Below are 57,671 nucleotides of genomic sequence, written 5' to 3' on the forward strand. Positions count from 1 at the left end.
CTCTTCAATTTAAGTTTGATGCTCATGAATTAAACTTCGTAATGAATTACGTATGTTCACTCATAAGACTTGGTATTCTATTTAGCGTCTTGCGACGTTAAGAATCCATGTCACTTTGAGTGCCCACACAGATTGTCTGATAAATTGTTAAAGAGCAGTGCAACGCGGCTTTCGCTCACCGTTGCGAGGTCCCGTATAATACGTTTTCCTCATTCAGAGTCAAGCGTTTAATTTCACTTTTCTCTGTCGGCGTTCATCGCTGAACCCCTACTGCCCCGGCGGCTTGCTTGCCGTTGTTCCGTGTCAGTGGAGGCGCATTATAGGGAGTTATTCTGAGGTGACAAGAGGAAATTTAAATAATTTTATCGTTCGCACTTTTTTTCACCAAAAGAGCCATAAAAGCACCATTAATCGCGCTATCTGCTGTTTTTAACGCCGAATTTTGTCCCTGAATGGCATACTAGAAAGGTAACTAGACATAAAGGAATGACATCAATGTCCTTAAGCGCGCAGCAGCTGGCAGCACAAAAGAACATCTCATGGGTTCTAGCAGAGAAACTAGCGCAGAAGATTTTAACCGGCGAGTATCCACCGGAATGCATTCTCCCCGGAGAAATGGAACTCGGTGAACAGTTTGGCGTAAGCCGGACTGCCGTTCGCGAGGCCGTAAAGACGCTTACCGCAAAAGGCATGGTACTTCCGCGTCCGCGTATCGGTACTCGGGTCATGCCGCGCAGCGACTGGAACTTTCTCGATAAAGAGCTGCTTTCGTGGTGGCTTACCGAAAACAACTTTGAAGAAGTGGTGGAACACTTCCTCGTGATGCGCAGCAGTCTTGAGCCTCAGGCCTGCATGCTGGCTGCCACGTTAGGCAGTGCAGAGCAAAAAGCCCGGCTGAATACATTAATGGAAGAGATGGTCCAGCTGAAGCGCCATTTTAATCGCGAGCGCTGGATTGAAGTGGATATGGCCTGGCATGAACAGATCTATGCCATGAGTACTAATCCGTTCCTGACCTCCTTTGCTTCCCTGTTCCACTCGGTCTATCAAACCTACTTCAACGCCATCACGCAAAATGAAGTGGTCAAACTCAGTCTCCATCAGGCCATTGTCGATGCCATTCAGGACAGCGACGGCCCGCGAGCCTGGCAGGCCTGCCAGGCGCTGTTAACCGCCCCTCATGCCCAGGCACATAAATAGATGACAGAAAAGAAAGCTCGGAGTATGGCTGGCCTGCCGTGGATTGCGGCCATGGCCTTCTTTATGCAGGCGCTGGATGCCACCATTCTGAACACCGCCCTACCGGCCATCGCCCACAGTCTGAACCGCTCCCCGCTGGCGATGCAGTCCGCTATTATCAGTTACACCCTGACGGTCGCGATGCTTATCCCGGTCAGCGGCTGGCTGGCTGACCGCTTCGGCACCCGACGCATCTTCATGATTGCCGTGAGCCTTTTTACGCTGGGCTCCCTGGCCTGTGCGCTCTCCAGTTCTTTATTAGAACTGGTCATCTTCCGCGTGATTCAGGGGATTGGCGGGGCGATGATGATGCCGGTAGCGCGCCTGGCGTTATTAAGAGCTTACCCGCGCAGTGAACTCCTGCCGGTGCTGAACTTCGTGACCATGCCCGGGCTGGTAGGCCCGATTCTGGGCCCGGTGCTGGGCGGAGTGCTAGTCACTTGGGCGACCTGGCACTGGATTTTCCTGATCAATATTCCGATCGGCGTGGCAGGGTTACTGTACGCCCGCAAATATATGCCGAACTTCACCACGCCACGACGCCGGTTCGATATGACCGGATTCCTGTTGTTTGGTCTGAGCCTGGTGCTGTTTTCCAGCGGCATGGAGTTGTTCGGTGAGAAGATCGTCTCGACGTGGATAGCGTTGGCGATTATTGCGTTGAGTGTCCTTCTATTACTGTCATACATTCGCCACGCCCGCCGTCACCCGACCCCGCTTATTGCGCTACCGATGTTTAAAACACGCACTTTCTCGGTCGGAATTGTAGGTAATCTGGCGACACGTCTGGGCACAGGCTGCGTGCCGTTCCTGATGCCGCTGATGTTGCAGGTGGGCTTTGGCTATCCGGCGCTAATTGCGGGCTGCATGATGGCGCCGACCGCGTTGGGCTCGATTCTGGCGAAATCCACCGTCACGCAGGTACTGCGCTGGCTGGGATACCGTAAAACGCTGGTTGGGATAACGGTGTTTATCGGCCTGATGATCGCCCAGTTTTCCGTACAGTCGCCTTCGATGCCAGTCTGGATGCTGGTCCTGCCTTTATTCGTGTTGGGAATGGCGATGTCGACGCAGTTTACCTCAATGAATACGATAACCCTCGCAGACCTGACCGACGAGAACGCCAGTAGCGGCAATAGCGTGCTGGCCGTGACGCAGCAGCTCTCTATTAGTCTCGGGGTTGCCATCAGCGCGGCGGTACTGCGTTTCTATGAAGGGTTCAGCGGAACCAACACCGTGGAACAGTTCCACTATACCTTTATTACCATGGGGGCGATTACCGTGGTGTCGGCCCTAACGTTTATGCTGTTAAAACCGAAGGATGGCCGCAACCTGATTAAGGATCGGCATAAGAAAGCTTAAGCCGATCCCCGCACCACCAGCTCGGGCGTGAGCTGCACACGCTGCTGTTTCTGCCCGGGCTGCGCCATGCGATGGATTAATACATCAATTGCCAGCTCGCCCAGCTCATCTTTGGGCTGATGGATAGTGGTCAGCGGTGGCGTCATGAATGCCGCCAGTTCGATATCGTCATAGCCGACAACCGCCATATCCCGTGGCACGCTTAGCCCCGCCTGATACAGTGCCTGGTAAACCCCTACCGCCATCGCATCGTTGCCGACAAATACCGCCTGCGGCGGTTCCGCTAAAGCCAGCAGCGACTGCATCGCCGTCAGGCCACCGCCAAACTCAAAGTCGCTGGTGATGACGTACTCGTCGTGAAGCGGTAAGCCACTGCGCTGCATGGCAGACTGATAACCTTCCAGTCGCAACCGCGCGGGGGTTTTATCCAGTGGCCCAGCAATACAGGCAATACGTGTGTATCCTTTATCAATCAGATACTGCGTGGCCATGTCTCCGCCGAGCAGCGAATTATCCTGAATCAGATCGCTGTCGCCATCAAACGGTGCCCAGTCCATCATCACTGTTGGGATAGACGGGTAGCGCTGCATGATCTCCTGCGATGGCTGGTGCGTTTCGGTACACAGCAGTAATAACCCGTCGACACGCTTTTGCATCAATGTTTCGAGGTTACTGTTCATACGCTGCTCATCCCCTTCGGTATTGCACAGCACCAGACTGTAACCACGCTCAAAGCAGCTCCGCTCTACGCCGCGCACCAGCTCAGAATAAAAAGGATTGGTACTGGCGGTGATCAACATGCCAATCGTATGGGTTTGATTGAGTTTGAGACTACGCGCCAGGGCGGACGGCGCATAGTTGAGACTTTTGATTGCAGCGTTCACTTTTTCGGTGATCGTGTCGCTGACGAACCGGTCTTTATTAATGACGTGAGAAACCGTCGAGGTAGAAACGCCCGCCTGACGGGCAACATCCTTCATGGTAGCCAAGCGTTACCCCTGCTGACGTAAGAAGTCGTCTATCTCTTTGCGCCATGGAACGGAAGGCTGAGCTCCTTTGCGGGTTACAGCGATAGCCGCCGCCGCATGGGCGAAGCGTAACGCGTCAGGCAGAGCTTCGCCTTCGAGCAGCGCCGTCATCAGCGCACCGTTAAAGGTATCCCCCGCGGCGATGGTGTCGATGGCCTGCACTTTGAAGCCTGGCACGCGTTGCCCGTTACCCTGCTGGCTCGCCCACACCCCACGACTGCCAAGCGTAATAATGACTGTACCTATACCTTTGTCATGCAGCACCTGCGCCGCTCTGGCCGCTTCATCATCATTGGAGACGCGCACGCCGGTCAGTTTTTCTGCTTCGGTTTCGTTCGGGGTAATGATATCCACCAGCGCGAGCAAATCGTCTGACAGTGCGCGGGCCGGGGCCGGATTCAGCACCACGGTGGTATTGTTGCGATGGGCAATTTCAGCGGCAGCCTGCACGCTTTCCAGCGGCGATTCAAGCTGCATCAGCAGCGCATCGGCGCGAGCGATACGCTGTTGCTGCTCCGCCACCAGGGTGGTAGAGAGCGCGGCATTAGCCCCAGCGTGAATACCGATGACATTCTCCCCTTCGCCGTTAACGAAAATCAGCGCCACGCCGGTGGATTCGCCCGCGACCACGGTCACCGGTTCGACGTCGATATTGTCGCTCGCCAACTGTTTGCGAACGCGCTCCCCGGTATCGTCATCGCCGGTGCAGGCAATAAACGCAATGTTGGCGCCGCTGCGTCCGGCGGCGACCGCCTGGTTAGCACCTTTGCCGCCAAATGCGACCTGATACTGGCTACCGGTGACGGTTTCGCCCGGGCGTGGGAACGATTCAAGGTTGAGAATGTGATCGGCATTGATGCTGCCAAGGACGACGAGGTTACCTGCGGTTTTCATAATCATGAGTGTCCGATAAAGAGCGCCACCGGGATTTCCGGTGGCGCGTGCCACACTTTTCTTTTTACGTTGTCCCCTCAGGCTCTTGTTGGCCTGAATCGGTGATGACTTATTGCTTGATGACCAGCTTCAGGTCAACTGGATATTTGGCCTGAACCTTCTCACCTTTCAGCACCTTAGCAGCAACGTCAACGCCCTGGGCGCCGATTTGCTCTGGCAGCTGTGCAATCGTCGCAGCCAGTTTGCCATCATTTACTGCTTTTTCGCCATCCGGAGTGCCATCAAAACCGACAACCATCACATCGGATTTACCGGCCGTCTGCAGCGCACGCAATGCACCCAGCGCCATTTCATCGTTCTGCGCGAATACCGCCTGCACGTCAGGATGTGCTGTCAGCAGGTTCTGCATGACGTTCAGACCTTTGGTACGGTCGAAGTCTGCTGGCTGGCTGGCGAGGACGTTAAATTTGTGTGCCGCAACGGCCTGCTGGAAACCTTCACCACGTTCGCGGGCGGCGGATGTCCCGGCAATGCCCTGCAGTTCGATAACTTTCGCGCCTTCACCGGCTTTCTTCGCGATGTAGTCACCCGCGATTTTGCCGCCCAGCACGTTATCAGAAGCGATATGGCTGACCACCTCACCTTTAGACGCCTGACGGTCGAGGGTGATGACCGGGATCTTGGCCTGGTTTGCCATCTTCACGGCATTACCCACGGCATCGGAATCGGTTGGGTTGATCAGCAGAATTTTGGTGCCACGTACCGTCAGGTCCTGCACGTTCGCCAGCTCTTTTGCCGGGTTGTTCTGAGAATCCAGCACCACCAGGTTGTAACCCAGTTTATCCGCCTCTTTCTGCGCACCGTCTTTCAGGGAAACAAAGAACGGGTTGTTCAGGGTGGAGATAACCAGCGCAATGGTGTCTTTCGCCATCGCATTAGCACTTACGGTGGCGCTCAGTGCCACAGCAGAAACCAGGGTAGCCAGTTTTTTCATGTTCATATCTGAGATGTCCTGTTATGTCAGTTATTACTGCTTTTTGTTGTCTACCAGCACCGCCAGCAAAATCACCACCGCTTTAACGATCATCTGGTAATAGGAGGAAACACCTAACAAATTCAAACCATTATTAAGGAAACCGAGAATCAATGCGCCGATCAGCGTCCCAACAATGCGACCTTTACCGCCCGCAAGGCTAGTGCCGCCCAGAACCACTGCCGCAATCGCGTCCAGCTCATAGCCCGTCCCGGCCGTCGGCTGGGCGGAAGAGAGGCGCGCGACTTCGATAATCCCCGCCAGTGAAGCCAACAGGCCGCACAGCGAATAGACGATAATTTTAACCTTATTGACGCTGATCCCGGACAAGCGGGTAGCCGCTTCGTTGCCACCCAGCGCATAGATATAGCGGCCCAGGCGGGTGTGATGCAGCATGTACCACGCGGCGATAAACACAATCGCCATGATCCATACCGGGGTCGGAATGCCCAGCGGACGACCAATCCCGAACCAGCCAAACACATCGGCGTTATCAGTAAAGCCGGTATTCACCGGGCTGCCATTGGTATACACCATGGTCACCCCGCGCAGCAGCAGCATCATGACCAGGGTGGCGATAAACGCCTGCACCCGACCTTTGGCGACAATAACCCCAGTGACCGCGCCAATCGCAGCCCCTAATGCCAGCGCCGCCGCAACCGCCACCAGCGCATTCACTTCAATGCCAACAATCGAGGCCGCCACGGCACCAGTCAGCGCCAGCAAAGAACCGACCGACAGGTCGATACCGGACGTCAGGATAACCAACGTCATCCCCACCGCCATGATGGCGTTGACCGACGTCTGTTGCAGAATGTTGAACAGGTTATTAACGGTAAAAAAGTTCGGACTCATGGTCGAGACGACCGCGATCAGCACCAGCAGGGCAATCAGCGATTTTTGCTCTAACAGCCACGCTTTGGTGAAGTAGCGGCGACCAGCAACAGCCTGGGTAGTCATCTTTCTTACTCCTGAATCACACGATTAAGCTTGCCCACAGCGGCAGCCATCAATACTTCCTGGGTGGCCTGCTCGCGTGTGAATTCACCGCCGAGATGCCCTTCGTGCATCACCATGATGCGATCGCTCATGCCTAACACTTCCGGCATCTCCGAAGAGACGAGAATGATGCTCAGGCCATCGGCTTTAAACTGGTTAATCAGCTGATAGATCTCTTTTTTCGCCCCGACGTCGACGCCACGGGTGGGTTCATCGAGGATCAGTACTTTTGGACGCGTCATCAGCCCGCGGGCGATAGCCACTTTTTGCTGATTGCCGCCGGAGAGCAGGCCAATCGCCTGTTCCATCGACGGCGTTTTGACGTTGAACAGGCGGATAAAATCGCTCACCGCCTGCTGCTCATCTTTATGCTTCAGCCCACCGCCCGTGCGGCTGAAATAGCGCAGCGCAGTCAGGGACATATTCTCTTTGACCGACATACCCAGCACCAGGCCGTCACGTTTACGGTCTTCGGAAATATAAACGATACCGTTCGCCAGGCCGTCCTGCGGGGATTTGGTCACCACTTCATGGCCATCAAGCGTAACGTAGCCACTGGTTCGCGGCAGCGCGCCGTACAACACTTTCATCAGTTCGGTACGCCCGGCGCCCATCAGTCCCGCCACACCGAGGATTTCCCCTTTGCGCAGAATAAAGCTGACGTTTTCCACACCCGGGCCACACAGATTATCGACCTTCAGACGCACGTCACCGGTGGCTTTATCAAGATGCGGATATTGATCCTCAAGCTTACGCCCAACCATCATTTCAATCAGCGTATCTTCGGTTAGGGTCGCCACTTCACGTTCGGCGATAAACTGCCCATCGCGGAACACGGTTACGTCATCGCAAATCTCGAAGATCTCTTTCATGCGATGGGAAATGTAGACGATGCCGCGCCCCTGGGATTTGAGCTCGCGAATCACGCGAAAGAGTGATTCGGTTTCGGTGTCGGTTAGCGCGTCCGTCGGTTCATCCATGATGATGACCTTCGACTCAAAGCTCAGCACCTTGGCGATTTCCACCATCTGCTGATCGCCAATTGACAGTTCACCCACCAACCGGTCGCTTTTGAAGCGTAGGTTGAGTTTCGCCAGCAGTTTATCTGCCTCGGCGTACATGGTTTTCCAGTCGATTTTGCCGAAGCGGTTAACGAACTCGCGGCCTAAGAAGATGTTCTCGGCGATGGTCAGCTGCGGGATCAGGTTCAGTTCCTGATGAATGATGCCGATCCCGGCTTCCTGTGACGATTTCGGCCCGGTAAAGGTCGTTTCCTGGCCGAGCCATTGCAGCGACCCGGCATCTTTGCTGTAGATCCCGGTCAGCACTTTCATCATCGTCGATTTACCGGCGCCGTTTTCGCCCACCAGCGCCATCACGCGCCCGGCGTAGACATTCAGCGATGCGCCAGAAAGGGCTTTAACGCCCGGGAACGATTTATCGATCCCTTTGAGTTGCAATAATGCGTCCATGGCGGCCTCAGAACGTGACGCCAGCACAGAGAATGATATTCGCATACGGGGAACACTCTCCGCTGCGAATCACCGCCTGACTGTCTGCGGTTTGTTGTTTGAACTGCTCATGTGTGGTGTAACGAATTTCAATGGTGTTTCCCTGGTGCTGCTGCAGTTGCTCCAGATGGCGGAGCAACGTTTCGTGGAGCTGCGGATTATGGGTTTTAATTTCCGCGGCGAGAATTGCCGTCTCAACCTGCATTTCCGTGGTGACTACGTCCAGCACCTGCATAAATGTAGGCACGCCCTGGGTTAAAGCCATATCAATGCGTTGCGTACTGTGCGGGACAGGTAAGCCTGCGTCACACACCACCAGCGTATCGGTATGCCCAAGACGGGAAATGACCGAGGAAATATCAGCGTTAAGTACCGTACCTTTCTTCATCGTTCTGCTCCACTAGCGAAACGTTTCGCTGGTAATGAGTTTAATCTTAACGGCGTACAGAAAACCACCATCAGGTTGCAGAAGTGTGATCGGCATCGAAACGTTTCGCTAAGTGAAATTTAGCGGGAGGTAAACAAGAAATGCCCGGCAGCGAAGACCGGGCATTTTAGGGAAAACTTAAATCTCGACCTGGGTTCCGAGTTCGATAACCCGGTTCGGCGGGATCTCAAACTGGTCAGGCGCACGCAGGGCGTTGCGTTGCAGCAGCAGGTACAGCTTACCGCGCAGACGCAAATACCACGGTCTGTCGTTTCCAATAATCAACGACTCATGAGACATAAAGAACGAGGTTTCCATCATCCGGCAGCTCAGGCCTTCAAGGCCACAGCGGTGGAAGACTTCTTCCACGTTCGGTGTTTCACGCCAGCCGTAACTCGCCACCACGCGCCAGAACGACGGTGACAGCTGCTCAATCTGCACCCGGCGCACGTTATGGACGTAAGGCGCATCTTCGGTTCTCAGCGTCAGCAGGATCACTCGCTCATGCAGCACTTTGTTGTGCTTGAGGTTGTGCAACATCGCAAATGGGATCACGTTCAGGGCGCGGGACATATATACCGCGGTGCCCGGTACGCGAACCGGCGGCGATTTCTCCAGGGACGCAATCATCGCTTCGAGAGAATTACCGTGCTCGTGCATACGACGCAGCAGGCGGAAACGCTCGCTTTTCCAGGTGGTCATAATCATGAACATCACCAGGCCCAGCGTCAGCGGCAGCCAACCGCCGGAAAGCAACTTATCGAGGTTCGCTGAGAACAGCGGCACATCAATGCACAGGAACGCGACCAGAATCAGGAACACAAAGTATTTGTTCCAGTGCCAGTTATTGCGCGCCACAGTCGTCGCCAGGATCGTGGTCAGAACCATGGTCCCGGTAACCGCGATACCGTATGCCGCCGCCAGATTGCTCGAGTGCTGGAAGCTGACAATCACCAACACCACAGACACATACAGCAGCCAGTTAATGAACGGGATGTAAATCTGGCCGGATTCCATTTCGGAGGTGTGGATGATGCGCATCGGCGACAGATAACCCAAGCGCACCGCCTGACGCGTCAGAGAGAAGACGCCCGAGATAACCGCCTGAGAAGCGATAACGGTGGCCAACGTGGCGATAATCAGCATGGGGATCAGCGCCCATTCAGGTGCCAGCAGGAAGAACGGGTTTTTGATGGCTTCAGGATGCTTGAGCAGCAGCGCCCCCTGGCCGAAATAGTTCAGAACCAGCGAAGGCAATACCACTGTAAACCAGGCAATACGAATCGGCAGTTTGCCGAAATGCCCCATATCGGCATACAGCGCTTCCACCCCGGTGATGGACAGCACCACCGCGCCGAGCGCCACGAACGAGACGGTTTTGTATTCAAGGAAGAAATGCACCGCCCAGTATGGGTTCAGCGCATGAAGCACTTCCGGGTTATCGATGATGCTGCGCGCGCCAAGAACGGCCAGTAACAGGAACCAAATAAACATAATAGGGGCGAACAGTTTCCCCACCAGCGCGGTACCGTGTTTCTGAATCATAAACAGCAGGGTAAGAACCCCGATAGAGATAGGCACTATCCAGCTGTCAAGCTGAGGAGCGATGATTTCAAGCCCTTCAATGGCCGACATCACCGAGATGGCGGGGGTAATGACCACCTCACCATAGAAGAAGCTGCCGCCAATCAACCCGAGAATAACCAGTACCGAGGTCATTCTCGCCGACGTGTTACGCCCCGCAAGTGACATCAGCGTCAGGATCCCACCCTCTCCAGCATTATCCGCACGCATCACGAAGGTGATGTACTTCAGGGAAACGGTCAATATCAGCAGCCAGAAGATCAGGGATAAAAAGCCGAAAACGGCATCCCGTTCCACGCCAAATCCAAACTGGCCCGAGAGACACTCTCTCAACGTATACAGGGGGCTGGTACCAATGTCACCGTATACCACGCCGATTGCCGCAAGGGTGATTGCCGGCAATGATTGCTTATTATCAGTGCTCATAGACTCGTCTTTCGTTTAATAAGACAAATGTGTACCTGAATCCGTGGCTCACAAAAGGCGCACAGTATGCACGATTAATCGAAAAATCGTACTCCCAAATGACAACACGTTAACCTTGCTCAAAAATTGTCGGCGCTTACTCGCACTATTACCCATCCCCAGCAAACGGCTATAATCGCTTGATAGCTGGATAAATAGCGGAAGGACACCACTCTATTATGGCGCAATCACACTTATTAGCAGAAAGAATTTCCCGACTCAGCGAGGCCCTTGAAAAGGGCCTTTTTGAGCGCAGTCATGCCATCCGTCTGTGCCTTCTGGCCGCGCTGAGTGGCGAAAGCGTGTTTCTGCTCGGGCCACCTGGAATAGCCAAAAGCCTTATCGCCCGCCGCCTCAAATTCGCCTTCCAGCACGCCCGCGCCTTTGAATACCTGATGACCCGTTTCTCCACCCCGGAAGAGGTGTTTGGCCCGCTGTCGATTCAGGCGTTAAAAGATGAAGGCCGCTATGAGCGTTTAACCACCGGCTACCTGCCCGAAGCAGAAATCGTGTTTCTTGATGAGATCTGGAAAGCGGGCCCGGCAATCCTCAACACCCTGCTGACGGCTATCAACGAACGTAGCTTCCGCAACGGTGCGCACGAAGAAAAAATCCCGATGCGCCTGCTGGTGGCCGCTTCGAACGAACTGCCGGAAGCAGACAGCAGCCTTGAAGCGCTGTACGACCGAATGCTTATCCGCCTGTGGCTCGACAAAGTACAGGACAAAAGTAACTTCCGCTCTTTGCTTATCAATCAGCAGGATGAAAGCACCAACCCGGTGCCGGAAAATTTACAGGTCACCGATGAAGAGTTTGCCCAGTGGCAGGTGGATATCGGTAAGGTGAAGCTGCCGGATGCTGTTTTCGAGCTGGTGTATCAGCTACGTCAGCAGCTCGATACGCTCCCCAGCGCGCCATATGTGTCCGATCGCCGCTGGAAAAAAGCGATCCGGTTATTACAGGCCAGCGCCTTTTTCAGCGGCCGCGATACCATCGCTCCTATCGATCTTATCCTCCTGAAAGACTGCCTGTGGCACGATGCGGAAAGCCGCAATCTGATGCAGCAGCAGCTGGACGTTTTGATGACCGGGCACGCCTGGCAGCAGCAGGCAATGCTTACAAAACTCGGGACGATTATTCAGCGCCGACTCCAGCTTCAGCAGCAGCAAAGTGACAAAACGGCGCTGAAAGTGACACGTCTGGGCGGGATGTTCAGCCGGAAGCCGCATTACGAACTGCCGGATGATGTGCAGGAGCCGACGCTAACCCTGCTGTTGCAGCAACCGCTGAAGCTGCATGACATGAGCGTGGTTCACGTCACGCTCGAACGCCCGGCACTGGCGCACTGGCTGGAGAAAGGTGGCGAGATCCGCGGCAAACTCAACGGTATTGGTTTTGCGCAGGTGCTGAATATGGAAGTCGACACCAGCCTGCATCTGGTGGTTCGCGATGTGAGTCTGCAAGGCTCTCGTTTAGCGCTGCCGGGCAGCTCAACGCCGGAAAACATGCCGGGCGAAATCAAACAGCAACTGGATGCCCTGGACGACGAGTGGCATCAGCAGCACAACCGCTTTAGCGAGCAGCAGAAATGCTTGTTCATTCCCGGTGACTGGTTGGGCCGCATTGAGGCCAGCCTACAGGATGTTGGCGCGCAGATTAAACAGGCGCGGCAATAATGCTCAGCCTCGACACGCTCAATGTCATGCTCGCGGTCAGCGAGGAAGGGATGATTGAAGAGATGATCCTCGCCCTGCTGGCTTCCCCGCAGCTGGCATTGTTCTTCGAGAAATTCCCTCGCCTGAAAACCGCTGTCGCCGAAGACATTCCGCGCTGGCGCGAAGCGCTGAAAGGCCGACTGAAAGAGATGCCGGTACCGCAGGATCTCAGCGATGAAGTGATGGCCTATCAGCAAAGCCAGGTCCTGTCGACGTCACAATTTATCGTCCAGCTTCCGCAACTCCTGACCCTGCTACAGAAACTGCATTCCCCGTTTGCCGCGCAGGCGCAGCAGCTGGTGGACAACAACGCCACCTTTACCGCCGCATTACATACCCTGTTTTTACAACGCTGGCGGTTGAGCCTGGTGGTTCAGGCCACCACGCTCAATCAACAGCTGCTGGAAGACGAGCGCGAACAGCTCCTCAGCGAAGTGCAGGAGCGCATGACCCTTAGCGGACAGCTGGAGCCGGTGCTGGTGGAAAACGATACCTCAGCCGGACGATTGTGGGATATGAGCGAGGGCCAGCTAAAGCGCGGCGACTGGCAGCTCATCGTTCGGTACGGCGATTTTCTCAGCGAGCAGCCGGAGCTGATGCGCCTTGCCGAGCAGCTCGGGCGTTCACGCGAGGCGAAATCAGTGCCGAAAAAAGATTCGCCAATGGAAACCTTCCGCACAATGGTGCGTGAACCGTCCACGGTGCCGGAACAGGTTGATGGCCTACAGCAAAGCGATGACATTCTGCGTCTGCTGCCGCCGGAACTGGCGACACTTGGCATTACCGAACTGGAATATGAGTTTTATCGCCGACTGGTGGAGAAGCAATTACTCACTTACCGCCTGCATGGTGACGCCTGGCATGAAAAACTGAGCGAGCGCCCGGTGGTGCATCAGGACGTAGATGAACAGCCGCGCGGGCCGTTTATCGTCTGCGTGGATACCTCTGGCTCGATGGGCGGATTTAACGAACAGTGTGCGAAAGCATTCTGTCTGGCGCTAATGCGCGTCGCGCTGGCCGACAACCGCCGCTGTTTCATTATGCTGTTTTCCAGCGAAGTAGTGCGCTACGAGTTGACCGGTCCCCAGGGGCTGGAACAGGCAATCCGCTTTTTAAGTCAGCGTTTTCGCGGCGGGACGGATATTGCCAGCTGTTTTCGCGCCATAATCGAACGGATGCAGGGCCCGGAATGGACCGACGCCGATGCGGTGGTGATTTCAGATTTCATCGCCCAGCGGTTGCCGGATGATGTGGTGACCAAAGTCGGGGAGCTGCAGCGCAAACACCAGCACCGTTTTCATGCGGTGGCGATGTCCCAACACGGTAAACCCGGCATTATGCGCATCTTCGATCATATCTGGCGCTTTGATACCGGGCTGCGCAGCAGGCTGCTGCGCCGCTGGAAACGCTAATTAAAGCAGAGAGGTGACGCTTTCGCGGATCTGCTGGGGCCATACGCCGCACTGAACCTGACCGATATGCGGCAGCTGCAGCAGTAACATGGTCAGGCGTGACTGTCCGATACCGCCGCCCACCGTCTGCGGCATTTCACCTCTGAGCAGCCCCTGGTGCCACTCCAGCTGCAGACGATCCTCATCCCCAGTGAGTGCTAACTGACGTTTCAGCGCCTCAGCATCCACGCGAATCCCCATCGAGGAGAGCTCAAATGCGTCTTCCAGCACCGGGTTCCACACCAGGATATCTCCGTTGAGACCTGATAGCCCGCTTTCCCCTTGGGTGCTCCAGTCATCATAATCCGGGGCACGCACGTCATGGCGTTTACCATCGGACAGCTTACCGCCGATCCCCATCAGGAATACCGCACCCAGATCTTTAGCTATGGCGCGCTCGCGGCCTTTGGCATCCAGACCCGGATAACGGGTCAGTAACTCTTCGCTATGCACAAAGTGGATCTGCTCTGGCAGGAACGGTGCCAGACCAAACTCTTTGCTGACAGCTGACTCGGTCGCTTTGATCCCGGCATAAATCGCCTCAACCGTTGCTTTCAGCGTCCCGGTGTGACGTTCGCCGTCTCCCATCACTCGTTCCCAGTCCCACTGGTCAACGTAAACGGAGTGAATAGCCGAGAGTCGGTCTTCATCGGGGCGAAGGGCTTTCATGTGCGTGTACAGCCCTTCGCCCGCGCTGAAGTCGTGTTGTCCGAGCGTCTGACGTTTCCACTTCGCGAGGGAATGCACCACCTCGAACTGGGCGTCAGGCAAGTTTTTCACTTTTACCTGTACCGCTTTTTCGCAACCAGACAGGTTGTCCTGCGTGCCATCGCCTACACGGCTTAAGATCGGCGCCTGAACTTCAACGAGTCCAAGTCTGTCTTCGAGCTCACGAGAAAAATGGGACTTAACGAAACTGATCTGGCGTTGTTTTGCGATGTAAGCGGTTTTCATTTTTATGACTCCTGCGTCCTGTTGCCTTTGATTAAGCAACAGAAAGCGGGTGTAATTCAATAATCACCAAGCAAAAAGCCCATGATGGTTTTGATTCGTCAAAATAAATCGCTAAAATAGAGTGAATCATCAAACTTCATAAGAAAAACCTATGGAAAATTATCAGATCGACAATCTCGACCGCGGCATCCTTGAGGCATTAATGGCCAATGCGCGCACCGCCTATGCCGAACTGGCCAAACAGTTTGGCGTCAGCCCCGGCACGATTCATGTGCGCGTAGAGAAGATGAAGCAGGCAGGCATCATCACAGGCGCTCGCATTGACGTTAACCCGAAACAACTGGGTTATGACGTGTGCTGCTTTATCGGCATCATATTGAAAAGCGCCAAGGACTACCCCTCTGCGCTGGCCAGGCTGGAAAGCCTCGATGAAGTGACCGAAGCGTATTACACCACCGGGCACTACAGCATCTTTATAAAGGTAATGTGTCGCTCGATCGATGCCCTTCAACAGGTACTTATCAACAAGATCCAAACAATCGATGAAATTCAGTCCACCGAGACTCTGATCTCCCTGCAGAACCCGATCATGCGTACCATTCGCCCGTGATCGGGCTTTTTAATCCCACATCTTTCCACAGGTAGATCCCAGCTCACACACAGCGTACAATGTGCCACTCAGGAATAAGGGGTGGACTTCATGGCAGACATTACACTTATCAGTGGCAGCACGCTTGGCGGCGCCGAATACGTTGCTGAACATCTGGCTGAGAAGCTGGAAGACGCGGGTTTTTCCACTGAAACGCTGCATGGCCCCCTGCTTGAAGATCTGAAGCTCAGTGGGATCTGGCTGTTAGTCAGCTCAACGCATGGCGCGGGTGATATCCCGGATAATCTTGTTCCTTTATATGAAGCAATAAAGGAAGAGAAACCCGACCTCTCCGCCGTACGTTTTGGTTCGATAGGAATGGGCAGCCGTGAATACGACACGTTCTGTGGCGCTATCGACAAAATCGACACGGAACTGACGGCTTGTGGAGCCCAACAGATCGGCGAAACGCTCAAGATAAATGTCCTCGATCATGACATTCCTGAAGATCCGGCAGAAATTTGGCTCGGATCCTGGACAAAACTGATCTAAGTTTTGTAAAGATCGGCGTTTTTTATGTGGATAACTCTGGTTAAAAGCACTGATCAACCGGTAGTTATCCAAAGCATAAGGTTTGGTTAGTTTTTGAGTTGTGCATAACCCTTCATTCTGATCCCAGCTTATACGGACCAGGATCACCGATCATTCACAGGCTGTGATCCTTCTTAAGCATATGATCTCAAAAGCCGGATCCGCCTTATCCACAGAAAAGGGCGATCCTAATAAGAGATCACAATAAAACAGATCTCTAAATAAAAAGATCTTCTTTTAAATACCCAGGATCCCGGGTGCTTTCTCCGACAGCCAAAGTTGAGTAGAATCCACGGCCCGGGCTTCAATCACTTTTTCAAACCGCTTTCAAGCGAGGCAGACCACCATGTTTTATCAGGATCCTTTTGACGTCATCATCATTGGCGGGGGTCATGCAGGCACTGAGGCCGCGATGGCCGCAGCGCGTATGGGTCAGCAAACCCTGCTGTTGACACACAATATCGACACGCTGGGGCAAATGAGCTGCAACCCGGCTATTGGCGGCATTGGGAAAGGACACCTGGTAAAAGAAGTGGATGCACTCGGCGGGCTGATGGCTAAGGCAATCGACCAAGCGGGCATTCAGTTTAGGATACTAAACGCCAGCAAAGGCCCGGCGGTTCGCGCCACTCGTGCTCAGGCAGACCGTGTGCTGTATCGCCAGGCGGTACGCACCGCTCTGGAGAATCAGCCGAACCTGATGATTTTTCAGCAGGCGGTTGAAGACCTGATCGTTGAAAATGATCGTGTGGTCGGCGCGGTGACCCAGATGGGTCTGAAGTTCCGTGCTAAAGCGGTAGTGCTGACGGTCGGCACCTTTCTCGATGGCAAAATCCATATTGGTCTGGATAACTACAGCGGTGGCCGGGCAGGCGATCCACCATCGATCCCGCTGTCGCGTCGTCTGCGTGAACTGCCTTTGCGCGTAAGCCGTCTGAAAACCGGGACGCCACCACGTATCGACGCACGCACCATCGATTTCTCCGTTCTGGCTCAGCAGCATGGCGACAATCCAATGCCGGTGTTCTCGTTCATGGGCAATGCAGGTCAACATCCACGTCAGGTACCGTGCTACATCACGCACACCAACGAAAAAACCCATGACGTGATCCGCAATAACCTCGACCGCAGCCCGATGTACGCTGGCGTTATCGAAGGTATTGGCCCGCGCTACTGCCCATCGATTGAAGACAAAGTAATGCGCTTTGCCGATCGCAACCAGCATCAGATTTTCCTCGAGCCGGAAGGGCTGACCTCTAACGAAATTTACCCGAATGGGATCTCCACCAGCCTGCCGTTTGACGTGCAGATGCAGATTGTCCGTTCCATGCACGGGATGGAGAACGCGAAGATCGTCCGTCCGGGCTATGCCATCGAGTATGATTTCTTCGATCCTCGCGATCTGAAACCGACACTGGAAAGCAAATACATTCAGGGTCTGTTCTTTGCCGGGCAGATCAACGGCACCACCGGCTACGAAGAAGCCGCAGCTCAGGGTCTGCTGGCCGGTCTGAACGCCGCGCGCTGCTCTGCGGACAAAGACGGCTGGGCGCCACGCCGCGATCAGGCTTACCTTGGCGTACTGGTCGACGACCTCTGTACGCTCGGAACCAAAGAACCGTACCGCATGTTCACCTCGCGCGCGGAATATCGTCTGATGCTGCGGGAAGATAACGCCGACCTGCGCCTGACCGAACAGGGTCGCGAGCTGGGTCTGGTGGACGACGAGCGCTGGGCGCGTTTCAACGATAAACTGGAAAGTATCGAGCGTGAGCGCCAGCGACTGAAAACTACCTGGGTGAACCCATCTGCCGAATCGGCAGCCGAAGTAAATGCTTACCTGACGGCTCCGCTTTCGCGTGAAGCTAGCGGAGAAGATCTGCTGCGTCGTCCGGAAGTCACCTACGAACAGCTGGTTCAGCTGTCACCGTTTGCGCCAGGGCTGCAAGATGCTCAGGCCGCTGAACAGGTGGAAATTCAGGTTAAATACGAGGGCTACATCGCCCGTCAGCAGGACGAAATTGAAAAGCAGCAACGCAATGAGAACACCCTTTTGCCTGCCACTCTCGATTATCGTCAGGTTTCGGGGTTGTCCAACGAAGTGATCGCCAAGCTTAACGATCACAAACCGTCATCCATCGGCCAGGCAACGCGTATCTCCGGTGTGACCCCGGCAGCCATTTCAATTTTACTGGTTTGGCTGAAAAAACAGGGCATGCTGCGCCGCAGCGCCTAAGTATTTGTACATTGTCAGCCTGGAGGCACTATGCTTACTGGGCTGACAATATCCACAGGACGGGAATGACCCCGTCAACCGCAGCTCAACAGGTATTCACCGTGCTCAACAAACTCTCTCGTCTGCTCGCAGAAGCAGGCATTTCGTTGTCCGATCACCAGCAACAGCAGCTGGTGGCTTACGTCGAACTGCTCCACAAATGGAATAAAGCGTACAACCTGACCTCGGTGCGCGATCCGAACGAGATGCTGGTGCGTCACATCCTCGACAGCATCATCGTCGCACCGCATTTGCAGGGAACACGCTTCATTGACGTCGGCACTGGCCCAGGGTTGCCAGGCATTCCATTGGCAATTGTTCTGCCTCAGGCGCAGTTCACTCTGTTGGACAGCCTTGGAAAGCGCGTGCGTTTTCTGCGTCAGGTTCAGCATGAGCTGAAACTGGACAACGTGACACCGGTGCAGAGCCGTGTGGAGGAATTCCCCGCTGAGCCGCCGTTCGATGGCGTTATCAGCCGCGCATTTGCCTCTCTGACGGATATGGTGAACTGGTGTCATCATCTGCCAGCGGAGCAGGGGCGTTTTTATGCGCTGAAGGGCCTGGTGCCTGAAGATGAGATAGCGCAGTTACCGGCGCAATTTTCGGTAGAAGAGATAGTTAAGCTCACCGTTCCTCAGCTAGAAGGCGAGCGTCATTTGGTGAAAATTAAGCCAACAAAAATTTAATCTTTATCAAAAAAAGTGGCTTTTCAACGCCCCGTTAAGTGTTAAAACGCGGTGATGAAAGCAGTGATACGTTTAGTTACATTTAACGCGGCGGTCACTGCTTTTTTGCATTTTGTTCACATTTCGTTATTTGCTTAACCGGCGAGATAGTCAACAGCGAAAATATCAGCCTGCTAAAAATCGACTTCATGAATAGCTTTTTGATGTTAAATCTTTATTAAAAATGTCAATGAAAGGTTTTTAGGGTGTATGGGGCTGTTTTAAAAAGAGTCTCAAAAATTTGTTATTGAATTCAGAAAGATGAATTCGCGGGATTTTTTATGACCATCATTTCGATGCGCGTAAGAATGTTTTTTTTGTGATCGGATGCACGCTTTTATGCCCGGTTTTTCGCGTGGTTTGCAGTTTTGCCTGATTGTTCACAGTTTGGTGAAAAGTCCAAAAACAGGCAGGCTGAAAATTATTTAAACATTTATTCACCTTTTCGCTACTTATTGTTTGAATTCACGGGGCGTCACCGTATAATTTGTCCGCTTTTTGCTGCTTGACTCTGAGCCTCAAAGAACGTTTTATACGACACGCGACATACCCCGAAGGGAGCAGGAGTAAATACGTGATGTCTGTGTCGCTCTTGAGTAGAAACGTTGCTCGTAAGCTTCTGTTCATTCAGCTTCTGGCAGTCACAGCAAGTGGATTGCTGTTCTGCCTCAAAGACCCCTTCTGGGGCATCTCCGCAGTGTGTGGAGGTTTGGCGGTAGTCGTGCCAAATGCATTGTTTATGATTTTTGCCTGGCGTCATCAGGCGCATACACCTGCCAAAGGCCGAGTGGCCTGGTCTTTCGCCTTCGGCGAAGTGTTTAAGGTGTTGCTGACCTTTGCCCTCCTTGCGGTGGCGCTGGCGGTTGTTAAAGCGGTATTTGTGCCGCTGATAGTGACGTGGGTTTTGGTGCTGGTGGTACAAGTTCTGGCACCAGCTGTAATCAACAACAAAGGGTAAAAGGCATCATGGCTTCAGAAAATATGACGCCGCAGGAATACATAGGTCATCACCTGAATAACCTTCAGCTTGATCTGCGTACTTTCTCGCTGGTGGATCCGCATAACCCCCCGGCCACCTTCTGGACGCTCAACATTGACTCCATGTTCTTCTCGGTGGTGCTGGGTCTGTTGTTCCTGGCCATATTCCGCGGTGTTGCAAAACGTGCAACCAGTGGAGTTCCAGGGAAATTCCAGACGGCCATCGAAATGGTCATTGGCTTCGTGCATGGCAGTGTCAAAGACATGTACCATGGTAAGAGCAAACTGATTGCTCCACTGGCGCTGACCGTGTTTGTCTGGGTCTTCCTGATGAACTTGATGGACCTGTTGCCAATCGACCTGCTTCCTTTCATCGGCGAGCATATTTTTGGTCTGCCTGCTCTGCGCGTGGTGCCGTCTGCGGACGTGAATATCACCCTCTCTATGGCGCTGGGCGTGTTTATCCTGATTCTTTTCTACAGCATCAAAATGAAAGGCGTTGGCGGCTTTGTTAAAGAGCTTACCCTGCAGCCGTTCAATCACTGGGCGTTTATTCCGGTCAACCTGATCCTGGAAGGCGTCAGCCTGCTGTCTAAGCCGGTTTCTCTCGGTCTGCGACTGTTCGGCAACATGTATGCGGGTGAGCTGATTTTCATTCTGATCGCGGGTCTTCTGCCGTGGTGGTCACAGTGGATTCTGAATGTGCCTTGGGCCATTTTCCACATCCTGATTATTACGCTGCAAGCCTTTATCTTCATGGTTCTGACGATCGTCTATCTGTCGATGGCGTCTGAAGAGCACTGATTCTTTACCAACACTACTACGTTTTAACTGAAACAAACTGGAGACTGTCATGGAAAACCTGAATATGGATCTGCTGTACATGGCTGCCGCTGTGATGATGGGTCTGGCGGCAATCGGTGCTGCGATCGGTATCGGCATCCTCGGGGGCAAATTCCTGGAAGGCGCAGCGCGTCAACCGGATCTGATTCCTCTGCTGCGTACTCAGTTCTTTATCGTTATGGGTCTGGTGGATGCTATCCCAATGATCGCTGTAGGTCTGGGTCTGTACGTGATGTTTGCTGTCGCGTAGTAAGTAGTCATCAAATTTTAAGAGGTATTGTGCTGTGAACATGAACGCAACAATCCTCGGCCAGGCCATCGCGTTTGTTCTCTTTGTCTGGTTCTGCATGAAGTACGTATGGCCGCCATTAATGGCAGCCATCGAAAAACGTCAGAAAGAAATTTCTGACGGACTGTCTTCTGCAGAACGCGCTAAGAAAGATTTGGACCTTGCACAGGCCAACGCGACCGACCAGCTGAAAAAAGCGAAAGCGGAAGCCCAGGTGATCATTGAACAAGCTAACAAGCGTCGTTCTCAGATCATGGATGAAGCGAAAGCTGAAGCAGAACAGGAACGTAGCAAAATCGTTGCCCAGGCGCAGGCTGAGATCGACGCCGAGCGTAAACGTGCTCGCGAAGAACTTCGCAAGCAGGTCGCGATTCTGGCTGTTGCTGGTGCCGAGAAGATCATCGAACGTTCCGTGGATGAAGCTGCTAACAGCGACATCGTGGATAAACTTGTCGCTGAACTGTAAGGAGGGAGGGGCTGATGTCTGAATTTGTAACGGTAGCTCGCCCCTACGCCAAAGCAGCTTTTGACTTTGCGGTCGAAAACCAGAGCGTAGACAGCTGGCAAGATATGCTGGCGTTCGCCGCCGAGGTCACCAAAAACGACCAAATGGCAGAGTTACTTTCTGGCGCCCTGGCGCCGGAAACGCTCGCAGATGCGTTCATCGCAATCTGCGGTGAGCAGCTGGACGCCAACGGTCAGAACCTGGTTCGGGTGATGGCTGAAAATGGTCGTTTGAAAGCGCTCCCTGATGTTCTTGAGCAGTTCGCGCATTTACGCGCGCTGAGTGAAGCGACCGCTGAAGTCGAAGTGACTTCTGCATCCGCACTGAGTGACGAACAGCTCGCGAAAATCACTGCCGCGATGGAAAAACGTCTGTCACGCAAAGTTAAGCTGAATTGCAAAATCGATAAGTCTGTAATGGCAGGCGTTATCATCCGCACGGGTGATACAGTCATTGATGGTAGCGTACGCGGCCGTCTTGAACGCCTTGCAGACGTCTTGCAGTCTTAAGGGGACTGGAGCATGCAACTGAATTCCACCGAAATCAGCGAACTGATCAAGCAGCGCATTGCTCAGTTCAATGTTGTGAGCGAGGCTCACAACGAAGGTACTATTGTTTCCGTAAGTGACGGTGTTATCCGCATCCACGGCCTGGCCGATTGTATGCAGGGTGAGATGATTTCCCTTCCGGGTAACCGTTACGCTATCGCACTGAACCTGGAGCGCGACTCCGTAGGTGCAGTTGTGATGGGTCCATACGCTGACCTGGCCGAAGGCATGAAGGTTAAGTGTACTGGCCGTATTCTCGAAGTTCCGGTTGGCCGTGGCATGTTAGGCCGCGTGGTGAACACCCTGGGTGCACCTATTGACGGTAAAGGTCCGGTTGATAACGATGGCTTCTCGCCAATCGAAGTTATCGCACCGGGCGTAATCGAACGTCAGTCCGTCGATCAGCCTGTTCAGACCGGTTATAAATCCGTCGATGCGATGATTCCAATCGGCCGTGGTCAGCGTGAGCTGATCATCGGTGACCGTCAGACCGGTAAAACCGCGATGGCAATCGATGCGATCATCAACCAGCGTGATTCCGGCATCAAATGTGTGTACGTGGCTATCGGCCAGAAAGCGTCCACCATTTCTAACGTGGTGCGTAAACTGGAAGAGCATAACGCTCTGGCCAACACCATCGTTGTGGTTGCGACCGCGTCTGAATCTGCTGCACTGCAATACCTGGCGCCATATGCCGGTTGCGCAATGGGCGAATACTTCCGCGACCGCGGTGAAGATGCGCTGATCGTTTACGATGACCTGTCCAAACAGGCTGTTGCTTACCGTCAGGTTTCCCTGCTGCTCCGTCGTCCACCAGGACGTGAAGCATTCCCGGGCGACGTGTTCTACCTCCACTCCCGTCTGCTGGAGCGCGCATCCCGCGTAAACGCGGAATACGTTGAGAAATTCACCAACGGTGAAGTGAAAGGTAAAACCGGTTCCCTGACTGCGCTGCCGATTATCGAAACGCAGGCTGGCGACGTTTCCGCGTTCGTTCCGACTAACGTAATTTCCATTACCGATGGTCAGATCTTCCTGGAAACCAACCTGTTTAACTCCGGTATTCGTCCGGCAGTTAACCCGGGTATCTCCGTATCCCGTGTTGGTGGTGCTGCTCAGACCAAGATCATCAAGAAACTGTCCGGTGGTATTCGTACCGCACTGGCACAGTATCGTGAACTGGCTGCGTTCTCTCAGTTCGCATCCGACTTGGATGAAGCAACCCGTAAACAGCTGAGCCACGGTCAGAAAGTGACCGAGCTGCTGAAACAGAAACAATATGCCCCAATGTCTGTTGCACAGCAGGGTCTGGTTCTGTTCGCGGCTGAACGCGGTTACCTCGAAGATGTGGAACTGGCGAAAATCGGTAGCTTCGAAGCCGCTCTGCTGGCTTACGTCGACCGTGACCACGCTCCGCTGATGCAAGAAATCAACCAGACCGGTGGCTATAACGACGAAATCGAAGGCAAGCTGAAAGGCATCCTCGATTCCTTCAAAGCAACCCAGTCCTGGTAACGTCTGGCGGCCTGTCTTAGGGCAGGCCGCGAGGCATTGAGGAGAAGCTCATGGCCGGCGCAAAAGAGATACGTAGTAAGATCGCAAGCGTCCAGAACACGCAGAAGATCACTAAAGCGATGGAAATGGTCGCCGCGTCCAAAATGCGTAAATCGCAGGAACGCATGGCAGCCAGCCGTCCTTATGCTGATACCATGCGCAAAGTGATTGGTCACCTTGCCACCGGTAATCTGGAATATAAGCACCCTTACCTGGAAGAACGCGACGTTAAACGCGTGGGCTACCTGGTGGTGTCCACTGACCGTGGTCTGTGCGGCGGTTTGAACATTAACCTGTTCAAAAAAGTGCTGGCAGATATGAAGGCGTGGTCCGATAAAGGCGTTCAGAGCGAACTCGCGATGATCGGCTCTAAGGGCGTGTCCTTCTTTAGTTCCGTTGGCGGTAACGTGGTTGCTCAGGTAACAGGCATGGGTGATAACCCTTCCCTGTCCGAACTGATCGGCCCGGTAAAAGTGATGTTGCAGGCCTACGATGAAGGCCGTCTGGACAAGCTGTACGTTGTCAGCAACAAATTTATTAACACCATGTCTCAGGTTCCGACCATTACTCAGCTGCTGCCGCTGCCGGCATCAGAAGATGAGGATCTGAAGCGTAAATCCTGGGATTACCTGTACGAACCTGATCCGAAAGCGCTGCTGGACACCCTGCTGCGTCGTTATGTCGAATCTCAGGTTTATCAGGGCGTGGTAGAAAACCTGGCCAGCGAGCAGGCCGCACGTATGGTGGCGATGAAAGCCGCGACCGACAATGGCGGCAGCCTGATTAAAGAGCTGCAGTTGGTATACAACAAAGCTCGTCAGGCCAGCATTACTCAGGAACTCACCGAAATCGTCGGTGGTGCATCCGCGGTATAACCAGGTTAATTCGTAGAGGATTCAAGATGGCTACTGGAAAAATTGTCCAGGTAATCGGCGCCGTGGTTGACGTCGAATTCCCTCAGGATGCCGTACCGCGCGTGTACGATGCTCTTGAGGTTCAGAATGGTAACGAGAGCCTGGTGCTGGAAGTTCAGCAACAGCTCGGTGGTGGTATCGTGCGTACCATCGCAATGGGTTCTTCCGACGGTCTGCGTCGTGGTCTGGAAGTTAAAGACCTCGAGCACCCAATCGAAGTCCCGGTAGGTAAAGCAACGCTCGGTCGTATCATGAACGTACTGGGCCAGCCAATCGATATGAAAGGCGATATTGGCGAAGAAGACCGTTGGGCGATTCACCGTGCAGCACCTTCCTATGAAGAGCTGTCCAGCTCTCAGGAACTGCTGGAAACCGGCATCAAAGTAATGGACCTGATTTGTCCGTTCGCGAAAGGCGGTAAAGTGGGTCTGTTCGGTGGTGCGGGTGTGGGTAAAACCGTCAACATGATGGAGCTTATCCGTAACATCGCTATCGAACACTCCGGTTACTCCGTATTTGCGGGCGTGGGTGAGCGTACTCGTGAGGGTAACGACTTCTACCACGAAATGACCGACTCCAACGTACTGGATAAAGTATCCCTGGTGTACGGCCAGATGAACGAGCCACCGGGAAACCGTCTGCGCGTTGCACTGACCGGCCTGACCATGGCTGAGAAATTCCGTGACGAAGGCCGTGACGTACTGCTGTTCGTCGATAACATCTACCGTTATACCCTGGCCGGTACTGAAGTATCAGCGCTGCTGGGTCGTATGCCTTCTGCGGTAGGTTATCAGCCAACTCTGGCTGAAGAGATGGGTGTTCTTCAGGAGCGTATTACCTCCACCAAGACCGGTTCCATCACTTCTGTTCAGGCGGTATACGTACCTGCGGATGACTTGACTGACCCATCACCAGCCACCACCTTTGCTCACTTAGATGCAACCGTGGTACTGAGCCGTCAGATCGCGTCTCTGGGTATCTACCCGGCCGTTGACCCGCTGGATTCCACCAGCCGTCAGCTGGATCCGCTGGTTGTTGGTCAGGAGCACTACGACACCGCGCGTGGCGTTCAGTCCATCCTGCAGCGTTACCAGGAACTGAAAGACATCATCGCGATCCTGGGTATGGACGAACTGTCCGAAGAAGACAAACTGGTGGTAGCACGTGCGCGTAAGATTCAGCGCTTCCTGTCCCAGCCATTCTTCGTTGCAGAAGTCTTTACCGGTTCTCCGGGCAAGTTCGTTTCGCTGAAAGATACCATCCGTGGCTTTAAAGGCATCATGGACGGCGAATACGACCATCTGCCAGAGCAGGCGTTCTACATGGTTGGCACTATCGACGAAGCCGTTGAGAAAGCTAAAAAACTTTAACGCCTTAATCGGAGGGTGACATGGCAATGACTTATCACCTGGACGTCGTCAGCGCGGAGAGCCAAATGTTCTCCGGTCTGGTCGAAAAGATCCAGGTAACGGGTAGCGAAGGTGAACTGGGTATTTTCCCGGGTCACGCCCCGCTGCTCACCGCCATTAAGCCTGGTATGATTCGCATCGTGAAGCAGCACGGACATGAAGAGTTCATCTACTTGTCCGGCGGTGTGTTGGAAGTTCAGCCAGGTAACGTAACCGTACTGGCTGATACTGCCATCCGCGGCAAGGATCTCGACGAAGCGCGAGCCCTGGAAGCGAAACGCAAAGCGGAAGAGCACATTAACAGCTCTCACGGCGATGTGGATTACGCTCAGGCGTCTGCGGAACTGGCCAAAGCGATCGCCAAACTGCGCGTTATCGAGTTGACCAAAAAAGCGATGTAACACCGGCTTGAAAGTACAAAAGCCAGTCTGGTTTCCAGGCTGGCTTTTTTGTTGGGTAAAATTCCTGATGTAACCCTTAAGTGTGATATGTGTCACAAAATTGTTGCACGGGTTAAAAACCCGGCGTAGACTTTGTTTTGTGAGTTAGATCACATTTCAATGTGCTATGCAGGAATCAAAATGAAACGCTTTCATAAAATCATCGCAATGTTCAGCAACCTGAGCCTCTAAGCCTCTGTATTGTTGTACAAAAAGAATATAAATAGGTCGCCTGATGGCGGCCTTTTTGTTTTTCAGCCTCCCGACGTATTCTTGATTCAGGCTTCAAAAGAACAGCCAAAGCAGCAACATAGCGGCTAATCTTCAGATTATGGGGCTTTTTTTCGAGACAAAGCACGCTACGATAGCTGAAAATAGTGCCATAAAACCCGTTTAGACTTTCACGTTGAACGTTTTCTCTGCATTCCATTTCATGACGAAAAATATGTAGATATTTCAATGCGAAAGGTTTTAACTTCTCACTCAAACACCTGTCAGGATGCGTATGTCAAACAGTGCGATGAGCGTAGTAATCCTTGCCGCTGGCAAAGGTACTCGCATGTATTCCAGTCTCCCAAAAGTGTTGCACACGCTAGCGGGCAAACCGATGGTTCAGCATGTTATTGATGCTGCTGATGAATTAGGTGCGTCTCAGATTCATCTGGTCTACGGACATGGCGGCGAACTCCTGAAGCAAACCCTCAGCGAAGGCAACCTTAATTGGGTACTCCAGGCTGAGCAGCTCGGCACCGGACATGCGATGCAGCAGGCTGCGCCGTTCTTTGCCGATGATGAAGACATCATGATGCTGTACGGCGACGTGCCGTTGATTTCGATTGAGACGCTTCAGCGCCTGCGTGCCGCGAAACCGCAGGGTGGAATTGGCCTTCTGACCGTGAAGCTTGACGATCCGACCGGCTATGGCCGTATCACCCGTGAGAATGGGCTGGTGACCGGGATTGTTGAGCACAAAGATGCCACCGATGCGCAGCGTGAAATTCAGGAGATCAATACCGGGATCCTGATTGCCGGTGGCGCAGACCTCAAACGCTGGCTCAGCAAGCTGGATAACAGCAATGCACAGGGCGAGTTTTATATCACCGACATCATCGCCATGGCGTACCAGGAAGGGCGTGAAATTGCCGCCGTTCATCCGGCACGGCTGAGTGAAGTCGAAGGCGTTAACAACCGCCTGCAGCTCTCGCGTCTTGAGCGCGTGTATCAAAGTGAGCAGGCTGAAAAGCTGCTGTTAGCGGGTGTAATGCTGCGTGACCCACAGCGTTTTGACCTGCGTGGCAATGTGACGCACGGGCGCGACGTTGAAATTGATACTAACGTTATCCTTGAAGGCAACGTGACGCTCGGCCACCGCGTGAAAATTGGCACTGGCTGCGTGATTAAAAACAGTGTGATTGGCGATGACTGCGAAATCAGTCCGTACAGCGTCGTTGAAGATGCACACCTGCATGCTGCCTGCACTATCGGCCCGTTCGCTCGTTTGCGTCCAGGGGCTGAACTGCTGGAAGGCGCGCACGTCGGCAACTTTGTCGAAATGAAAAAAGCGCGTTTGGGTATAGGCTCGAAAGCCGGTCACCTGAGCTATCTCGGCGATGCGGAGATTGGTGACAACGTGAATATCGGCGCCGGGACCATCACCTGTAACTATGACGGCGCGAATAAATTCAAAACCGTAATCGGTGACGATGTGTTTGTCGGCTCCGACTCCCAGCTGGTGGCCCCGGTTAGCATCGGTAACGGTGCCACGATCGCCGCTGGAACCACCGTGACCCGCAACGTGGGTGACAATGAGTTAGTGTTAAGCCGCGTGCCACAGGTACATAAGCAAGGCTGGCAACGTCCGGTGAAGAAGAAATAATTGTAGGCCTGATAAGGCGTAGCCGTCATCAGGCAGACAGGGGTTGAGGGGATAACATAATCCCCCGCCCAACGGCAGTAACTAAAATAATAACCCCACTCTCTACAAGGCTCGGGGCTCCGGAAAAAACCGGAAATACAGGTCAGCGACAACGCATGGCATCGTGCCATATCAGGAAATCTAACTATGTGTGGAATTGTTGGCGCAGTCGCGCAGCGTGATATTGCTGAAATCCTTCTCGAAGGGCTTCGTCGTCTGGAATACCGTGGTTACGACTCTGCCGGTCTGGCAGTGGTCGACAGCGAAGGGCATCTGACCCGTCTGCGTCGCCTCGGTAAAGTGCAAATGCTGGCTCAGGCGGCGGAAGACCATCCGCTGCATGGCGGCACCGGTATCGCGCACACCCGCTGGGCGACTCACGGCGAGCCGTCAGAAGGCAACGCCCATCCTCATGTTTCCGACCACATCGTGGTGGTACATAACGGCATCATCGAAAACCATGAGCCGCTGCGCGAATTGCTGCAGTCTCGCGGGTATGTGTTCGTCTCAGAAACCGACACCGAAGTGATTGCTCACCTCGTTCACTGGGAGCTGGAACAGGGCGGTACGCTGCGTGAAGCCGTACTGTGGGCTATCCCGCAGCTGCGTGGTGCCTACGGCACCGTTATCATGGATACCCGTGACCCGAGCACCCTGCTGGCCGCCCGTTCAGGCAGTCCGCTGGTGATTGGTCTGGGCATGGGCGAAAACTTTATCGCCTCCGATCAGCTGGCTTTACTGCCGGTGACCCGTCGCTTCATCTTCCTTGAAGAAGGCGATATCGCGGAAGTGACCCGTCGCAGCGTGACCGTGTTTGCCAAATCCGGTGAGCAGGTGAAACGCCCGGACATCGAATCGAATCTGCAGTACGACGCGGGTGATAAAGGCATCTACCGCCACTACATGCAAAAAGAGATCTACGAGCAACCGAACGCGATTAAAAATACCCTGACCGGGCGCATCAACCACGGGCAAGTCGATCTCAGCGAGCTGGGACCGAATGCCAATGAAATGCTGGCCAACGTCGAGCATATTCAGATTGTGGCCTGCGGCACGTCCTACAACTCCGGGATGGTCTCGCGTTATTGGTTTGAATCGCTGGCGGGCATTCCGTGTGATGTCGAAATCGCGTCTGAATTCCGCTACCGCAAATCGGCGGTGCGCCGCAATAGCCTGATGATCACCCTCTCCCAGTCGGGTGAGACGGCGGATACTCTGGCGGCTCTGCGTCTGTCGAAAGAGTTGGGATATCTCGGCTCGCTGGCCATCTGTAACGTGGCGGGGTCGTCGCTGGTACGTGAGTCCGACCTGGCGCTGATGACCAACGCAGGCACCGAAATCGGCGTGGCGTCCACCAAAGCGTTCACCACGCAGCTGACCGTTCTGCTGATGCTGGTGGCGAAACTGGCTAACCTGAAAGGTCAGGACGCGGCGATTGAGCACGACATCGTGCACGGTCTGCAGGCGCTGCCGAGCCGTATCGAGCAAATGCTGTCGCAGGATAAACGCATTGAAGCGCTGGCGGAAGATTTCTCCGACAAGCATCACGCGCTGTTCCTGGGCCGTGGCGATCAGTATCCGATTGCGCTAGAAGGCGCGCTGAAGCTGAAAGAGATCTCCTACATCCATGCGGAAGCGTATGCCGCAGGCGAGCTCAAACATGGCCCGCTGGCGCTGATCGACGCCGATATGCCGGTTATCGTGGTTGCCCCGAACAATGAACTGCTGGAAAAACTGAAATCCAACATCGAAGAAGTGCGTGCCCGTGGTGGCGTGCTGTATGTCTTCGCCGATCGGGATGCCGGTTTCAACAGCAGCGATAACATGCACATCATCGAGATGCCGCATGTGGAAGAGGTGATTGCCCCTATCTTCTACACCGTGCCGCTGCAATTGCTGGCCTATCACGTGGCGCTGATCAAAGGCACCGACGTTGACCAGCCGCGCAATCTGGCGAAATCCGTAACGGTTGAGTAAGACGTTGAGTAATACACTGAAGCCCTGCATCCGCAGGGCTTTTCTTTTCGACTAAGGTTTACAGGCGGAAAGTGGCGACGGCCAGGCGCAGTTGCTCAGCCTGTTCTTCCAGTGACGCCGATGCCGAAGCGGACTGTTCCACCAGCGAGGCGTTTTGCTGTGTCACGCTGTCCATCTGTGAAACCGCCAAACTGACCTGTTCAATGCCGCGACTCTGTTCTTCCGAGGCGGTAGTGATTTCGCCCATGATATCGCTCACCCTTGAAACCGCGCGTACGATCTCCTTCATTGTTTCTCCGGCTTCAGAGACCTGATGTGATCCGGTACTGACCTGGTTTACTGAGGTATCAATCAGGCCTTTAATCTCTTTGGCAGCCTGCGCACTGCGGCTGGCCAGGGTGCGAACTTCCCCCGCCACAACGGCAAATCCACGGCCCTGTTCGCCGGCGCGCGCAGCTTCTACCGCCGCATTAAGTGCCAGGATATTGGTCTGGAAAGCAATCCCGTCAATGACGCCGGTGATGTGCGCGATTTGCTGCGAGCTTTCCGCAATTTTCTGCATCGTATCGACCACGTTCCCCACGGCCTGACCGCCGAGCGCGGCGGTGTCCGATGCGGTGCTGGCCAGTTGCGCTGCCTGACGGGCGTTATCGGTATTTTGTTTCACTGTCGCCGTCAGCTGTTCCATGCTGGCGGCCGTTTGCTCCAGCGACGCCGCCTGTTCTTCGGTTCGCGCGGAGAGATCGTTATTGCCCGAAGCAATCTCACTGGCACCGGTGTAAATGGTATCGGAACCGCTGCGCACGGCGTTCACCGTTTGCGCCAGTTCCTGCTGCATATGCGCCAGGCTTTGCGCCAGATGGGTGATTTCAAGGCATCCACGTGCCGGGTTGTGATGCGTCAGGTCGCCGCTGGCGATGATTCGAATATGTTCCACCACCGCTTTCAGCGGCTTCAGCAGCAGATTTTGCAGGCCAAACCAAAGGATAACCAGGGTAATCAGCACCGCGAGAAAAATGCCTGCCAGCGTCCACTGCATCTGGGTAAACGCCTGTTTGTTCATTTCGGTGGCCGCGTGCAGCAGGGTAGTATTTTCGGCGCGCCAGTGAAGGTAGCTGGCTTCCATCGCATCCTGTGCCTGCTGTGCATCCAGATTGCCATACGCGGCATAGTTATCCTGCTGTAAAAAACCGATCGAGGATTTTAATAGCCCGGACATTTGGCGGTAGGTTTTTTCCATTTCGCTGGCGAGCGCTTGTTGCTGCCCTTCGACCAGCGGCAGGTTTTTATACTGGCTGAAATAGGTCTCGGCCTCGGCCAGCGATTTTCCGGCGGTGCCCAGCAGTTCATTAATGGCCCGCAGGGAATCCGGATCGCGTTGGTTTTTCAGAAAGCGAATGGCGACGCGGTTGATGGTCACACGCGTTTTAATCAGGGTATTGACGCTGTCGCCCAGATTTTCCAGCTGTGAATTCAGGATGTCAGATTTTTGAAAGTTGCGCCGATCGCCGTCCACGGCGGAGTAGAACAGTCCCCCACTGACCAGCTGTAAAACGCAAAAAAGGGTTAATACGATAATGATTCCGGTCACGACTCGAAGGTTGTTCAGCACTGTTTTTATCCATTAAATGTTGCGGGCTTATTAACAACATCGGTCGAAACGGCAGAAACTAAAGTCGATTTTTTCACCATTATTAAGATGACAATCTGTCATATTCAGCTAACGTTTGCAGTGTCACAAAAAGAAAATTTCACTGACAAGTAAATGTCACAATTATTCATAACATCATGAAAAATAAATGGAAAAAAGAGATTATTTAACGCAAATTTTCCATGTCATAAAACTGTCATAATTCGTACATTTAACTGTCACCTGTTTGTCCTATTTTGCTCAACGTAGCCACTTAAACAACGATTTACGAAATCCTGCAGGAGACATTATGAAAGTTATGCGTACCACTGTCGCAACTGTTGTCGCCGCGACCTTATCAATGAGCGCTTTCTCTGCCTTTGCAGCAGCAAGCCTGACGGGCGCTGGTGCAACCTTCCCTGCGCCGGTGTATGCCAAATGGGCGGATACCTACCAGAAAGAGACCGGTAACAAGGTCAACTATCAGGGTATCGGCTCCTCCGGTGGTGTGAAGCAAATAACTGCTAACACCGTGGATTTCGGTGCTTCAGATGCACCTCTGTCTGACGACAAACTGGCACAGGAAGGCCTGTTCCAGTTCCCGACTGTGATCGGCGGCGTCGTGCTGGCAGTTAACCTGCCGGGCTTCAAATCCGGTGAACTGGTGCTCGACGGGAAAACCCTGGGTGACATCTATCTGGGCAAAATCAAGAAGTGGGACGATGAAGCCATTGCCAAGCTGAACCCGGGCAAAAAACTGCCTTCTCAGAACATCGCCGTTGTACGTCGTGCTGACGGGTCGGGTACTTCCTTCGTGTTCACCAGCTACCTGGCGAAAGTGAACGAAGAGTGGAAATCCAAAATCGGCGCAGGCTCAACCGTTAACTGGCCGACTGGCCTGGGCGGTAAAGGCAACGACGGCATCGCCGCGTTCGTACAGCGTCTGCCGGGCTCAATCGGTTATGTTGAATATGCTTACGCGAAGCAGAACAACCTGGCTTACACCAAACTGGTTTCCGCCGATGGCAAATCTGTCAGCCCGACCGAAGAGAGCTTTGCCAACGCCGCCAAAGGCGCTGACTGGAGCAAATCCTTCGCGCAGGACCTGACCAACCAGAAAGGCGACGACGTGTGGCCAATCACCTCTACCACCTTCATTCTGGTTCACAAAGATCAGAAGAAGCCGGAGCAGGGTGCTGAAGTACTGAAGTTCTTCGACTGGGCCTACAAAAACGGTGCCAAAGAAGCTAACGCCCTGGATTATGCGTCACTGCCGGACAGCGTGGTTGAGCAGGTACGTGCTGCATGGAAAACCAACGTGAAAGATAGCAGCGGTAAAGCGCTGTACTAACAGGATATTTTTGACGAATATTACAGTTCCGACTGTAGGCCCGGTCAGCGTTAGCGCTACCGGGCGTATTCGTAAGACGTCTTTAACTGAAGAGTAATTTATGGCTGCAACCAAGCCTGCATTTAACCCACCGGGTAAAAAGGGTGACATCATTTTCGGCGTGCTGGTAAAACTGGCGGCGCTGATTGTGCTATTGATGCTCAGCGGCATCATTATCTCCCTGATCGTTTCCGCCTGGCCGAGCATTCAGAAATTTGGTTTTTCGTTCCTGTGGACCAAAGAGTGGGATGCCCCGAATGATATCTACGGTGCGCTGGTGCCAATTTACGGCACGCTGGTCACCTCGATTATTGCCCTGCTGATTGCCGTTCCGGTAAGTTTTGGTATTGCCTTGTTCCTGACGGAGCTGGCCCCGAACTGGCTGAAGCGTCCGCTGGGTATCGCCATTGAACTGTTAGCCGCCATTCCGAGTATCGTGTACGGCATGTGGGGTCTGTTCATCTTCGCCCCGCTGTTCGCGACCTACTTCCAGGAGCCGGTGGGTAATGTGCTTTCCGCTATCCCGTTTGTCGGCGCGCTGTTCTCTGGCCCGGCGTTCGGTATCGGCCTACTGGCGGCGGGGGTTATCCTCGCGATCATGATTATTCCTTACATTGCGGCGGTCATGCGCGATGTGTTCGAACAAACCCCGGTGATGATGAAAGAGTCGGCCTACGGCATTGGCTGCACCACCTGGGAAGTCATCTGGCGTATCGTGCTGCCGTTCACCAAAAATGGGGTCATCGGCGGGGTCATGCTTGGTCTGGGTCGCGCACTGGGTGAAACCATGGCGGTGACCTTTATCATCGGTAACACCTACCAGCTCGACAGTGCCTCGCTGTACATGCCGGGCAACAGCATCACCTCTGCGTTGGCGAATGAATTTGCCGAAGCGGAATCTGGCCTGCACGTTGCGGCATTGATGGAACTGGGCCTGATTCTGTTTGTGATCACCTTTATCGTTCTGGCCGTATCCAAGCTGATGATTAAACGCCTCGCGAAAAACGAGGGGGCACGCTAATGACGACTCTTGAAATGCAAACCACCGCAGCGCTGCTCGAATCCCGCCGCAAAATGCAGGCCCGTCGTCGCTTCAAAAACCGCATCGCCCTGACGCTATCGATGGCGACCATGGTCTTTGGCCTGTTCTGGCTGGTGTGGATCCTGTTCTCAACCGTCACGCGTGGCATCGACGGCATGTCGCTGGCGCTGTTCACCGAAATGACCCCGCCGCCGAATACGGCGGGCGGGGGGCTGGCCAACGCCCTGGCCGGTAGCGGCCTGTTGATCCTGTGGTCGACCGTGATCGGTACGCCGTTGGGCATCATGGCGGGGATTTGGCTGGCGGAATATGGCCGCAAATCCTGGCTTGCCGAAGTGATTCGCTTCATCAACGACATTTTGCTTTCCGCACCGTCTATCGTCGTGGGTCTGTTCGTCTACACCATTGTGGTGGCGAAGATGCAGCACTTCTCCGGTTGGGCGGGGGTGATTGCGCTGGCGCTGTTGCAGGTGCCGATTGTGATTCGAACCACCGAGAACATGCTGAAACTGGTGCCGGACAGCCTGCGTGAAGCGGCGTATGCGCTGGGCACCCCGAAATGGAAAATGATTTCGGCGATTACGCTGAAAGCCTCCATCTCCGGGATCATGACCGGTGTGCTGTTGGCGGTGGCGCGTATCGCGGGTGAAACCGCCCCGCTGCTGTTTACCGCGCTCTCCAATCAATTCTGGAGCACCGACATGATGCAGCCGATTGCCAACCTGCCGGTGACCATTTTCAAATTTGCCATGAGCCCGTTTGCCGAATGGCAACAACTGGCCTGGGCCGGGGTGCTGATCATTACCCTGTGCGTACTGTTGCTTAACATTCTGGCGCGCGTCATTTTCGCGAAGCAGAAACACGGTTAATTTTTACGGCGCGGCGAAAGGCGGCGTCGAATAAGGAAGAGATTGAGATGAGTATGGTTGATACTGCCCCGGGTAAAATTGCTGTTCGCGATTTGAACTTCTACTACGGCAAGTTCCATGCGCTGAAGAACATCAACCTGGACATCGCCAAAAACCAGGTCACCGCGTTCATCGGCCCGTCGGGCTGCGGTAAATCCACCCTGCTGCGTACGTTCAACAAAATGTTTGAACTGTACCCAGAGCAGCGTGCGGAAGGCGAAATTTTGCTGGATGGCGATAATATTCTGACTAACACCCAGGATATCGCCCTGCTGCGTGCCAAAGTGGGGATGGTGTTCCAGAAACCGACCCCGTTCCCGATGTCGATTTATGACAACATCGCTTTTGGCGTGCGTCTGTTTGAAAAGCTGTCGCGTGCCGACATGGACGAGCGTGTGCAATGGGCGTTGACCAAGGCCGCACTTTGGAACGAAACCAAAGATAAGCTGCATCAGAGCGGATATTCTCTCTCCGGTGGTCAGCAGCAGCGTCTGTGTATCGCGCGTGGCATCGCCATTCGTCCGGAAGTGCTGCTGCTTGATGAGCCATGCTCAGCGCTGGACCCGATTTCCACCGGTCGCATTGAAGAGCTGATTACCGAGCTGAAGCAGGATTACACCGTGGTTATCGTGACCCACAACATGCAGCAGGCCGCGCGTTGTTCCGACCACACGGCGTTTATGTATTTGGGTGAACTGATTGAGTTCAGCAACACTGACGATCTGTTCACCAAGCCTGCGAAGAAGCAAACTGAAGATTACATCACTGGCCGCTACGGTTGATTTGCCCTTCATCTTTCAGGCTGTACCCGCGTTGGCTGCCTTTACTCACCCCGGTCACGTAGTTATCTACGCTCCCGGGGATGCGTGCAGTTGCCGCCTTGCTACAGCCAGAAATATTTTGGGCATATGGAGGAACGATGGACAACCTAAATCTAAACAAACACATTTCCGGCCAGTTCAACGCAGAGCTGGAACATATTCGCACTCAGGTGATGACCATGGGCGGGCTGGTGGAGCAGCAGTTATCAGATGCGATCACCGCGATGCACAACCAGGATCAGGAACTGGCCAAGCGCGTTATCGACGGCGATAAGCAGGTCAACATGATGGAAGTGGCGATCGATGAAGCCTGCGTGCGCATCATCGCTAAACGTCAGCCGACCGCCAGCGATCTGCGTCTGGTGATGGCTATCATCAAAACCATCGCCGAGCTGGAACGTATTGGTGACGTTGCGGATAAAATCTGCCGCACCGCGCTGGAGAAATTCTCACAGCAGCATCAGCCGTTGCTGGTAAGCCTCGAATCGCTGGGTCGTCACACCGTGCAGATGTTGCATGACGTCCTCGACGCGTTCGCGCGCATGGATCTTGATGAAGCGGTGCGTATCTATCGTGAAGACAAGAAGGTCGATCAGGAGTACGAAGGCATCGTGCGTCAGCTGATGACGTATATGATGGAAGACTCCCGCACCATTCCAAGCGTTCTGACCGCGCTGTTCTGCGCTCGTTCTATCGAGCGTATCGGCGATCGTTGCCAGAACATTTGCGAATACATCTTCTATTTCGTGAAGGGACAGGATTTCCGTCACGTTGGCGGCGACGAGCTGGACAAGCTGCTGGCGGGCAAAGATCCGAAAGAATAAGTCCCCCCCCCCTCACCCCGACCCTCTCCCCAAAGGGGCGAGGGGGAAAACCGGTTAGGGTGGGGAAAATTTACTGGGTAATCTCCCAACCCCGCGCTTTCCACAGCCCTGGCAGCTCATCCAGTGAGGTAAACGTCGTTACCTTCGGATGGTCGATCGGCTGATTATGCGGATCGGCGCAGAAGTAAAACACCTCCATCCCCGCCGCCACGCCGGACATCGCGCCCGCGCTCGAATCATCCACCAGTATGCAGTTCACCGGGTCGACGTTCATCGCTTTCGCCGCGTGATACATCAGCGCCGGATCGGGTTTCCAGGCCTGAATGTCATACCCGCTAAACAGCTTGTCGGGAAAATGATGCAGCAGACCGGTGTTGCCCAATGAATGCTGCATTTTGCTGACCGGACCGTTGGAGACGATACACATTGGCACCGTCATCGCGTCGAGCAACGCATTCGCCCCATCAATGACTTCCAGTTCGCTGTCGAACAGGCGAGCCACCTCGGCGCGATACACCGGCTCCAGGGTCTCTTTGTGCAGACTCACGCCATACTCGGCGTTAATGGTGTCGATGATCTCGTACAGCTTCACTCCTTTAAAGCGCTTAAAGATCTCTTCAAGCTCCAGGGTGATGCCAAATTCCCGGAACATGTGGACATAGGCCCGGGAGCAAATCACTTCGCTGTCGACGAGCGTGCCATCACAGTCGAAAAATACCGCTTCAATACTGGACATGCCGTTTCCTGTTGTCACAAGTTTAACGTTTACGTAATCCATTTTGCCCGACGCAATCGTTGCCGTATAAGCAAAATCAATGAAAAAAAGTGTGCTCTTACTCTCCCTATTGTCGCATTTTGGTATAGGATAGCGACGAATTTTCCCCTCCTTAGTTTGGAACCAGAAGATGAGCCAACAACAAACCACCCAGACGTCAGGTCAGGGTCTGCTTCAGCGCGTGTTTAAACTGCGCGAGCACGGAACGACGGCCCGCACGGAAGTGATTGCCGGATTCACCACCTTCCTGACGATGGTTTACATCGTTTTTGTGAACCCACAAATTCTGGGCGTGGCTGGCATGGACACGAGCGCCGTCTTCGTCACCACCTGTCTGATTGCCGCCTTCGGTAGCATCATGATGGGTCTGTTTGCCAACCTGCCGGTTGCGCTGGCCCCGGCCATGGGCCTGAACGCCTTCTTCGCCTTCGTAGTGGTGCAGGCGATGGGCCTGCCGTGGCAGGTCGGGATGGGCGCGATTTTCTGGGGGGCCGTTGGCCTGCTGCTGCTGACCATTTTCCGCGTGCGTTACTGGATGATTGCCAATATCCCTATGAGCCTGCGCGTGGGCATCACCAGCGGTATCGGTCTGTTTATCGGTATGATGGGCCTGAAGAACGCTGGGGTGATTGTTGCCAATAAAGACACACTGGTGAGCATCGGCAACCTGACCTCTCACAGCGTACTGCTGGGGATCCTGGGCTTCTTCATCATTGCGATTCTGGCGTCGCGTAACATTCATGCGGCGGTGCTGGTCTCTATCGTGGTGACCACCCTGTTGGGCTGGATGCTGGGCGATGTGCACTATACCGGCATCGTGTCGACGCCACCGGATGTCACTTCGGTGATCGGGCATGTTGATCTGGCGGGGTCCTTTAACCTCGGCCTGGCGGGCGTGATCTTCTCCTTCATGCTGGTCAATCTGTTTGACTCCTCTGGCACCCTGATTGGCGTGACCGACAAAGCGGGTCTCAGCGATGCAAACGGTAAATTCCCGCGCATGAAGCAGGCGCTGTACGTCGACAGTATCTCGTCCGTGGCGGGTTCCTTTATCGGCACCTCTTCCGTTACCGCGTATATTGAATCCTCTTCCGGCGTGTCCGTCGGTGGCCGTACTGGTCTGACCGCGGTGGTCGTAGGCCTGCTGTTCCTGCTGGTGATTTTCCTGTCACCGCTGGCTGGCATGGTGCCGCCTTACGCCGCCGCTGGCGCACTGATTTACGTTGGCGTGCTGATGACCTCAAGCCTGGCGCGCGTGAAGTGGGAAGACCTGACCGAAGCCGTTCCGGCGTTTATTACGGCGGTAATGATGCCGTTCAGCTTCTCAATTACCGAAGGTATCGCGCTGGGCTTCATCTCTTACTGCGTGATGAAAATCGGTACTGGTCGTTTCCGCGATCTCAGCCCGTGCGTGGTGGTGGTTGCCCTGCTGTTCGTCCTGAAGATTGTGTTCATCGATGCCCACTAAGGTGCGATGACGGATACGAAAAAGGCCGGGCGCTTTCGCTTCCCGGCCTTTTTTATTACGCTTTAACCCGTCGGATGTAATCCCCGAACGCGGTCAGCTGACCGCTCAAGTGATCGCGCGTACTCTGATCAACCACTTCGCCCGTCTGCGGGTCGACCTTATTCTGAATAACGCCGCCCATAAACTCCGGCTTGTTCATCACCATCGCATCCAGGAATACCAGAATCTGGCGCAGATGATACTGGCAGCGCGCGCCGCCAATCGCGCCCATTGAGCTGGTCTGAATCAGCACCGGTTTACCGGCCAGCGGCTGTTCAGGCAAACGTGACAGCCAGTCGATGGCATTTTTCAGCCCGCCCGGCACCGAGTAGTTGTACTCCGGAGTGACGATAACTACGCCATCGGCATCACGAATTTGCGCCGCCAGCGCCTCGACGGCAGGCGGGAAACCCTCTTCCTGCTGGATATCGGCATCGTACAGTGGAATGTCGCCAATCGACGGCAGCGCAGAAATGGTCATCCCTGCGGGCGCGAGGCCAGGCAGGGTACGCGCCACCATCCCGTTAAATGAAGCTTTGCGCAGGCTCCCCAATAACGTCACAACTTTTATCGCGTCGGACATGATTACTCCTTTATTTTTCATCATGATGAGTCAGTTCAGTATAAGGGCTTTTTCCGCCGGCAGGCTGGTAAAACGCATCAGGCGCGCGGCGGGTTCACTGGCGCGGAGCTGCATATCCGGCAAACCGCGCCAGCCGTTTTTGCTGTCGAATTCCCAAACCTTCAGGCGCTCAATAGCAGGCGTGGCAGCGATAGACCACACCAGCACGTCCTCGGCGTCACAAATGGCTTCTATCTGCATCAATTTAGCGGCGCGCAGGCGGCCTGAGCCCGGCAACAGCTGAAGCTGCTGCGGCGAGTCTTGATGAATATCGCCGGTGAGTTTGAGGACGCTCTGGCGCAAGGCCAGCAGCTGCGCGCGCGCTTCGTTCGGGTCGGTCTGATTTTTAATCCACAGATTTTCGTTACTGCTAAAAGGATAGGCGCCGGGCGCGGCCGGGCTGTGGAAACTGCGCGTCGCGCGCTGGAGTTCCATATCCAGACCGCACTCGCCTTCGGTGGTCAGCGCAACGCCAACGATATTCCCGGCGTAGGCGATAGAGAAACGCGGCTGGGTGCTGTCGCGAAACACCGGTTTGCCGTCTGGCCGGGTTATGATGTCCGGGAGCTCGCTGATGCCATACAGCATAAACAGCAGTTCGGCGAGTAACGCCCGCGAGGCCAGGAATCGCGCCCGGCGATGCGCAGGCAGCAGGCGTGATTCATTGTGACAGGATGAGGAGAGTCGGACTGAGTGCAGATGCCCATCGGTAAGGATCCCTCTTGCAAAATGCGTTGCCATTATGTCGCTCCGTGATTAATGGTCAGTGGTACTGGAAACTCAGTCTCTATTATTGCCCAGGTTGATGAGGTTTTAATGTGGAATAAGGGCGATGAATAGTGATCGGCCAGCATATTTACATTTCCTTAGGCGCAATAGCCCGCCAGGTCACACATTTTCCCGGCTAATCGCTGAGTACCCCGGATTGAAACGCTTCCCGGTACAGTTGCTTCAGCATCGACTTCATCCAAATAATCTTGGGATTATGGCCGTTGCGCTTATGCCACATCAGGGTGAACGGCACCGCCAGTTTCTGCATCTGTGCTTCGTCTAACGGCATCGGCCGCGTCACCAGTTTCAGGCCGTGCTGTTGATTATAGTGCTGACAGTAATAAGGTGCGGTGGCGAGCAGCGTATGGTCGGGCTGCGCTGCCATAAACATCGAGGCCTCAAAGCCCGGCAGGCTCAGCGCAATTTGGCGCTGGTGGCCTGATTCATTCAACACTTCATCCAGCGCCCAGGTATCGCTCTTTTCCCAGCAGATGCTGATGTGCGGATAGCGCAGGAACGTCTCAAGATTCCACTCTTCCTGTAGCGCCGGATGATCTTCCCGCAGATAAACGCGGGGAACGTCGGTGAACAGCACTTCAAAATCGATAAACCACGGCAGCAGGCTGAGGGATTCCCGCGAGCGCGGATGGCTTTCCCGGCCGGTGAAGCCCAAATCCACCTCACCGCGCACAATCGCGTCCAGCGAATCGTAATCCCAGTTGCGCAGCCGCACGGTGGCCTGGGCATAGCGCTGGTGGATTTGTTGGGTCAGGGCATTAAACACGATCAGCATCAGCGGGGATTCCGCGGCCAGCTCAAAGGTTAGCCCGCGCGGGGTATCGTGATGCGGTTTATCCAGCAGCTGGTGGCTCATCTGCATCCAGTCGGCCAGATCCTGCTCCATGCTGACCGCCAGCGGCGTAGGATGCAGGCCGGTCGGGGTTTTGACAAACAGCGGGTCGTTAAACCAGTCGCGCAGCTTGGCCAGCGATTTGCTGACCGCAGACGGCGTGACGTTCATCCGTTTCGCCGTCTTGCTGACGCTGCGCTCCTGTAACAGAAGTTGCAGGCAAAAGAGTAAGTTAAGATCGAGACTGGTCAGGGATTTTTTCATTGTCCGGCGCGTCCGCGCGGGCGGAAACGAAGATGAGCAACAGGATGCAGACCATGCTACAGCTAATCAGTATCCCGATCAGCATATTCAACGCCCCGACGCCAAAAATGGCGGCCAGCCAGATATACAACGACGAACCGCACACCTGGGCGATACCGAGAACGGAGCTTGCCACCCCAGCGCGCAGCGAGAAGGGGCCGAGTGCCTGGCTCATTGTCACGCCGAACCCGAGTGAGAAGCCCGCACAAATCAGCGTCAAGCCGAACAGCATTCCGGCGGAAGAGCTTGCTGACGCCAGTATCACCGCTGCCACAAAAAACAGCCCTTGGGCGGTTAGCATCAACGTGCGCTGGCGGAATAGCGACAGCGCAAACGGCGTTGAGAAGGCCACCAGCATACTCACCAGCGCGGTCAGCGCCATAATGGTGGAGTATTCGCCACGGTCAAAATGCAGGACTTCCATCAGCAGGACCGGGGAGATATTCACGTAGGTGAGGATCGCGGTCACGCTGAGCGTCGTGATCGCCACGCGGCTGATAAAGAAGCGACTGGTCAGGGATTCAGTCGTCGAAGATGACGTCGTGGCAGGATCCGCGCGGGTGCCCGGATGGGTCTCTTTCAGCACCAGCGTCGACAGCAGGCATACGATTATTCCCATTGCGACCATCACCCAGAACAGGCTTTGCCACGGGAATTTCATCATGATGAGATTGCCGAGAACCGGTGCCAGCACCGGCACGATACAGGTGATGCCGTTCAGCAGCGACAGCACTTTCGCCCGACGACGGTTATCCAGGGTGTCGCGCATAATGGCAAACGCCACCACGTAACAGCCCCCCGCCCCGATGCCCTGAATAAAGCGCCCGGCCAGGAACATATCGCTGGTGACCGCGTTGGCACACAGCGCGGAGGCCAGCGCAAAAACGATGGCACCGCAGATAGCCACCGGCTGTCGTCCGGCTTTGTCCGCAATGCGTCCGGCAATCAGCATCGCTGTGGCCATGCCCGCCAGATAGACCGAAAACGCGATATGTAGCTGCGCTTCGCTGGCCGAAAGGTCCGCCGCGATACGGGGCAGGCCGACCAGATACATATCAATCCCGGAGGGATAAAGCAGAACCAGAGCAAAACTGCAAAACAGGAAGCGGGCCATAGATACCTCACAGGAAAGTTCGGCGAGGATACGGGGCTTTGGCGGCGTACACGAGTTGCCTTTTGGACAACAGTGTTTTCCAGAATGGAAAAACCCACCGGAGCGGTGGGTTTTACGGGAACACAGACGGACTTATTTGCCGATACAGAAGCTCGAAAAGATCCGGCCCAGCAGGTCGTCGGAGGTAAACTCCCCGGTGATTTCGCTTAACGCCTGCTGTGCCAGACGCAGTTCTTCGGCCAGTAGTTCACCCGCCCAGGCACCTAACAGCTGCGCTTTGCCCTGTTGCAGATGGTTGGCCGCCGCTTCAAGCGCCTGCAAATGGCGACGACGGGCGAGGAACCCACCTTCCATGTTGGTCTCAAAGCCCATGCTCTGCTTAAGATGGTTCCGCAGAATATCCACGCCTTCGCCCTGCCGGGCAGAAAGACGAATCAGGGAGTGACCGTTCATCTCGCTTAGGCCCACGTCTTCCCCGGTGATGTCCGCTTTATTACGCACTACGGTTATCGGCAGATTGGCCGGTAAACGGGCGATAAAGTCAGGCCAGATCGCTGCCGGATCGACGGCGGATGTAGTGGTGCTGTCGACCATAAACAGCACCCGATCGGCCTGCTCGATCTCCTGCCAGGCGCGTTCAATACCGATCCGCTCCACTTCATCGCTGGCATCACGTAACCCCGCGGTATCAATGATATGCAGCGGCATACCGTCGATATGAATGTGTTCACGCAGTACGTCACGCGTGGTTCCGGCGATGTCGGTTACGATGGCGGCTTCACGGCCCGCCAGCGCATTCAGCAGGCTCGATTTCCCGGCGTTAGGTCGCCCGGCAATCACCACTTTCATCCCTTCACGCAGCAGGCTGCCCTGACGTGCTTCCGCGCGAACGGCGTCAAGGTCGCCAATAACGGTGTTGAGCTGGGCTTCGATTTTGCCATCGGAGAGGAAATCTATTTCTTCGTCAGGGAAATCAATCGCCGCCTCGACGTAAATTCGCAGATGCGTCAGCGCTTCCACCAGATGATTCACCCGGGCAGAAAACGCGCCCTGTAACGAGTTCATCGCCGAGCGGGCGGCTTGTTCTGAGCTGGCGTCAATCAAGTCGGCGATGGCTTCGGCCTGCGCCAGGTCGAGCTTGTCGTTCAGAAAGGCGCGTTCGGAAAACTCGCCCGGATTGGCGATTCGAATCCCCGGCAGCGTCAGAATGCGTTTAAGCAGTAAATCGAGAATAACCGGGCCGCCGTGGCCCTGCAGCTCCAGCACGTCTTCGCCGGTAAAGGAGTTCGGCCCCGGGAACCATAGGGCAATGCCCTGATCCAGCGTATTGCCTTCGGCATCGCGAAACGGCAGGTAATCGGCGTAACGCGGCTTAGGCAGTTTGCCCAGCACCGCCTGCGCGACCTCGCGAGCTTTCAGGCCGGAAATACGCAGGATACCCACGCCGCCGCGTCCTGGCGGTGTGGCCTGGGCAACAATCGTGTCGTTATGGTTCATGGTTTGTCTCTTTCAATACCTAATAAAAAAGGCGGTCATCTGACCGCCTTCCATTTTAGCGAATGCCTACCGAATCAGGATTTTTTCTTTTCGCGGCTATGCAGACCACGTTTTTCCAGACCACGGTAAATCAGCTGCTGCTGGATAATCGTCACCAGGTTGCTGACGATATAGTACAGCACCAGACCTGACGGGAACCACAGGAAGAACACGGTGAAGATGACCGGCATGAAGGTCATGATCTTCTGCTGCATCGGGTCGGTCACGGTGGTCGGCGACATCTTCTGGATGAAGAACATCGTTACGCCCATCAGGATCGGCAGGATGTAGTACGGGTCCTGTGCGGACAGGTCATGGATCCACAGAGCAAACGGCGCATGGCGCAGTTCAACGGAGCCCATCAGCATGTAGTACAGCGCAAGGAAGATAGGCATCTGAATAATCAGAGGGAAGCAGCCGCCGAGCGGGTTCACTTTCTCTGCTTTATACAGGGCCATCATTTCCTGGCTCTGACGCTGTTTGTCATCGCCCAGACGCTCACGCATAGCCTGAATCTTCGGCTGCAGCATACGCATCTTCGCCATGGAGGTGTACTGCGCTTTGGTCAGCGGGTACATGATGCCACGAACGATAAAGGTGATAACGATAATGGAGAAGCCCCAGTTACCGAGGAAGCTGTGGATAAATTTCAGCAGCTTAAACAGCGGCTGAGAAATGAACCACAACCAGCCATAGTCCACGCTCAGGTCAAGGTGTGGCGCAACGGCCGCCATTTTGTCCTGAATTTCCGGGCCTACCCACAGGGTGCTGGCAAGGCTTGCTGCCTGGCCTGGCTGAACCAGAACCGGCTGAGACTTATAGCCAATCGCCGCAATCCCGTTACCGAGGTTGGCAGTGTAGAAGTTGTTCGAACTGTTGCTGCTCGGCACCCATGCGGTCGCAAAGTACTGCTGCAGCATCGCCACCCAACCGCCTTTAGAACTGATGTTCAGGTTCTCGTTATCCGCGATGGTGTCGAATTTGTATTTCTCATACTTCGCGTCTGGCGTGGAGTACGCCGCGCCGCGGAAGGTATGCATAGTAGACAGGCCGCCGCCTTTGGTATCGAGTTCTGGTGGCAGATTGATAGACTGCTTCAGCTGGCCGAATTCGGAGATTTCCAGCGGTTTATCGCTGGCGTTCTTCACGTCGTAGCCCACGTTCACCGCATATCCACCACGTTTCAGGGTGAAGGTTTTGGTGAAGGTGTTGCCCGCTTTATCGGTGTAAGTCAGCGGAATAGTCAGTTCATTCTGTCCATCAGCCAGAACAAACGCATCTTTATCAATGTTGTACAGCGGACGTGAACCATTAGCCGGGTTATCCGGGCCATCACGACCGGTCAGACCGCTCTGTGCCTGATAGATAAACTGCGGTGAGGTATCCAGTAACTTAAACGGCTCGTTAGAATTCTGAGTTTTCGGATAAGTTAACAGCAGTGCCTGCTCAACATCACCACCACGGGTGTTGATGACGAGTTCCAGCACGTCGGTTTTCACCGTAATCAGTTTTCCCTGGCCACTGGCCGGAACGCCCTGGTCGGCGGCGCTGCCCGCGGCGGTGGTCGTAGTCTGCGTAATCTGCTGCTGAGGCTGAGGATTTTTATCCTGCTCCCATGCCTGCCAGATCATGAAAGACACGAACAACAAAGCGATGATAAGAAGATTGCGTTGCGAATCCATCGTTAGTGTTCTCTGGTGTTTGTTGGTCCTGGTGGGACGGGATCGTCACCACCCGGGTGTAAAGGGTGGCATTTTAATACGCGTTTCACCGTCAACCAACTGCCTTTTATCATCCCAAACCTGCGCAATGCCTCAATTCCGTATTGTGAACAGGTGGGGGTAAAACGGCAGTGTGGCCCGAGTAGCGGACTAATCAGGCGTTGATAGACCCGGATAAGGGCTATCAGGACCCGTGAGCCAGGCGACAGTGACGGCGCCATAATTTTTCCAACGCTTCCGTAAGTGCCCGGTTATCGAGGTCTGCAACCCCTTTCTTAGCTACCACCACGAAATCCATAGCGGGAAGTTCATGCTGACGTAAACGGAAGCTCTCACGCGTCAGACGTTTAATCCGATTGCGTTCATGGGCGCGTTTAACGTTTTTCTTGGCGACAGTAAGACCGATGCGGGGATGCCCCAGCGAATTTAGGCGGCCGAGGATGGTGATTTGCGGCGTGCCAGCCCGTTGCGGCTGCTGGAAGACGAATGTGAAATGAGTGGGAGTTAACAAACGTAACTCCCTGGGAAATGCTAGCTTAACCACTCAGGGGTTAGCTTTATTACTTGGAAACGGTCAGACGAGAACGGCCTTTAGCACGACGACGTGCCAGAACCTGACGACCATTTTTAGTAGCCATACGAGCACGGAAGCCGTGAGAACGGTTGCGCTTCAGTACAGACGGTTGAAAAGTGCGTTTCATGGCGATTTCTACCTAAACTTGAATAAATTCACTGACTTTTGCGTGTACCCGAACGAGTTTCGAACGACTTCCGCTTCAGTGTGGGTGATTAAAGAGGCCGGATTGTAATAATTGTACACTCCGGAGTCAATTCTCTTTACCTTATTTCCCGCGTATTTCCGCACGATTTCGCATGGAAAATGACCGGCTCCGGTACGGGTTAACCTGTAGCTCGCACCGGGTGGAGGATTATAAAGCCTGCCGTTGAAATCGCAAGGATCGCCCGGGATCTTTATTAGATCGATTAAGCAAAAAATTGCCGTCACTCATTAAATTTTCCAATATGCGGGCGAAATCGCCCCTCACCCGAGACAGGATCGTTTACACTTAGCCGGTCTCGATCTTCCCTGTGGATAAATCGGGAAGAATCTGTGAGAAACAGAAGATCTCTGGCTCAGTTTAGGCTATGATCCGCGGTCCCGATCGTTTCCTGGATCCTGAACGGGGTATAACCGCTGATAGCGGTTCGCACGTCACCCTCACCGACCTGTGGGCTGTCCGACGTGTGCCAACAATCATTATTTCAGTTTCACCCTTTTTTTAGTTCGAGTGGAGTCCGCCGTGTCACTTTCGCTTTGGCAGCAGTGTCTTGCCCGATTGCAGGATGAGTTACCAGCCACAGAATTCAGCATGTGGATCCGCCCATTGCAGGCGGAACTAAGCGATAACACGCTGGCATTATATGCACCAAACCGTTTCGTGCTCGATTGGGTAAGGGATAAGTACCTTAATAACATCAACGGACTGTTGAACGATTTCTGCGGTGCCGATGCCCCGCAGCTGCGATTTGAAGTCGGTGCCCGTCCTGCCGTGCAGGTCGTGAAGGAAACCGCGCAGGTCGCAACGGTTCAGGCGCACGCTCAGGTTCAGCAGCAGATCCCTCGCGCCACGCACCAGACGCGATCGGGCTGGGACAACGTTCCTGCCCCGGCAGAGCACTCCTACCGTTCCAACGTCAACGTAAAGCATACCTTTGATAACTTCGTAGAAGGTAAATCGAACCAGTTGGCTCGGGCAGCGGCACGTCAGGTGGCAGATAACCCTGGCGGCGCTTACAACCCTTTATTCCTTTATGGCGGTACGGGTCTCGGTAAAACGCACCTTTTACACGCCGTAGGCAATGGCATCATTGCCCGTAAGCCGAATGCTAAAGTGGTGTACATGCACTCCGAGCGTTTTGTGCAGGACATGGTGAAAGCCCTGCAAAACAACGCCATCGAAGAGTTCAAACGCTACTACCGTTCCGTTGACGCCCTGCTTATCGATGACATTCAGTTCTTTGCCAACAAAGAGCGTTCTCAGGAAGAATTCTTCCACACTTTCAATGCACTGTTGGAAGGGAATCAACAGATCATCCTGACGTCGGATCGCTATCCTAAAGAGATCAACGGCGTTGAAGATCGTCTCAAATCCCGTTTCGGCTGGGGATTAACCGTCGCGATCGAGCCGCCTGAGCTTGAAACGCGAGTGGCGATCCTGATGAAAAAGGCCGACGAGAATGATATCCGTCTGCCTGGCGAAGTGGCGTTCTTCATCGCCAAACGTCTGCGTTCCAACGTGCGTGAGCTTGAAGGCGCACTGAACCGCGTTATCGCCAATGCCAACTTTACCGGCCGGGCGATTACCATCGATTTCGTGCGTGAAGCGCTGCGCGATCTGCTGGCGCTGCAGGAAAAACTGGTCACCATCGACAATATTCAGAAGACGGTGGCGGAGTACTATAAGATCAAAGTGGCGGATCTGCTGTCCAAGCGTCGTTCCCGCTCTGTGGCGCGTCCGCGCCAGATGGCGATGGCGCTGGCCAAAGAACTCACTAACCACAGCCTGCCGGAAATCGGCGATGCGTTTGGTGGCCGCGACCACACGACCGTGCTGCATGCGTGCCGCAAGATCGAGCAGTTGCGTGAAGAAAGCCATGACATCAAAGAAGATTTCTCCAATTTAATCAGAACATTATCTTCGTGACGCTATGAAATTTACCGTTGAACGTGAACATTTATTAAAACCACTGCAGCAGGTAAGTGGCCCATTAGGTGGCCGCCCAACGTTGCCGATTCTGGGCAATCTGCTGTTGCAGGTCGCAGACGGTTCCCTGTCACTGACCGGGACCGACCTTGAAATGGAAATGGTCGCACGCGTCGCGCTGTCCCAGCCGCACGAACCGGGTGCTACTACCGTGCCGGCGCGCAAGTTCTTCGATATTTGCCGTGGTCTGCCGGAAGGCGCTGAAATCGCCGTGCAGCTTGAGGGCGACCGCATGTTGGTGCGCTCTGGCCGCAGCCGTTTCTCGCTGTCCACGTTGCCTGCTGCTGACTTCCCGAACCTCGACGACTGGCAGAGCGAAGTCGAATTCACCGTGGCCCAGGCGACGATGAAACGTCTGATTGAAGCGACCCAGTTCTCAATGGCGCACCAGGACGTTCGCTACTATTTAAACGGCATGCTGTTCGAAACCGAAGGGGAAGAACTGCGTACCGTGGCGACCGACGGTCACCGTCTGGCGGTCTGTTCCATGCCAATTGGCGAAACGTTGCCGAACCATTCGGTTATCGTGCCGCGTAAAGGCGTGATTGAGCTGATGCGTATGCTCGACGGCGGCGAAAACCCAATGCGCGTGCAGATTGGCAGCAACAACATTCGTGCGCACGTGGGTGATTTCATCTTCACCTCTAAACTGGTGGATGGTCGTTTCCCGGACTACCGTCGCGTGTTGCCGAAAAATCCGGATAAACACCTGGATGCAGGCTGCGATATCCTCAAGCAGGCGTTTGCCCGCGCGGCCATTCTCTCGAACGAGAAATTCCGCGGTGTGCGTCTGTATGTCAGCGAAAATCAGCTGAAAATCACCGCCAACAACCCGGAGCAGGAAGAAGCAGAAGAAATTCTGGATGTCACCTACGCCGGGACCGAGATGGAAATCGGCTTCAACGTCAGTTACGTGCTGGATGTGCTCAACGCGCTGAAGTGCGAGAATGTCCGTATTCTGCTGACCGATTCTGTTTCCAGCGTCCAGATTGAAGACGCAGCCAGCCAGAGCGCGGCTTACGTCGTTATGCCAATGAGATTGTAATGGCGTTAACCCGCTTGTTGATCCGCGACTTTCGCAACATCGAGAGCGCGGATCTTGCACTATCCCCTGGCTTTAACTTTCTGGTCGGCGCTAACGGCAGTGGCAAAACCAGCGTGCTGGAAGCCATCTATACGCTCGGCCACGGTCGGGCGTTTCGCAGTTTGCAGATAGGCCGCGTGATCCGCCACGAGCAGGAGTCCTTTGTCTTACACGGGCGCTTGCAGGGCCAGGAACGCGAAATCTCGATTGGCCTCACCAAAGACAAACAGGGCGACAGCAAAGTCCGCATCGACGGCACCGACGGTCACAAGGTGGCCGAGCTGGCGCTGCTGATGCCGATGCAGCTCATCACCCCCGAAGGGTTTACATTACTCAACGGCGGCCCCAAATACAGAAGAGCGTTCCTTGATTGGGGATGCTTTCACAACGAAGCCGGTTTCTTTACCGCCTGGAGCAATCTCAAGCGTTTGCTGAAACAGCGTAACGCCGCATTGCGTCAGGTGACCCGCTACGCGCAGCTGCGCCCGTGGGATCTCGAACTTATTCCGCTGGCAGAGCAAATCAGCCAATGGCGAGCGGAGTACAGCGCAGGCATCGCCGAAGATATGGCAGATACCTGCAAACAGTTTCTTCCTGAGTTCAGTCTCAGCTTTTCTTTCCAGCGTGGCTGGGAAAAAGAGACCGACTATTCTGAGGTGCTTGAACGGAATTTCGAGCGCGATCGTATGCTGACCTACACCGCCCATGGGCCGCACAAAGCGGATTTCCGCATTCGTGCTGATGGCGCACCGGTGGAGGACACACTTTCGCGAGGGCAGCTCAAACTGCTGATGTGCGCCTTACGTCTGGCGCAAGGTGAGTTTCTGACCCGCGAAAGCGGGCGACGCTGCCTGTACCTCATAGATGATTTTGCCTCGGAACTTGATGACGAGCGCCGCGGTCTGTTAGCAAGCAGGCTCAAAGCGACCGAGTCGCAGGTTTTTGTCAGTGCGATTAGCGCTGAACACGTAATGGACATGTCGGACAAAAATTCGAAGATGTTCAGCGTGGAAAAAGGTAAAATAACGGATTAACCCAAGTTTAAATGAGCGAGAAACGTTGATGTCGAATTCTTATGACTCCTCCAGTATCAAAGTCCTGAAAGGGCTGGATGCGGTGCGTAAGCGCCCGGGTATGTATATCGGCGACACGGATGACGGCACCGGTCTGCACCACATGGTATTCGAGGTCGTGGATAACGCTATCGACGAAGCGCTCGCGGGTCACTGTAAAGACATCGTGGTCACCATTCACGCCGATAACTCCGTTTCCGTAACGGATGATGGCCGTGGTATTCCGACCGGCATTCACCCGGAAGAGGGTGTTTCTGCGGCGGAAGTGATCATGACCGTCCTGCACGCAGGCGGTAAATTCGATGATAACTCCTATAAAGTGTCCGGTGGTCTGCACGGCGTCGGCGTATCCGTTGTAAACGCCCTGTCGCAGAAGCTGGAACTGGTGATTCGCCGCGAAGGCAAAGTCCACCAGCAGATTTACGTCCACGGTGTGCCGCAGGCTCCGCTGGCAGTGACTGGCGAAACCGAAGCCACCGGGACTCAGGTCCGTTTCTGGCCGAGCTACGAAACCTTCACCAACGTCATCGAATTCGAATACGAAATTCTGGCTAAACGCCTGCGCGAGCTGTCGTTCCTGAACTCCGGCGTGTCGATTCGTCTGCGCGACAAGCGTGATGGCAAAGAAGATCATTTCCACTACGAAGGCGGCATCAAAGCGTTCGTTGAGTATCTGAACAAAAACAAAACGCCAATTCACCCGAATATCTTCTACTTCTCCACCGAAAAAGACGGTATCGGCGTGGAAGTGGCGCTGCAGTGGAACGATGGTTTCCAGGAAAACATCTACTGCTTCACCAACAACATTCCACAGCGCGATGGCGGCACACACCTGGCGGGTTTCCGTGCGGCGATGACCCGTACCCTGAACGCCTACATGGACAAAGAAGGCTACAGCAAAAAAGCCAAAGTCAGTGCCACCGGGGACGATGCCCGTGAAGGTCTGATTGCCGTCGTGTCGGTGAAAGTGCCGGATCCGAAATTCTCCTCGCAGACCAAAGACAAGCTGGTTTCTTCCGAAGTGAAAACCGCGGTTGAACAGCAGATGAACGAACTGCTGGCGGAATACCTGCTGGAAAATCCGTCCGATGCGAAAATCGTGGTCGGCAAAATTATTGATGCGGCACGTGCCCGTGAAGCGGCGCGTAAAGCCCGTGAAATGACCCGTCGTAAAGGCGCGCTGGACTTAGCAGGCCTCCCGGGCAAACTGGCGGACTGTCAGGAACGTGACCCGGCACTGTCCGAACTGTACCTCGTGGAAGGGGACTCTGCGGGCGGGTCTGCGAAGCAGGGCCGTAACCGTAAGAACCAGGCGATTCTGCCGCTGAAGGGTAAAATCCTCAACGTAGAGAAAGCGCGTTTCGATAAAATGCTCTCCTCGCAGGAAGTGGCGACGCTTATCACAGCCCTGGGCTGTGGCATTGGTCGTGACGAATACAATCCGGACAAACTGCGCTATCACAGCATCATCATCATGACCGATGCCGACGTCGATGGTTCGCACATCCGTACGCTGCTGTTGACCTTCTTCTACCGTCAGATGCCGGAAATTGTCGAGCGTGGCCACGTGTATATCGCGCAGCCGCCGCTGTACAAAGTGAAGAAAGGTAAGCAGGAACAGTACATTAAAGACGACGAAGCGATGGATCAGTACCAAATCTCTATCGCGCTTGACGGTGCCACTCTGCACACCAACGCCAGTGCTCCGGCCCTGGCTGGTGAGGCGCTGGAAAAACTGGTTGCCGAATTCAACGCGGCTCAGAAAATGATTGGCCGTATGGAGCGTCGTTTCCCGCGTTCGCTGTTGAAAGCCCTGATCTACCAGCCAACGCTGGCAGAAGCTGAGCTGAGCGATGAGCAGAAAGTGACCCGCTGGGTGAACCAGCTGGTCACTGAGCTCAACGAAATCGAGCAGGCGGGCAGCATGTGGCAGTTTGACGTTCGTGAGAACGCCGAGCAGCACCTGTTCGAGCCTATTATCCGCGTGCGTACTCACGGTGTGGATACTGATTATCCGCTGGATCAGGAGTTCGTTACCGGTGGCGAATACCGTCGTATCTGTACGCTCGGCGAGAAGCTGCGTGGCCTGATCGAGGAAGATGCGTTTATCGAACGTGGCGAGCGTCGTCAGCCGGTTGCCAGCTTCGAGCAAGCGCTGGAATGGCTGGTGAAAGAGTCACGTCGCGGTCTGTCTATTCAGCGTTATAAAGGTCTGGGTGAAATGAACCCGGATCAGCTGTGGGAAACCACCATGGATCCAGAAAGCCGCCGTATGCTGCGCGTGACCGTCAAAGACGCTATCGCCGCCGATCAGCTGTTCACCACCCTGATGGGTGATGCCGTTGAACCGCGTCGCGCGTTTATCGAAGAGAACGCCCTGAAAGCGGCGAACATCGATATTTAATATCCGTGTTCTGCAATAATGTCGTAGGCCCGGTAAGCGTGAGCGCACCGGGCTTTTTATTGCCGCAAAAGAGGATATTCCCCTCTATCCCCATCCCCCTTTTATCCCGACTCTTTTGCTGTTTTTTGAGCTAAATCGCGTTAGCATGAGTAAGAACTCACTTATCTCGGGGATCCTATGGCTATCAAACTCATTGCAATCGACATGGACGGAACGTTGCTACTGCCCGACCATACTATTTCTCCGGCGGTTAAAAAGGCCATTGCGGCGGCGCGTGAACGCGGCGTGAAGGTGGTGCTGTGTACCGGTCGCCCGTATGCGGGTGTCCATAACTATCTGAAAGAACTGCACATGGAGCAGGAAGGCGATTACTGCATCACCTACAACGGCGCTCTGGTGCAGAAAGCCAGCGACGGCAGCACGGTGGCGCAAACGGCATTGAGTTACGATGATTACCGCTATCTGGAACAGCTTTCCCGCGAGGTGGGTTCCCACTTCCACGCGCTCGATCGCAACACGCTGTACACCGCCAACCGCGATGTGAGCTACTACACCGTGCATGAATCCTACGTGGCGACTATCCCGCTGGTGTTCTGCGAAGCGGAAAACATGGATCGCGATATTCAGCTGCTGAAAGTGATGATGATTGATGAACCCGCGATTCTCGACAAGGCTATTTCCCGCATTCCGGCAGAAGTGAAAGAGAAATACACCGTGCTGAAAAGTGCGCCGTACTTCCTCGAAATCCTCGATAAACGCGTCAATAAAGGCACGGGTGTGAAATCGCTGGCCGATACGCTGGGTATCAAGCCGGAAGAGGTCATGACGCTGGGCGACCAGGAAAATGACATCGCGATGATCGAATACGCAGGCATGGGCGTGGCGATGGAAAACGCCATTCCTTCGGTGAAAGAGGTCGCTAACTTTGTCACCAAATCCAACCTGGAAGACGGCGTAGCCTACGCGATTGAGAAGTTCGTCCTGAACTGATGTAAAGCGCCAGGCTTTGCTATACCCTGATGCAACCAACGCGCATCAGGGTACCTCCATGAAACAAATCACTTTTGCCTCCCGCCATCACCAGTTAACCAACACCCAAACCTGGACGCCTGACGGCCAATGGCTGGTGTTCGACGTGCGTCCTTCCGGCGCTTCGTTTACCGGAGAAACCATTGAGCGCGTCAATATCCACAGCGGCGAAACAGAGGTGATTTACCGAGCCACCGACGGGGCCCATGTGGGCGTAGTTACAGTGCATCCGCAGGACGAACGTTACGTCTTCATTCATGGCCCGGAACACCCGGATGCGACCTGGCAGTACGATTTCCACCACCGTCGTGGCGTGGTGACGTCTCAGAGCGACACCCATAATCTCGATGCGATGGATATCACGCCGCCGTTTACAGCGGGCGCGCTGCGCGGTGGCAGTCATGTTCATGTGTATAGCCCGAACGGCGAGAACGTGAGCTTTACCTATAACGATCACGTGCTGCGTGAGCGCGACCCGGCGCTGGATTTGCGCAACGTTGGGGTGGCGGTGCCGTTTGGCCCGGTTACCCCGTCGGGCCATCATCCGCGTGAATATGCGGGCAGCCACTGGAGCGTGCTGGTCAGCCAGACCACCCCGACGCCGCAGCCGGGCAGCGATGAAATCAATCGTGCCTATGAAGAAGGTTGGGTCGGCAATTCACAGCTGGCGTTTATCGGCGATACTCTGTCGCTCAGTGGTGAAAAAGTGCCGGAGCTGTTTATCGTCACGCTGCCGACAGAGGAAGCTGGCTGGAAAAAAGTGGGCGAGGCCCCGCTGTGTGGGACGGAAAACACCCTCCCCGCGCCACCCGCAGGCGTGGTTCAGCGTCGTCTGACCTTTACCCATGACCGGGCGTATCCGGGGCTGGTGAACGTGCCGCGCCATTGGGTACGCGCTGATCCCCAGGGCAACAGCATTGCGTTTCTGATGCGCGATGACGCGGGCGTGGTACAGCTGTGGCTGATTGCCGCCGATGGCAGCGGCCTGCGCCAACTGACGCAGTGCAGCGGCATCCAGTCGGCGTTCAACTGGCATCCGTCAGGGAAATGGCTGGGATTTGTGCTGGAAAATCGGATTGCGCTTTGCGATGCGCAGCGCGGCGAGATTCGCTTTTTGACGGCCGATCATGAAAATCCCCCGTCAGGCGATGCGGTGGTTTTCTCCCCCACGGGAGATGTCGTCGCCTGGATGCAGGAAACGCACGGCTATCGTCAGCTGTGGGCCGCGAAAACAGCGGGCTGAGTTATGGCACTGGCATCGCAGCAGGCGGAATAACGGCATTCATCGCCTGCGTTTCCTTCTCGCTTTTCTCCACGCGGGTGCGAACGGTATTATCTTTGCGGAACAGATCCCACGGCAGCAGCAGCGTATCCGCGACGGCGGTGAAGGGCATATCCAGGGCTACCAGCGACTTGGTTCCCCAGCCGGTGGCTTCATCGCCCAGCATTTCTGCACTGGCGCGTGTGCCTGGGTAAGTCCCTTCTTTGCCACCGGTGTGAGACATCACGCTGGAGCAACCTGTCAGTGCCATCATCCCTGAACATAAAACGGGTAACAAAATTAAAATTTTCATCATGCGTTATCATCTTGGCCAGCACGCGAAGTGCTTGTGTATCGGGTTATAACGGCCCGCTGAAAAAATAAATAGTCCGAAACCAGCGCTCTGTGGCGCCTGTCGCACTTTCCCTGCCTGTGCAGTCTTTCAGTCTATGTCCTGTGACCGAAAGTGCAAAAAAAGTAAGACATGTACCCTTGATAAACGTTCCAGAAATCCCATTTTAAGAGTGTGGCCCACTAACGAACATGCCTGAGGGGTGTTTGGGGCGCGTGACCTGTCCATTGTGGAAGGTCTGTGTATTCTCGCTGATTTCAGGAGCTTTTAGATTATGCGTAACTTCGATCTTTCCCCGCTGTACCGTTCCGCGATTGGTTTTGACCGTCTGTTTAACCTGCTCGAAAACAACCAGAGCCAGAGCAACGGCGGATATCCTCCGTACAACGTTGAATTAGTAGACGAAAACCATTACCGCATCGCCATTGCGGTGGCCGGATTTGCCGAAAGCGAGCTGGACATTACCGCCCAGGATAACCTGCTGGTGGTCAAAGGCTCTCACCCTGATGAACAAAAAGAACGTACCTATCTGTATCAGGGCATCGCCGAACGCAACTTTGAGCGCAAATTCCAGCTGGCAGAAAATATTCATGTTAAAGGTGCCAACCTGGTAAACGGCCTGCTGTACATCGATTTGCAGCGCGTGGTTCCTGAAGCCAACAAACCGCGCCGGATCGAAATAAACTGATTCTGACGGGCGGCCTTCGCCGCCCAACGACAACCCCATGCTCGCCGTAAGGGAGCAACTGCGAGTCCAGAACTTGCAGGTACACACTCGCTTCTTAGAAGGAGAAACATCATGCGTAATTACGATTTAACCCCGATGCTGCGTCAGTGGATTGGCTTCGATAAACTGGCCAACGCCATGCTCAATACCGGTGATGCCCAAGGTTTCCCACCGTATAACATCGAAAAGAGCGACGATAACCACTATCGCATCACCCTGGCGCTGGCGGGCTTCCGTCAGGATGAGTTGGACATCCAGCTGGAAGGTACCCGTCTGACGATTAAAGGTAACCCGACCAAGCCTGAGAAAGAGCCGTCCTACCTTCATCAGGGGCTGGTGATGCAGGCATTCAATTTGAGTTTCACCCTGGCTGAACATATGGAAGTCAGCGGGGCGACCTTTACCAACGGGCTGCTGCACATTGATTTAACCCGTAACGTGCCAGAAGCCATCGCCCCACAGCGGATCGCCATCAGCGAACGCCCGGCGTTAAATAGCTAAGGTTTTAGCACTCACGAAGCCCCGCCAGTCGGGGCTTTTTTGTGCGCCACGATCCATACATCCCCGGTGATTTCTGCAAGAATCCCTGTTATTCGTAATGTTATTCACAGGGAAAATATAATGAGTGACATAGCATTGACCGTCAGCGTGCTGGCGCTGGTCGCCGTGGTGGGATTGTGGATAGGCAATATCAAAATCCGCGGCGTGGGGTTTGGTATCGGTGGGGTGCTGTTTGGCGGGATTATCGTCGGCCACTTTATCGAGCAGGCCGGGGTCACGCTCAGTGGCCCGATGCTGCATTTCATTCAGGAGTTTGGCCTGATCCTGTTCGTCTACACCATCGGTATTCAGGTGGGGCCAGGGTTTTTCGCTTCGCTTCGCGTCTCCGGCCTGCGGCTTAACCTGTTCGCCATCCTGATTGTATTGCTCGGCGGAGTGGTCACCGCC

General features: G+C 54.6%; 54 protein-coding genes and 1 other annotated feature (1 of these 55 running past the window's edge). Of the genes, 34 read left to right on the forward strand and 20 right to left on the reverse strand.

From position 1 onward, the window contains the following. Positions 1–495 precede the first annotated feature (495 nt). Both ACG0Z5_RS14575 and mdtD read left to right on the forward strand, forming a co-directional pair. Entirely contained in the window at positions 496–1,200 is a 705-nt protein-coding gene (locus ACG0Z5_RS14575) for a FadR/GntR family transcriptional regulator (protein WP_394448440.1), read from the forward strand. After that, positions 1,201–2,601: a multidrug transporter subunit MdtD gene (gene mdtD, locus ACG0Z5_RS14580; RefSeq protein ID WP_394448443.1), complete on the forward strand. Its 1,401-nt coding sequence runs from the start codon at positions 1,201–1,203 to the stop codon at positions 2,599–2,601. On the opposite strand, the gene rbsR is transcribed toward mdtD, so the two are convergent. The 7 genes from rbsR to kup all read right to left on the reverse strand — a co-directional run bounded on the left by rbsR (position 2,598) and on the right by kup (position 10,503). Beyond that, positions 2,598–3,590 (reverse strand): ribose operon transcriptional repressor RbsR, encoded by a 993-nt coding sequence (gene rbsR, locus ACG0Z5_RS14585; protein ID WP_394448446.1) that lies wholly within the window; start codon positions 3,588–3,590, stop codon positions 2,598–2,600. The two genes, mdtD and rbsR, sit on opposite strands and share 4 nt — an antisense overlap. A gap of 3 nt (positions 3,591–3,593) precedes the next feature. After that, a complete protein-coding gene (gene rbsK / locus ACG0Z5_RS14590; protein ID WP_394448612.1) occupies positions 3,594–4,523 on the reverse strand; it encodes a ribokinase in 930 nt (309 codons plus the stop codon). A 109-nt stretch (positions 4,524–4,632) separates the two neighbouring features. Continuing rightward, entirely contained in the window at positions 4,633–5,523 is an 891-nt protein-coding gene (gene rbsB / locus ACG0Z5_RS14595) for a ribose ABC transporter substrate-binding protein RbsB (RefSeq protein WP_319627326.1), read from the reverse strand. 27 nt (positions 5,524–5,550) lie between these two features. Further along, complete coding sequence (rbsC, locus tag ACG0Z5_RS14600; protein WP_319627325.1) at positions 5,551–6,516, reverse strand: ribose ABC transporter permease; 966 nt, start codon at positions 6,514–6,516, stop codon at positions 5,551–5,553. Between the two features lie 5 nt (positions 6,517–6,521). After that, the gene (gene rbsA, locus ACG0Z5_RS14605) at positions 6,522–8,027 is read right to left on the reverse strand and encodes a ribose ABC transporter ATP-binding protein RbsA (RefSeq protein WP_394448449.1); all 1,506 of its coding nucleotides are present in this window, start codon (positions 8,025–8,027) and stop codon (positions 6,522–6,524) included. Positions 8,028–8,034: 7 nt separating this feature from the next. Further along, positions 8,035–8,454 carry a D-ribose pyranase gene (gene rbsD, locus ACG0Z5_RS14610; protein WP_394448452.1) on the reverse strand — a complete coding sequence of 140 codons (420 nt, stop codon included), beginning with the start codon at positions 8,452–8,454 and terminating at the stop codon, positions 8,035–8,037. A 177-nt stretch (positions 8,455–8,631) separates the two neighbouring features. Continuing rightward, positions 8,632–10,503, reverse strand: coding sequence for a low affinity potassium transporter Kup (gene kup / locus ACG0Z5_RS14615; protein ID WP_394448455.1), 1,872 nt, complete (start codon positions 10,501–10,503; stop codon positions 8,632–8,634). A gap of 218 nt (positions 10,504–10,721) precedes the next feature. Here kup and ravA point away from each other — a divergent pair, with 218 nt between their 5' ends. Continuing rightward, positions 10,722–12,218, forward strand: coding sequence for an ATPase RavA (gene ravA, locus ACG0Z5_RS14620; protein WP_394448458.1), 1,497 nt, complete (start codon positions 10,722–10,724; stop codon positions 12,216–12,218). Continuing rightward, positions 12,218–13,669, forward strand: a complete 1,452-nt coding sequence (viaA, locus tag ACG0Z5_RS14625; protein ID WP_394448461.1) for an ATPase RavA stimulator ViaA — start codon at positions 12,218–12,220, stop codon at positions 13,667–13,669. Before ravA ends, viaA begins: the two co-directional genes overlap by 1 nt. Here viaA and asnA read toward each other — a convergent pair whose 3' ends face one another. Next, on the reverse strand, positions 13,670–14,662 hold the full coding sequence (gene asnA, locus ACG0Z5_RS14630) for an aspartate--ammonia ligase (RefSeq protein ID WP_394448463.1): 993 nt from the start codon (positions 14,660–14,662) through the stop codon (positions 13,670–13,672). Positions 14,663–14,813: 151 nt separating this feature from the next. On the opposite strand from asnA, the gene asnC reads away from it, so the two are divergent. The 15 genes from asnC (at position 14,814) to glmS (ending at position 30,214) form a co-directional block, all read left to right on the forward strand. Further along, on the forward strand, positions 14,814–15,272 hold the full coding sequence (gene asnC / locus ACG0Z5_RS14635) for a transcriptional regulator AsnC (protein WP_045853727.1): 459 nt from the start codon (positions 14,814–14,816) through the stop codon (positions 15,270–15,272). 90 nt (positions 15,273–15,362) lie between these two features. Continuing rightward, the gene (mioC, locus tag ACG0Z5_RS14640) at positions 15,363–15,803 is read left to right on the forward strand and encodes an FMN-binding protein MioC (protein WP_394448466.1); all 441 of its coding nucleotides are present in this window, start codon (positions 15,363–15,365) and stop codon (positions 15,801–15,803) included. A gap of 385 nt (positions 15,804–16,188) precedes the next feature. Then, positions 16,189–18,078: a tRNA uridine-5-carboxymethylaminomethyl(34) synthesis enzyme MnmG gene (gene mnmG / locus ACG0Z5_RS14645; protein WP_394448469.1), complete on the forward strand. Its 1,890-nt coding sequence runs from the start codon at positions 16,189–16,191 to the stop codon at positions 18,076–18,078. Positions 18,079–18,179: 101 nt separating this feature from the next. Next, on the forward strand, positions 18,180–18,803 hold the full coding sequence (gene rsmG, locus ACG0Z5_RS14650; RefSeq protein WP_394448614.1) for a 16S rRNA (guanine(527)-N(7))-methyltransferase RsmG: 624 nt from the start codon (positions 18,180–18,182) through the stop codon (positions 18,801–18,803). 616 nt (positions 18,804–19,419) lie between these two features. Further along, positions 19,420–19,800, forward strand: a complete 381-nt coding sequence (gene atpI, locus ACG0Z5_RS14655; protein WP_319627314.1) for a F0F1 ATP synthase subunit I — start codon at positions 19,420–19,422, stop codon at positions 19,798–19,800. Positions 19,801–19,808: 8 nt separating this feature from the next. Continuing rightward, positions 19,809–20,624, forward strand: coding sequence for a F0F1 ATP synthase subunit A (atpB, locus tag ACG0Z5_RS14660; RefSeq protein ID WP_319627313.1), 816 nt, complete (start codon positions 19,809–19,811; stop codon positions 20,622–20,624). A gap of 49 nt (positions 20,625–20,673) precedes the next feature. Then, positions 20,674–20,913, forward strand: a complete 240-nt coding sequence (atpE, locus tag ACG0Z5_RS14665; RefSeq protein ID WP_000429386.1) for a F0F1 ATP synthase subunit C — start codon at positions 20,674–20,676, stop codon at positions 20,911–20,913. A gap of 34 nt (positions 20,914–20,947) precedes the next feature. Beyond that, positions 20,948–21,418, forward strand: coding sequence for a F0F1 ATP synthase subunit B (gene atpF / locus ACG0Z5_RS14670; protein WP_319627312.1), 471 nt, complete (start codon positions 20,948–20,950; stop codon positions 21,416–21,418). A gap of 14 nt (positions 21,419–21,432) precedes the next feature. Beyond that, positions 21,433–21,966, forward strand: a complete 534-nt coding sequence (atpH, locus tag ACG0Z5_RS14675; protein WP_319627311.1) for a F0F1 ATP synthase subunit delta — start codon at positions 21,433–21,435, stop codon at positions 21,964–21,966. Between the two features lie 12 nt (positions 21,967–21,978). Continuing rightward, positions 21,979–23,520, forward strand: coding sequence for a F0F1 ATP synthase subunit alpha (gene atpA, locus ACG0Z5_RS14680; RefSeq protein ID WP_319627310.1), 1,542 nt, complete (start codon positions 21,979–21,981; stop codon positions 23,518–23,520). 50 nt (positions 23,521–23,570) lie between these two features. Further along, positions 23,571–24,434 (forward strand): F0F1 ATP synthase subunit gamma, encoded by an 864-nt coding sequence (atpG, locus tag ACG0Z5_RS14685; RefSeq protein WP_319627309.1) that lies wholly within the window; start codon positions 23,571–23,573, stop codon positions 24,432–24,434. Positions 24,435–24,460: 26 nt separating this feature from the next. Continuing rightward, on the forward strand, positions 24,461–25,843 hold the full coding sequence (gene atpD / locus ACG0Z5_RS14690) for a F0F1 ATP synthase subunit beta (protein ID WP_154161134.1): 1,383 nt from the start codon (positions 24,461–24,463) through the stop codon (positions 25,841–25,843). 20 nt (positions 25,844–25,863) lie between these two features. Continuing rightward, on the forward strand, positions 25,864–26,283 hold the full coding sequence (locus ACG0Z5_RS14695) for a F0F1 ATP synthase subunit epsilon (protein WP_319627308.1): 420 nt from the start codon (positions 25,864–25,866) through the stop codon (positions 26,281–26,283). 544 nt (positions 26,284–26,827) lie between these two features. Then, positions 26,828–28,198, forward strand: a complete 1,371-nt coding sequence (gene glmU, locus ACG0Z5_RS14700; protein ID WP_394448476.1) for a bifunctional UDP-N-acetylglucosamine diphosphorylase/glucosamine-1-phosphate N-acetyltransferase GlmU — start codon at positions 26,828–26,830, stop codon at positions 28,196–28,198. Between the two features lie 186 nt (positions 28,199–28,384). Further along, positions 28,385–30,214 (forward strand): glutamine--fructose-6-phosphate transaminase (isomerizing), encoded by a 1,830-nt coding sequence (glmS, locus tag ACG0Z5_RS14705; protein WP_394448478.1) that lies wholly within the window; start codon positions 28,385–28,387, stop codon positions 30,212–30,214. Positions 30,215–30,272: 58 nt separating this feature from the next. On the opposite strand, the gene ACG0Z5_RS14710 is transcribed toward glmS, so the two are convergent. Then, the gene (locus ACG0Z5_RS14710) at positions 30,273–31,826 is read right to left on the reverse strand and encodes a methyl-accepting chemotaxis protein (RefSeq protein WP_394448480.1); all 1,554 of its coding nucleotides are present in this window, start codon (positions 31,824–31,826) and stop codon (positions 30,273–30,275) included. Positions 31,827–32,154: 328 nt separating this feature from the next. On the opposite strand from ACG0Z5_RS14710, the gene pstS reads away from it, so the two are divergent. The 5 genes from pstS (at position 32,155) to phoU (ending at position 36,829) form a co-directional block, all read left to right on the forward strand. Next, positions 32,155–33,195, forward strand: a complete 1,041-nt coding sequence (pstS, locus tag ACG0Z5_RS14715) for a phosphate ABC transporter substrate-binding protein PstS (RefSeq protein WP_394448482.1) — start codon at positions 32,155–32,157, stop codon at positions 33,193–33,195. 100 nt (positions 33,196–33,295) lie between these two features. Next, complete coding sequence (gene pstC, locus ACG0Z5_RS14720; protein ID WP_394448485.1) at positions 33,296–34,255, forward strand: phosphate ABC transporter permease PstC; 960 nt, start codon at positions 33,296–33,298, stop codon at positions 34,253–34,255. Next, a complete protein-coding gene (gene pstA, locus ACG0Z5_RS14725; protein ID WP_394448488.1) occupies positions 34,255–35,145 on the forward strand; it encodes a phosphate ABC transporter permease PstA in 891 nt (296 codons plus the stop codon). Before pstC ends, pstA begins: the two co-directional genes overlap by 1 nt. 47 nt (positions 35,146–35,192) lie before the next feature. Further along, entirely contained in the window at positions 35,193–35,966 is a 774-nt protein-coding gene (gene pstB / locus ACG0Z5_RS14730; protein ID WP_319627301.1) for a phosphate ABC transporter ATP-binding protein PstB, read from the forward strand. A 137-nt stretch (positions 35,967–36,103) separates the two neighbouring features. Then, positions 36,104–36,829, forward strand: a complete 726-nt coding sequence (gene phoU / locus ACG0Z5_RS14735; protein WP_097162475.1) for a phosphate signaling complex protein PhoU — start codon at positions 36,104–36,106, stop codon at positions 36,827–36,829. 70 nt (positions 36,830–36,899) lie between these two features. Here the strand turns inward: phoU and yieH are convergent, their stop codons facing one another. Then, the gene (gene yieH / locus ACG0Z5_RS14740; RefSeq protein WP_394448492.1) at positions 36,900–37,565 is read right to left on the reverse strand and encodes a 6-phosphogluconate phosphatase; all 666 of its coding nucleotides are present in this window, start codon (positions 37,563–37,565) and stop codon (positions 36,900–36,902) included. Between the two features lie 169 nt (positions 37,566–37,734). Here yieH and adeP point away from each other — a divergent pair, with 169 nt between their 5' ends. Beyond that, positions 37,735–39,072, forward strand: coding sequence for an adenine permease AdeP (adeP, locus tag ACG0Z5_RS14745; protein WP_394448495.1), 1,338 nt, complete (start codon positions 37,735–37,737; stop codon positions 39,070–39,072). 55 nt (positions 39,073–39,127) lie between these two features. On the opposite strand, the gene ACG0Z5_RS14750 is transcribed toward adeP, so the two are convergent. From ACG0Z5_RS14750 to rpmH, 9 genes are all read right to left on the reverse strand, one after another. Further along, positions 39,128–39,694, reverse strand: coding sequence for an NADPH-dependent FMN reductase (locus ACG0Z5_RS14750; RefSeq protein ID WP_394448498.1), 567 nt, complete (start codon positions 39,692–39,694; stop codon positions 39,128–39,130). A 30-nt stretch (positions 39,695–39,724) separates the two neighbouring features. Beyond that, entirely contained in the window at positions 39,725–40,474 is a 750-nt protein-coding gene (locus ACG0Z5_RS14755; protein WP_394448501.1) for a 4'-phosphopantetheinyl transferase family protein, read from the reverse strand. A 163-nt stretch (positions 40,475–40,637) separates the two neighbouring features. After that, the gene (gene yidZ / locus ACG0Z5_RS14760) at positions 40,638–41,618 is read right to left on the reverse strand and encodes an HTH-type transcriptional regulator YidZ (RefSeq protein WP_394448503.1); all 981 of its coding nucleotides are present in this window, start codon (positions 41,616–41,618) and stop codon (positions 40,638–40,640) included. Continuing rightward, on the reverse strand, positions 41,587–42,771 hold the full coding sequence (locus tag ACG0Z5_RS14765) for an MFS transporter (protein ID WP_394448506.1): 1,185 nt from the start codon (positions 42,769–42,771) through the stop codon (positions 41,587–41,589). Before ACG0Z5_RS14765 ends, yidZ begins: the two co-directional genes overlap by 32 nt. Before the next feature lie 132 nt (positions 42,772–42,903). After that, the gene (gene mnmE / locus ACG0Z5_RS14770) at positions 42,904–44,268 is read right to left on the reverse strand and encodes a tRNA uridine-5-carboxymethylaminomethyl(34) synthesis GTPase MnmE (RefSeq protein WP_394448509.1); all 1,365 of its coding nucleotides are present in this window, start codon (positions 44,266–44,268) and stop codon (positions 42,904–42,906) included. Between the two features lie 74 nt (positions 44,269–44,342). Next, positions 44,343–45,989 (reverse strand): membrane protein insertase YidC, encoded by a 1,647-nt coding sequence (gene yidC / locus ACG0Z5_RS14775; protein WP_319627292.1) that lies wholly within the window; start codon positions 45,987–45,989, stop codon positions 44,343–44,345. Between the two features lie 2 nt (positions 45,990–45,991). Continuing rightward, positions 45,992–46,249, reverse strand: a complete 258-nt coding sequence (gene yidD, locus ACG0Z5_RS14780; RefSeq protein WP_394448513.1) for a membrane protein insertion efficiency factor YidD — start codon at positions 46,247–46,249, stop codon at positions 45,992–45,994. Further along, entirely contained in the window at positions 46,213–46,572 is a 360-nt protein-coding gene (gene rnpA, locus ACG0Z5_RS14785) for a ribonuclease P protein component (protein WP_156565723.1), read from the reverse strand. The genes yidD and rnpA overlap by 37 nt, the downstream gene beginning before the upstream one ends. Before the next feature lie 16 nt (positions 46,573–46,588). Continuing rightward, entirely contained in the window at positions 46,589–46,729 is a 141-nt protein-coding gene (rpmH, locus tag ACG0Z5_RS14790; protein WP_003849659.1) for a 50S ribosomal protein L34, read from the reverse strand. 600 nt (positions 46,730–47,329) lie between these two features. On the opposite strand from rpmH, the gene dnaA reads away from it, so the two are divergent. From dnaA to ACG0Z5_RS14820, 6 genes are all read left to right on the forward strand, one after another. Then, entirely contained in the window at positions 47,330–48,733 is a 1,404-nt protein-coding gene (gene dnaA / locus ACG0Z5_RS14795) for a chromosomal replication initiator protein DnaA (RefSeq protein ID WP_319627290.1), read from the forward strand. Between the two features lie 4 nt (positions 48,734–48,737). After that, on the forward strand, positions 48,738–49,838 hold the full coding sequence (gene dnaN / locus ACG0Z5_RS14800) for a DNA polymerase III subunit beta (protein ID WP_319627289.1): 1,101 nt from the start codon (positions 48,738–48,740) through the stop codon (positions 49,836–49,838). Further along, positions 49,838–50,911, forward strand: a complete 1,074-nt coding sequence (gene recF / locus ACG0Z5_RS14805; protein WP_319627288.1) for a DNA replication/repair protein RecF — start codon at positions 49,838–49,840, stop codon at positions 50,909–50,911. Before dnaN ends, recF begins: the two co-directional genes overlap by 1 nt. 28 nt (positions 50,912–50,939) lie before the next feature. Next, positions 50,940–53,354 (forward strand): DNA topoisomerase (ATP-hydrolyzing) subunit B, encoded by a 2,415-nt coding sequence (gene gyrB / locus ACG0Z5_RS14810; RefSeq protein WP_394448520.1) that lies wholly within the window; start codon positions 50,940–50,942, stop codon positions 53,352–53,354. Positions 53,355–53,531: 177 nt separating this feature from the next. Next, entirely contained in the window at positions 53,532–54,344 is an 813-nt protein-coding gene (gene yidA / locus ACG0Z5_RS14815; protein ID WP_394448523.1) for a sugar-phosphatase, read from the forward strand. A 58-nt stretch (positions 54,345–54,402) separates the two neighbouring features. Continuing rightward, entirely contained in the window at positions 54,403–55,626 is a 1,224-nt protein-coding gene (locus tag ACG0Z5_RS14820; protein ID WP_394448526.1) for a DUF3748 domain-containing protein, read from the forward strand. Position 55,627: 1 nt separating this feature from the next. Here ACG0Z5_RS14820 and ACG0Z5_RS14825 read toward each other — a convergent pair whose 3' ends face one another. Continuing rightward, complete coding sequence (locus ACG0Z5_RS14825; protein ID WP_394448529.1) at positions 55,628–55,960, reverse strand: YceK/YidQ family lipoprotein; 333 nt, start codon at positions 55,958–55,960, stop codon at positions 55,628–55,630. 242 nt (positions 55,961–56,202) lie between these two features. After that, positions 56,203–56,277, forward strand: a sequence feature (ROSE (Repression Of Heat Shock gene Expression) occurs in the 5'-region of heat shock genes and acts as an RNA thermometer to modulate expression.). On the opposite strand from ACG0Z5_RS14825, the gene ibpA reads away from it, so the two are divergent. The 3 genes from ibpA to ACG0Z5_RS14840 form a co-directional block, all read left to right on the forward strand. Further along, complete coding sequence (gene ibpA, locus ACG0Z5_RS14830) at positions 56,271–56,684, forward strand: small heat shock chaperone IbpA (RefSeq protein WP_319786035.1); 414 nt, start codon at positions 56,271–56,273, stop codon at positions 56,682–56,684. It overlaps the preceding feature by 7 nt. A gap of 111 nt (positions 56,685–56,795) precedes the next feature. Further along, positions 56,796–57,224, forward strand: coding sequence for a small heat shock chaperone IbpB (gene ibpB / locus ACG0Z5_RS14835; RefSeq protein ID WP_394448532.1), 429 nt, complete (start codon positions 56,796–56,798; stop codon positions 57,222–57,224). Between the two features lie 120 nt (positions 57,225–57,344). After that, positions 57,345–57,671 carry the 5' portion of a putative transporter gene (locus ACG0Z5_RS14840; protein WP_394448535.1) on the forward strand. The gene runs 1,335 nt beyond the window's last position, so the window shows 327 of its 1,662 coding nt (coding positions 1–327); its start codon is at positions 57,345–57,347; its stop codon lies off the right edge, out of view.

Source organism: Scandinavium sp. M-37 (assembly GCF_043558715.1).
Lineage (GTDB): Bacteria > Pseudomonadota > Gammaproteobacteria > Enterobacterales > Enterobacteriaceae > Scandinavium > Scandinavium vulneris_A.

Bases quoted from the DNA above. Each gene is read 5' to 3' on its own strand.
- ACG0Z5_RS14575 (WP_394448440.1), top strand. From the start codon at position 496: ATGTCCTTAAGCGCGCAGCAGCTGGCAGCACAAAAGAACATCTCATGG.
- mdtD (WP_394448443.1), top strand. From the start codon at position 1,201: ATGACAGAAAAGAAAGCTCGGAGTATGGCTGGCCTGCCGTGGATTGCG.
- rbsK (WP_394448612.1), bottom strand. From the start codon at position 4,523: ATGAAAACCGCAGGTAACCTCGTCGTCCTTGGCAGCATCAATGCCGAT.
- rbsB (WP_319627326.1), bottom strand. From the start codon at position 5,523: ATGAACATGAAAAAACTGGCTACCCTGGTTTCTGCTGTGGCACTGAGC.
- rbsC (WP_319627325.1), bottom strand. From the start codon at position 6,516: ATGACTACCCAGGCTGTTGCTGGTCGCCGCTACTTCACCAAAGCGTGG.
- rbsA (WP_394448449.1), bottom strand. From the start codon at position 8,027: ATGGACGCATTATTGCAACTCAAAGGGATCGATAAATCGTTCCCGGGC.
- rbsD (WP_394448452.1), bottom strand. From the start codon at position 8,454: ATGAAGAAAGGTACGGTACTTAACGCTGATATTTCCTCGGTCATTTCC.
- kup (WP_394448455.1), bottom strand. From the start codon at position 10,503: ATGAGCACTGATAATAAGCAATCATTGCCGGCAATCACCCTTGCGGCA.
- ravA (WP_394448458.1), top strand. From the start codon at position 10,722: ATGGCGCAATCACACTTATTAGCAGAAAGAATTTCCCGACTCAGCGAG.
- viaA (WP_394448461.1), top strand. From the start codon at position 12,218: ATGCTCAGCCTCGACACGCTCAATGTCATGCTCGCGGTCAGCGAGGAA.
- asnA (WP_394448463.1), bottom strand. From the start codon at position 14,662: ATGAAAACCGCTTACATCGCAAAACAACGCCAGATCAGTTTCGTTAAG.
- asnC (WP_045853727.1), top strand. From the start codon at position 14,814: ATGGAAAATTATCAGATCGACAATCTCGACCGCGGCATCCTTGAGGCA.
- mioC (WP_394448466.1), top strand. From the start codon at position 15,363: ATGGCAGACATTACACTTATCAGTGGCAGCACGCTTGGCGGCGCCGAA.
- mnmG (WP_394448469.1), top strand. From the start codon at position 16,189: ATGTTTTATCAGGATCCTTTTGACGTCATCATCATTGGCGGGGGTCAT.
- atpI (WP_319627314.1), top strand. From the start codon at position 19,420: ATGTCTGTGTCGCTCTTGAGTAGAAACGTTGCTCGTAAGCTTCTGTTC.
- atpB (WP_319627313.1), top strand. From the start codon at position 19,809: ATGGCTTCAGAAAATATGACGCCGCAGGAATACATAGGTCATCACCTG.
- atpE (WP_000429386.1), top strand. From the start codon at position 20,674: ATGGAAAACCTGAATATGGATCTGCTGTACATGGCTGCCGCTGTGATG.
- atpH (WP_319627311.1), top strand. From the start codon at position 21,433: ATGTCTGAATTTGTAACGGTAGCTCGCCCCTACGCCAAAGCAGCTTTT.
- atpA (WP_319627310.1), top strand. From the start codon at position 21,979: ATGCAACTGAATTCCACCGAAATCAGCGAACTGATCAAGCAGCGCATT.
- atpG (WP_319627309.1), top strand. From the start codon at position 23,571: ATGGCCGGCGCAAAAGAGATACGTAGTAAGATCGCAAGCGTCCAGAAC.
- atpD (WP_154161134.1), top strand. From the start codon at position 24,461: ATGGCTACTGGAAAAATTGTCCAGGTAATCGGCGCCGTGGTTGACGTC.
- ACG0Z5_RS14695 (WP_319627308.1), top strand. From the start codon at position 25,864: ATGGCAATGACTTATCACCTGGACGTCGTCAGCGCGGAGAGCCAAATG.
- glmU (WP_394448476.1), top strand. From the start codon at position 26,828: ATGTCAAACAGTGCGATGAGCGTAGTAATCCTTGCCGCTGGCAAAGGT.
- glmS (WP_394448478.1), top strand. From the start codon at position 28,385: ATGTGTGGAATTGTTGGCGCAGTCGCGCAGCGTGATATTGCTGAAATC.
- pstS (WP_394448482.1), top strand. From the start codon at position 32,155: ATGAAAGTTATGCGTACCACTGTCGCAACTGTTGTCGCCGCGACCTTA.
- pstC (WP_394448485.1), top strand. From the start codon at position 33,296: ATGGCTGCAACCAAGCCTGCATTTAACCCACCGGGTAAAAAGGGTGAC.
- pstA (WP_394448488.1), top strand. From the start codon at position 34,255: ATGACGACTCTTGAAATGCAAACCACCGCAGCGCTGCTCGAATCCCGC.
- pstB (WP_319627301.1), top strand. From the start codon at position 35,193: ATGAGTATGGTTGATACTGCCCCGGGTAAAATTGCTGTTCGCGATTTG.
- phoU (WP_097162475.1), top strand. From the start codon at position 36,104: ATGGACAACCTAAATCTAAACAAACACATTTCCGGCCAGTTCAACGCA.
- yieH (WP_394448492.1), bottom strand. From the start codon at position 37,565: ATGTCCAGTATTGAAGCGGTATTTTTCGACTGTGATGGCACGCTCGTC.
- adeP (WP_394448495.1), top strand. From the start codon at position 37,735: ATGAGCCAACAACAAACCACCCAGACGTCAGGTCAGGGTCTGCTTCAG.
- ACG0Z5_RS14750 (WP_394448498.1), bottom strand. From the start codon at position 39,694: ATGTCCGACGCGATAAAAGTTGTGACGTTATTGGGGAGCCTGCGCAAA.
- ACG0Z5_RS14755 (WP_394448501.1), bottom strand. From the start codon at position 40,474: ATGGCAACGCATTTTGCAAGAGGGATCCTTACCGATGGGCATCTGCAC.
- yidZ (WP_394448503.1), bottom strand. From the start codon at position 41,618: ATGAAAAAATCCCTGACCAGTCTCGATCTTAACTTACTCTTTTGCCTG.
- ACG0Z5_RS14765 (WP_394448506.1), bottom strand. From the start codon at position 42,771: ATGGCCCGCTTCCTGTTTTGCAGTTTTGCTCTGGTTCTGCTTTATCCC.
- mnmE (WP_394448509.1), bottom strand. From the start codon at position 44,268: ATGAACCATAACGACACGATTGTTGCCCAGGCCACACCGCCAGGACGC.
- yidC (WP_319627292.1), bottom strand. From the start codon at position 45,989: ATGGATTCGCAACGCAATCTTCTTATCATCGCTTTGTTGTTCGTGTCT.
- yidD (WP_394448513.1), bottom strand. From the start codon at position 46,249: ATGGCGCCGTCACTGTCGCCTGGCTCACGGGTCCTGATAGCCCTTATC.
- rpmH (WP_003849659.1), bottom strand. From the start codon at position 46,729: ATGAAACGCACTTTTCAACCGTCTGTACTGAAGCGCAACCGTTCTCAC.
- dnaN (WP_319627289.1), top strand. From the start codon at position 48,738: ATGAAATTTACCGTTGAACGTGAACATTTATTAAAACCACTGCAGCAG.
- recF (WP_319627288.1), top strand. From the start codon at position 49,838: ATGGCGTTAACCCGCTTGTTGATCCGCGACTTTCGCAACATCGAGAGC.
- gyrB (WP_394448520.1), top strand. From the start codon at position 50,940: ATGTCGAATTCTTATGACTCCTCCAGTATCAAAGTCCTGAAAGGGCTG.
- yidA (WP_394448523.1), top strand. From the start codon at position 53,532: ATGGCTATCAAACTCATTGCAATCGACATGGACGGAACGTTGCTACTG.
- ACG0Z5_RS14820 (WP_394448526.1), top strand. From the start codon at position 54,403: ATGAAACAAATCACTTTTGCCTCCCGCCATCACCAGTTAACCAACACC.
- ACG0Z5_RS14825 (WP_394448529.1), bottom strand. From the start codon at position 55,960: ATGATGAAAATTTTAATTTTGTTACCCGTTTTATGTTCAGGGATGATG.
- ibpA (WP_319786035.1), top strand. From the start codon at position 56,271: ATGCGTAACTTCGATCTTTCCCCGCTGTACCGTTCCGCGATTGGTTTT.
- ibpB (WP_394448532.1), top strand. From the start codon at position 56,796: ATGCGTAATTACGATTTAACCCCGATGCTGCGTCAGTGGATTGGCTTC.